General features: G+C 69.5%; 52 protein-coding genes and 6 pseudogenes (1 of these 58 cut by a window edge). 25 read left to right on the plus strand and 33 right to left on the minus strand.

The genetic code is table 11. From position 1 onward, the window contains the following. The 6 genes and pseudogenes from ABZY13_RS28945 to ABZY13_RS28970 all read left to right on the plus strand — a co-directional run. Positions 1–2,097, plus strand: a 2,097-nt coding sequence (locus ABZY13_RS28945) for an RHS repeat-associated core domain-containing protein (RefSeq protein ID WP_356635886.1), incomplete at its 5' end; no start/stop codon positions are given. Between the two features lie 687 nt (positions 2,098–2,784). Continuing rightward, positions 2,785–3,054, plus strand: coding sequence for an RHS repeat-associated core domain-containing protein (locus ABZY13_RS28950; protein ID WP_356635888.1), 270 nt, complete (start codon positions 2,785–2,787; stop codon positions 3,052–3,054). Positions 3,055–3,487: 433 nt separating this feature from the next. Continuing rightward, positions 3,488–3,904, plus strand: a pseudogene (locus tag ABZY13_RS28955) (RHS repeat-associated core domain-containing protein); the annotation flags it as partial. Positions 3,905–4,658: 754 nt separating this feature from the next. Next, the gene (locus ABZY13_RS28960; protein ID WP_356635890.1) at positions 4,659–6,254 is read left to right on the plus strand and encodes an ISL3 family transposase; all 1,596 of its coding nucleotides are present in this window, start codon (positions 4,659–4,661) and stop codon (positions 6,252–6,254) included. Positions 6,255–6,308: 54 nt separating this feature from the next. Continuing rightward, a complete protein-coding gene (locus tag ABZY13_RS28965) occupies positions 6,309–6,746 on the plus strand; it encodes a DUF4259 domain-containing protein (RefSeq protein WP_356635892.1) in 438 nt (145 codons plus the stop codon). Between the two features lie 87 nt (positions 6,747–6,833). Then, a complete protein-coding gene (locus tag ABZY13_RS28970; RefSeq protein ID WP_356635894.1) occupies positions 6,834–7,070 on the plus strand; it encodes a hypothetical protein in 237 nt (78 codons plus the stop codon). Positions 7,071–7,146: 76 nt separating this feature from the next. On the opposite strand, the gene ABZY13_RS28975 is transcribed toward ABZY13_RS28970, so the two are convergent. After that, entirely contained in the window at positions 7,147–7,332 is a 186-nt protein-coding gene (locus ABZY13_RS28975; protein ID WP_356635896.1) for a hypothetical protein, read from the minus strand. 182 nt (positions 7,333–7,514) lie between these two features. On the opposite strand from ABZY13_RS28975, the gene ABZY13_RS28980 reads away from it, so the two are divergent. Next, positions 7,515–7,967, plus strand: coding sequence for an ATP/GTP-binding protein (locus tag ABZY13_RS28980; RefSeq protein ID WP_356635898.1), 453 nt, complete (start codon positions 7,515–7,517; stop codon positions 7,965–7,967). Between the two features lie 574 nt (positions 7,968–8,541). On the opposite strand, the gene ABZY13_RS28985 is transcribed toward ABZY13_RS28980, so the two are convergent. Beyond that, positions 8,542–8,961: a hypothetical protein gene (locus ABZY13_RS28985; protein ID WP_356635900.1), complete on the minus strand. Its 420-nt coding sequence runs from the start codon at positions 8,959–8,961 to the stop codon at positions 8,542–8,544. A gap of 44 nt (positions 8,962–9,005) precedes the next feature. Next, positions 9,006–10,040 (minus strand): winged helix-turn-helix domain-containing protein, encoded by a 1,035-nt coding sequence (locus ABZY13_RS28990; RefSeq protein WP_356635902.1) that lies wholly within the window; start codon positions 10,038–10,040, stop codon positions 9,006–9,008. A gap of 1,072 nt (positions 10,041–11,112) precedes the next feature. On the opposite strand from ABZY13_RS28990, the gene ABZY13_RS28995 reads away from it, so the two are divergent. From ABZY13_RS28995 to ABZY13_RS29055, 13 genes and pseudogenes are all read left to right on the plus strand, one after another. Continuing rightward, positions 11,113–11,514: a hypothetical protein gene (locus ABZY13_RS28995; protein WP_356635904.1), complete on the plus strand. Its 402-nt coding sequence runs from the start codon at positions 11,113–11,115 to the stop codon at positions 11,512–11,514. After that, a complete protein-coding gene (locus ABZY13_RS29000) occupies positions 11,514–12,551 on the plus strand; it encodes a hypothetical protein (protein ID WP_356635906.1) in 1,038 nt (345 codons plus the stop codon). Before ABZY13_RS28995 ends, ABZY13_RS29000 begins: the two co-directional genes overlap by 1 nt. Before the next feature lie 146 nt (positions 12,552–12,697). Next, a complete protein-coding gene (locus tag ABZY13_RS29005; protein WP_356635908.1) occupies positions 12,698–15,133 on the plus strand; it encodes a CHAT domain-containing protein in 2,436 nt (811 codons plus the stop codon). Between the two features lie 185 nt (positions 15,134–15,318). Next, positions 15,319–15,627: pseudogene (locus tag ABZY13_RS29010) on the plus strand (transposase); the annotation flags it as partial. Further along, positions 15,625–16,113: pseudogene (locus ABZY13_RS29015) on the plus strand (ISAzo13 family transposase); the annotation flags it as partial. The pseudogenes ABZY13_RS29010 and ABZY13_RS29015, both read left to right, overlap by 3 nt. Positions 16,114–16,372: 259 nt before the next feature. Further along, on the plus strand, positions 16,373–16,588 hold the full coding sequence (locus ABZY13_RS29020; protein WP_356635910.1) for a transposase family protein: 216 nt from the start codon (positions 16,373–16,375) through the stop codon (positions 16,586–16,588). 156 nt (positions 16,589–16,744) lie between these two features. Next, positions 16,745–17,146, plus strand: a complete 402-nt coding sequence (locus tag ABZY13_RS29025) for a hypothetical protein (RefSeq protein ID WP_356635912.1) — start codon at positions 16,745–16,747, stop codon at positions 17,144–17,146. A 178-nt stretch (positions 17,147–17,324) separates the two neighbouring features. After that, positions 17,325–17,579, plus strand: coding sequence for a hypothetical protein (locus tag ABZY13_RS29030; RefSeq protein ID WP_356635914.1), 255 nt, complete (start codon positions 17,325–17,327; stop codon positions 17,577–17,579). Between the two features lie 171 nt (positions 17,580–17,750). Continuing rightward, a complete protein-coding gene (locus ABZY13_RS29035; RefSeq protein WP_356635984.1) occupies positions 17,751–18,689 on the plus strand; it encodes an ankyrin repeat domain-containing protein in 939 nt (312 codons plus the stop codon). Positions 18,690–18,708: 19 nt separating this feature from the next. Then, complete coding sequence (locus ABZY13_RS29040; protein WP_356635916.1) at positions 18,709–20,484, plus strand: DEAD/DEAH box helicase family protein; 1,776 nt, start codon at positions 18,709–18,711, stop codon at positions 20,482–20,484. Then, a complete protein-coding gene (locus ABZY13_RS29045; protein ID WP_356635918.1) occupies positions 20,373–21,167 on the plus strand; it encodes a helicase associated domain-containing protein in 795 nt (264 codons plus the stop codon). Before ABZY13_RS29040 ends, ABZY13_RS29045 begins: the two co-directional genes overlap by 112 nt. 19 nt (positions 21,168–21,186) lie before the next feature. Continuing rightward, on the plus strand, positions 21,187–21,426 hold the full coding sequence (locus ABZY13_RS29050) for a hypothetical protein (protein WP_356635920.1): 240 nt from the start codon (positions 21,187–21,189) through the stop codon (positions 21,424–21,426). Further along, positions 21,426–21,803, plus strand: coding sequence for a fic family toxin-antitoxin system, toxin component (locus ABZY13_RS29055; RefSeq protein WP_356635922.1), 378 nt, complete (start codon positions 21,426–21,428; stop codon positions 21,801–21,803). Before ABZY13_RS29050 ends, ABZY13_RS29055 begins: the two co-directional genes overlap by 1 nt. A gap of 617 nt (positions 21,804–22,420) precedes the next feature. On the opposite strand, the gene ABZY13_RS29060 is transcribed toward ABZY13_RS29055, so the two are convergent. Then, positions 22,421–22,624: a hypothetical protein gene (locus ABZY13_RS29060; RefSeq protein ID WP_356635924.1), complete on the minus strand. Its 204-nt coding sequence runs from the start codon at positions 22,622–22,624 to the stop codon at positions 22,421–22,423. Between the two features lie 622 nt (positions 22,625–23,246). Beyond that, a pseudogene (locus ABZY13_RS29065) lies at positions 23,247–23,462 on the minus strand (carbohydrate ABC transporter substrate-binding protein); the annotation flags it as partial. A 523-nt stretch (positions 23,463–23,985) separates the two neighbouring features. On the opposite strand from ABZY13_RS29065, the gene ABZY13_RS29070 reads away from it, so the two are divergent. Beyond that, on the plus strand, positions 23,986–24,708 hold the full coding sequence (locus ABZY13_RS29070; protein WP_356635926.1) for a 3'-5' exonuclease: 723 nt from the start codon (positions 23,986–23,988) through the stop codon (positions 24,706–24,708). A 306-nt stretch (positions 24,709–25,014) separates the two neighbouring features. Here ABZY13_RS29070 and ABZY13_RS29075 read toward each other — a convergent pair whose 3' ends face one another. Then, positions 25,015–25,923, minus strand: coding sequence for a DUF2399 domain-containing protein (locus ABZY13_RS29075; RefSeq protein ID WP_356635928.1), 909 nt, complete (start codon positions 25,921–25,923; stop codon positions 25,015–25,017). A 29-nt stretch (positions 25,924–25,952) separates the two neighbouring features. On the opposite strand from ABZY13_RS29075, the gene ABZY13_RS29080 reads away from it, so the two are divergent. Then, positions 25,953–26,135, plus strand: a complete 183-nt coding sequence (locus tag ABZY13_RS29080) for a hypothetical protein (protein WP_356635930.1) — start codon at positions 25,953–25,955, stop codon at positions 26,133–26,135. 197 nt (positions 26,136–26,332) lie between these two features. On the opposite strand, the gene ABZY13_RS29085 is transcribed toward ABZY13_RS29080, so the two are convergent. The 5 genes from ABZY13_RS29085 to ABZY13_RS29105 all read right to left on the minus strand — a co-directional run bounded on the left by ABZY13_RS29085 (position 26,333) and on the right by ABZY13_RS29105 (position 29,444). Further along, positions 26,333–27,040, minus strand: a complete 708-nt coding sequence (locus ABZY13_RS29085; protein WP_356635932.1) for a DUF3800 domain-containing protein — start codon at positions 27,038–27,040, stop codon at positions 26,333–26,335. A gap of 193 nt (positions 27,041–27,233) precedes the next feature. Then, complete coding sequence (locus tag ABZY13_RS29090; protein ID WP_356635934.1) at positions 27,234–28,160, minus strand: DUF4238 domain-containing protein; 927 nt, start codon at positions 28,158–28,160, stop codon at positions 27,234–27,236. 71 nt (positions 28,161–28,231) lie between these two features. Further along, the gene (locus ABZY13_RS29095) at positions 28,232–28,771 is read right to left on the minus strand and encodes a hypothetical protein (RefSeq protein WP_356635936.1); all 540 of its coding nucleotides are present in this window, start codon (positions 28,769–28,771) and stop codon (positions 28,232–28,234) included. 136 nt (positions 28,772–28,907) lie between these two features. Continuing rightward, positions 28,908–29,102 carry a hypothetical protein gene (locus tag ABZY13_RS29100; RefSeq protein WP_356635938.1) on the minus strand — a complete coding sequence of 65 codons (195 nt, stop codon included), beginning with the start codon at positions 29,100–29,102 and terminating at the stop codon, positions 28,908–28,910. 90 nt (positions 29,103–29,192) lie between these two features. Beyond that, complete coding sequence (locus ABZY13_RS29105; RefSeq protein WP_356635940.1) at positions 29,193–29,444, minus strand: hypothetical protein; 252 nt, start codon at positions 29,442–29,444, stop codon at positions 29,193–29,195. A 424-nt stretch (positions 29,445–29,868) separates the two neighbouring features. Between ABZY13_RS29105 and ABZY13_RS29110 the strand changes: the two genes are divergently transcribed. Then, positions 29,869–31,212, plus strand: a complete 1,344-nt coding sequence (locus ABZY13_RS29110; protein WP_356635942.1) for a WD40 repeat domain-containing protein — start codon at positions 29,869–29,871, stop codon at positions 31,210–31,212. Positions 31,213–31,266: 54 nt separating this feature from the next. Here the strand turns inward: ABZY13_RS29110 and ABZY13_RS29115 are convergent. From ABZY13_RS29115 to ABZY13_RS29170, 12 genes and pseudogenes are all read right to left on the minus strand, one after another. Further along, a pseudogene (locus ABZY13_RS29115) lies at positions 31,267–31,419 on the minus strand (helicase associated domain-containing protein); the annotation flags it as partial. Positions 31,420–31,449: 30 nt separating this feature from the next. After that, a complete protein-coding gene (locus ABZY13_RS29120; RefSeq protein WP_356635944.1) occupies positions 31,450–32,007 on the minus strand; it encodes a helix-turn-helix domain-containing protein in 558 nt (185 codons plus the stop codon). A 393-nt stretch (positions 32,008–32,400) separates the two neighbouring features. Continuing rightward, positions 32,401–34,338: an AAA family ATPase gene (locus tag ABZY13_RS29125; protein ID WP_356635946.1), complete on the minus strand. Its 1,938-nt coding sequence runs from the start codon at positions 34,336–34,338 to the stop codon at positions 32,401–32,403. A 1-nt stretch (position 34,339) separates the two neighbouring features. After that, entirely contained in the window at positions 34,340–34,912 is a 573-nt protein-coding gene (locus ABZY13_RS29130) for a hypothetical protein (protein WP_356635948.1), read from the minus strand. Beyond that, positions 34,909–36,288, minus strand: coding sequence for a dsDNA nuclease domain-containing protein (locus tag ABZY13_RS29135; RefSeq protein ID WP_356635950.1), 1,380 nt, complete (start codon positions 36,286–36,288; stop codon positions 34,909–34,911). Before ABZY13_RS29135 ends, ABZY13_RS29130 begins: the two co-directional genes overlap by 4 nt. A gap of 448 nt (positions 36,289–36,736) precedes the next feature. Beyond that, positions 36,737–37,705, minus strand: coding sequence for an ATP-binding protein (locus ABZY13_RS29140; protein ID WP_356635986.1), 969 nt, complete (start codon positions 37,703–37,705; stop codon positions 36,737–36,739). Between the two features lie 86 nt (positions 37,706–37,791). Next, positions 37,792–39,897, minus strand: coding sequence for a Mu transposase C-terminal domain-containing protein (locus tag ABZY13_RS29145; protein ID WP_356635952.1), 2,106 nt, complete (start codon positions 39,895–39,897; stop codon positions 37,792–37,794). Then, positions 39,894–40,624: pseudogene (locus tag ABZY13_RS29150) on the minus strand (TnsA-like heteromeric transposase endonuclease subunit). The gene ABZY13_RS29145 and the pseudogene ABZY13_RS29150 overlap by 4 nt, the downstream one beginning before the upstream one ends. A 186-nt stretch (positions 40,625–40,810) precedes the next feature. Further along, positions 40,811–42,235, minus strand: a complete 1,425-nt coding sequence (locus ABZY13_RS29155) for a DNA-binding protein (RefSeq protein WP_356635955.1) — start codon at positions 42,233–42,235, stop codon at positions 40,811–40,813. Positions 42,236–42,340: 105 nt separating this feature from the next. Next, positions 42,341–43,384: a helix-turn-helix transcriptional regulator gene (locus ABZY13_RS29160; RefSeq protein ID WP_356635957.1), complete on the minus strand. Its 1,044-nt coding sequence runs from the start codon at positions 43,382–43,384 to the stop codon at positions 42,341–42,343. A gap of 12 nt (positions 43,385–43,396) precedes the next feature. Continuing rightward, on the minus strand, positions 43,397–43,666 hold the full coding sequence (locus tag ABZY13_RS29165) for a hypothetical protein (RefSeq protein ID WP_136239526.1): 270 nt from the start codon (positions 43,664–43,666) through the stop codon (positions 43,397–43,399). A gap of 903 nt (positions 43,667–44,569) precedes the next feature. Next, positions 44,570–44,860 (minus strand): hypothetical protein, encoded by a 291-nt coding sequence (locus ABZY13_RS29170; RefSeq protein ID WP_356635959.1) that lies wholly within the window; start codon positions 44,858–44,860, stop codon positions 44,570–44,572. Positions 44,861–44,909: 49 nt separating this feature from the next. On the opposite strand from ABZY13_RS29170, the gene ABZY13_RS29175 reads away from it, so the two are divergent. Further along, the gene (locus tag ABZY13_RS29175; protein ID WP_356635961.1) at positions 44,910–45,926 is read left to right on the plus strand and encodes a nucleotide kinase domain-containing protein; all 1,017 of its coding nucleotides are present in this window, start codon (positions 44,910–44,912) and stop codon (positions 45,924–45,926) included. Between the two features lie 17 nt (positions 45,927–45,943). On the opposite strand, the gene ABZY13_RS29180 is transcribed toward ABZY13_RS29175, so the two are convergent. Genes ABZY13_RS29180 through ABZY13_RS29195 form a run of 4 tightly spaced genes read right to left on the minus strand, consistent with a single transcriptional unit; the run spans position 45,944 to position 48,452 of the window. Next, complete coding sequence (locus tag ABZY13_RS29180; RefSeq protein ID WP_356635963.1) at positions 45,944–46,786, minus strand: hypothetical protein; 843 nt, start codon at positions 46,784–46,786, stop codon at positions 45,944–45,946. 54 nt (positions 46,787–46,840) lie between these two features. Further along, complete coding sequence (locus ABZY13_RS29185; RefSeq protein WP_356635965.1) at positions 46,841–47,758, minus strand: ImmA/IrrE family metallo-endopeptidase; 918 nt, start codon at positions 47,756–47,758, stop codon at positions 46,841–46,843. Next, entirely contained in the window at positions 47,755–48,177 is a 423-nt protein-coding gene (locus tag ABZY13_RS29190; protein ID WP_355531696.1) for a helix-turn-helix domain-containing protein, read from the minus strand. Before ABZY13_RS29190 ends, ABZY13_RS29185 begins: the two co-directional genes overlap by 4 nt. Continuing rightward, entirely contained in the window at positions 48,174–48,452 is a 279-nt protein-coding gene (locus tag ABZY13_RS29195) for a phosphopantetheine-binding protein (protein WP_356635967.1), read from the minus strand. The genes ABZY13_RS29190 and ABZY13_RS29195 overlap by 4 nt, the downstream gene beginning before the upstream one ends. A 109-nt stretch (positions 48,453–48,561) precedes the next feature. On the opposite strand from ABZY13_RS29195, the gene ABZY13_RS29200 reads away from it, so the two are divergent. After that, positions 48,562–49,446, plus strand: coding sequence for a nucleoside triphosphate pyrophosphohydrolase family protein (locus ABZY13_RS29200; protein ID WP_356635969.1), 885 nt, complete (start codon positions 48,562–48,564; stop codon positions 49,444–49,446). A gap of 55 nt (positions 49,447–49,501) precedes the next feature. Here the strand turns inward: ABZY13_RS29200 and ABZY13_RS29205 are convergent, their stop codons facing one another. The 6 genes from ABZY13_RS29205 to ABZY13_RS29230 all read right to left on the minus strand — a co-directional run. After that, positions 49,502–49,867 (minus strand): hypothetical protein, encoded by a 366-nt coding sequence (locus ABZY13_RS29205; protein WP_356635971.1) that lies wholly within the window; start codon positions 49,865–49,867, stop codon positions 49,502–49,504. 521 nt (positions 49,868–50,388) lie between these two features. Beyond that, a complete protein-coding gene (locus tag ABZY13_RS29210; protein WP_356635973.1) occupies positions 50,389–53,400 on the minus strand; it encodes a Helicase associated domain protein in 3,012 nt (1,003 codons plus the stop codon). Between the two features lie 11 nt (positions 53,401–53,411). Continuing rightward, complete coding sequence (locus ABZY13_RS29215) at positions 53,412–54,431, minus strand: ATP-binding protein (RefSeq protein ID WP_356635976.1); 1,020 nt, start codon at positions 54,429–54,431, stop codon at positions 53,412–53,414. Continuing rightward, entirely contained in the window at positions 54,425–56,623 is a 2,199-nt protein-coding gene (locus ABZY13_RS29220; protein ID WP_356635978.1) for a Mu transposase C-terminal domain-containing protein, read from the minus strand. Before ABZY13_RS29220 ends, ABZY13_RS29215 begins: the two co-directional genes overlap by 7 nt. Next, complete coding sequence (locus ABZY13_RS29225) at positions 56,620–57,327, minus strand: TnsA-like heteromeric transposase endonuclease subunit (RefSeq protein ID WP_355531680.1); 708 nt, start codon at positions 57,325–57,327, stop codon at positions 56,620–56,622. The genes ABZY13_RS29220 and ABZY13_RS29225 overlap by 4 nt, the downstream gene beginning before the upstream one ends. A gap of 115 nt (positions 57,328–57,442) precedes the next feature. Then, positions 57,443–57,472, minus strand: partial view of a Helicase associated domain protein gene (locus ABZY13_RS29230; RefSeq protein ID WP_356635980.1) — the 3' end only. Its footprint extends 2,631 nt past the window's final position; 30 of the gene's 2,661 nt are visible here — the last part of the coding sequence; the start codon falls outside the window, past its right edge; it ends in the stop codon at positions 57,443–57,445.

A 57,472-nucleotide genomic window follows, 5' to 3' on the forward strand; every position in this document is an offset into this window, starting at 1 on the left:
AAGTTCGACGCCAACAACAACATCGACTCCACGACGGACGCGATGGGTTCGGGCACGACACCCGGCAACGTCACCGACTACGGCTTCGACACCCGCAACAACCTGGAGACCGCCACCGCACCCACCGGCGCCAGGACGGTCAACTCCTGGCAGACCATCGCCGGCGGTGACGTGCCTAAGGACTCCACCAACGCCGACGGCGAGAAGACCAGCTTCACCTACGACACGGCCGGCAACACCACCTCGGTGGCGCAGACCGGCACCGGCGGCGGCAACGTCTCCTTCGACTACAACCCCGCCACCCCGGCCTGCGGCGGTTTCGAGGGCCAGCGCTGCAAGGCGAAGACGAAGATGACGTCGACGAAGACCGTCGTCACCGACTTCCACTACGACGCCAAGGGCAACCTGGAGCGGGTCCAGCCCCCGGCTCCGCTGGACAGGACCACCTTCACCTACGACGACCTGGGCCGCACCAGAACGGTCACGGACGCCCGCGGCATCACGGTCTCCTACACCTACGACCACCTCGACCGCATCCGCACCGTCACCTCACCGAACACGGTCAAGGTCGAGTACTGGTACGACGGCGACGGCAACCTCGTCCAGCGCTCAGACGGCACGGGCACGGTGAAGTACGAGTTCGACCCGCTCCAGCGCGAGACGGTCCGCCACCTCCAGGACGGCTCGCAGACCCTGCTCGCCTACACCCCGGCCGGCAACGTCGACTACTACCAGGACCCGGCCGGCAAGGTCGACTACACCTGGAACGAGGTCAACAAGCTCACCGAGCTGAAGGACCCGCAAGGAAAGATCACCAAGTACGGCTACAACAACAACGACGTCCGCACCACGACGACCTACCCCGGCGGAACGGTGCAGAAGGTCGACGTCGACAACTCCAGCCGGCCCAGGACCATCAGGGCGACCTCCCCGCAGGGCACCCTGGTGGACCTGGCCTACACCTACGGCTACGGCACCGACGCCGCCACCGACGGCAGCAAGATCCGCACCAGCACGGACCACGTCCGCAGCACCAAGCGCACCTACTCCTACGACGGCGCGGGCCGCTTCTCCTACGCCAAGGAGGAGAAGTCCGGGGCGGTCACCGACTCCTGGCAGTACTGCTACGACCTGGCCGGCAACCTCACCTCGCAGGGCACCGACCCCGGCTGCCCGCGCGGCACCACCTACACCTACAACGACGCCCAGCAGCTGACCGCCAAGTCCAGCACCACCGGCGCCTGGTCCTACGATCCGATCGGCAACGAGACGGCCGGCGCCTCCACGGACGACTACGCCCGCACCGGCGAGACCTACACCGACCACTCCCAGCTGACCTCGGTCACGGTCGCCGGCAAGGCGTACGCCGGCCAGTACGGCTCCACCGACCAGAGCGAACGCATCCGCCTCGGCGACACCTTCTTCCACAACGGCCCGCTCGGCCTGTCCGCGAAGACAACTGCCGGTGCTGACATGGGATTTACCCGCGAACCCGGGGGCACGCTGAACTCCATGACGACCGGGGGCAAGACGCACTACTACCTCACGGACGCCATCGGCAGCGTGGTCGCCCTGGCGGACGCGGACGGCAACAAGGTCAACAGCTACGCGTACAGCCCCCGCGGCGTGCGCCTGCTGGCCCAGTCGTACGAACCGGTCGCCCAGCCCCACCGCTTCGCCGGCAACTACCAGGACCCCACCGGCCTCTACCACCTCCAGCACCGCTACTACGACGCCAACATCGGCCGCTTCACCCAGCCCGACCCCTCCGGCCAGGAAAAGAACCCCTACCTCTACGCCGAAGGCGACCCCGTCAACCGCATCGACCCTCACGGAACGCTCAGCATGAGCGTGGTGGCTGATGCTCTCGGTCCGGCCGGTGACCTTGTTCAAGCTGGCGTGCACCTGGCTCAGGGAGACACCAAAGCCCTGTGGGGCGATGTAGCGGGAGCCGTAGTGGGAGGCGGTATTGCCGTGGGGTGTGCGAGCGCAGTTGTGGCCGCTCCGTTAACGCTCGGCACCTCGCTGGGATTTGCCGCCGGCTGCTACGCGGCTAGCTGGGCGGGAAGTCAGATCGCACAGATGCCCTTTAGCTAAACAGTTACCCATCGGTACAACCCGATGGGTGTGAGAGGAGACGTAGAGTGCGTCAGGTCGGAGTATCGCTACAGCGCCAAGCACTGGCCAAACGGTTGTTGATCACGACACATGTCTTCGGCGTGCTCGGCGTTGTACTCTCAGCCGCGCTACTGATCACGGGCATGATCGCTGGCGGACTGACTGTTCTCGCTATGACCGTCCTCTTTTGGGGCGGGGCAGTTATTGCCACGCGAGCAACGGCAAGAAGGCAAGTTTAGGACGATAGGGGTGGCGCCTGCCGGAAGAAGGCACCACCCCTACCGTCACCCGACCGCTGGACCCCGCGTTGAACATCTCGGGCAGTGTGGCCCGCAAACCCAGGACAACTGCCCCCGACGTCTGGAGCACCACCTCGACGCTGGCGCCGTTCGACGTCATCGCGTCCGCGACCCTCTCCTTGAAGGTCCTCGCCAACTACCATGGGGTATGAGGGTCGCAGTCACTCCTTCTGGTATGCCGACGCCAGACGAAGAAACGGCGCCCGACGGCGGAGCACGAGAAGAAGACCGCCGAGGCGGAGGCAGCGGCCGAGGTGGAGCGCCGCCGAGCGGACGCGGGTGGCCGAGGCCGGCACTGGCTTGCGGTGCTGGAAGCGGAGACGCAGACGGCAGGACGTACTTCTATCTCACGGCCGCCATCGGCAGCGTGGTCGCCCTGGCGAACGCGGACGGCAACAAGGTGAACAGCTACGCGTACAGCCCGCGCGGCGTGTGCCTGCTGGCCCAGTCGTCCGAGCCGGTCGCCCAGCCCTACCGCTTCGCCGGCGGCTACCAGGACCCCACCGGCCTGTACCACCTGAAGGCTCGCTACTACGACGCCAACATCGGCCGCTGCACCCAGCCCGCCCCCTCCGGTCAGGAGCGGTGGCCCCACCGGCGCAGGTGCGGCGGCGGTTCCATGCATGGTTGCCGGTGAAGCTGCGGGTCTATTCGCAGAGGGCACCACCGTGGACGTGTGGTCATAAGCAAACACCTCGGGGGAGCCGCTTCAAGCGGCTCCCCCTCCGACACGAAGGAAAGAATGTGTTTGTAGCAGCTCTGTACCAAGTCGCCTCAGAAGGAAAGGGGCGATGGATACCGGAAGGATGGGCGCTGCCCATATTATTCCTTGCGCTGGCCGCCGCGGCGATTGCGGCGGTAGCTGCCCGCTCCTGGCAGAAACGCAAATAAGAAATTGCGCACCCTGGGCGGCTTCCTCATAGTTACTGGCTGCATCCTCTCACTCGCGTGGGGCATCGCCGATCTATCGAAACTCACTTCGGTGTCCATGGGTGCTCCATTTATCCTCGCAGGCTTAGTTTTCATGAATAAGGGAAGATTGTGAAGCAGTCCGCGTCAAGCGCGTGGTATCCATGGCGACCGGGGGCAGGACGTACTTCTACCTCACGGACGCCATCGGCAGCGTGGTCGCCCTGGCGGACGCGGACGGCAACAAGGTCAACAGCTACGCGTACAGCCCCCGCGGCGTGCGTCTGCTGGCCCAGTCGTCCGAGCCGGTCGCCCAGCCCTACCGCTTCGCCGGCGGCTACCAGGACCCCACCGGCCTCTACCACTTCCAGCACCGCTACTACGACGCCAACATCGGCCGCTTCACCCAGCCCGACCCCTCCGGCCAGGAAAAGAACCCCTACCTCTACGCCGAAGGCGACCCCGTCAACCGCATCGACCCGAGCGGGTTGGTGTCCTTTGGCAAAGCACTTAACCAGGCGGTTGACGGGCTGGGCACCATCACTGACGCCGTCGCAGTCGGTGAGTTCGCATCGTAGATGGAGAGCGGTCAGTACGAGGAGGCTTTCGGAACGGCGCTGAGTTTCGCCGTCGACAAGGGAGTGACCGCAGGGTGTCTCTATCTGACCGGGGGAGTGGGTTCAGGTGGTTGCGCACTGGCGGGAATGGCAGCGGGCGAGGTAACTGGGGCCGTATACGACAGAGCCACGAAGTAGTCAGAAGCGCAGCCGATCCCAACCGAAGGAGTGGAGTGACTCCGATGCGACAGAGCAACGACTGGACTGTACTGGCATACAAGGGCCTGGGTGGAGCCCCGATGTGGGTCGTGATCGGGCTCCTTGTCCTGGGGCTGGCATGGGCCGCCGTCGCGGCGTCGAAAAGGCAGAAGTGACCGGTTTCGTCACCCGCCCGTCACTGGGGTCTCCGGCGTCGTGCAGCCTGACTGAATGTTCATGTTCAAGGAGCCGGCACAGGAACTGAGCAAGGGCAGTGAGGCAGGTGACCTCCTGCCACACTGCCGCTTGGTTTCACTAGGTGTCCTGCGCCGGAGATCCGTCGGCAGAATCGGGCGAGGGATTCGAGGATCTCCTCGGCGGTCTTGGCCCAGACGAACGGTTTGGGGGTCTGCGTTCCAGTCCTTGACCCAGGCACTGGCTCTATTCACGAGAACCGGCTCTGGCTCAACTTCTGTGAGACGGCCACTCTCCGTGACTACTGGCCCTCTTCGAGGTGTGGGTGAAGTCGCCTGAAAATGATCCCTGGGCAACGCAGTTGGGCTGAATGTTCAGGGCCGTGGAAGAGGTCCTGCTCCGGCTCAAGGAGTTGCTGTTCCCGTCAATCGCAGCCGTCGCGGTGCTGTCGGTAGACGTGAACATCGCGATAGTGCGCGTTGACGCACTATGCACCGCCGACGGCGCCGTGTGTCCGGTCTGTGGCACCTGGTCGAACCGGGTTCACGGTTCCTATCTGCGGTTTCCTGCTGATGTTCCCAGCGGAGGCCGACGGGTTGTCCTTCGATTGAAGGTCCGACGGTTCACCTGTGGAAAATCGGACTGCGCACGCCGTACCTTCGTCGAGCAGATACCGGGCCTGACGCGTCGGCACAGTCAGCGGACCGAACGGTTGCGCTCGACCCTGGCGTCGGTCGGCTTGGCGCTCGCGGGCCGGGCCGGGGCCCGCCTCGCCGACGTTCTCGGCGTTTCCGTCAGTCGCAGCACGGTGCTTCGTCTGGTGGACGTGCTTCCCGAGCCCAAGGTGGCCGCACCACGGGTTGTCGGCGTTGACGAGTACGCGACCCGGAAAGGCCGCCACTACGGCACCGTCCGCATCGACATCGAGACCCGCCGCCCCATCGACCTGCTGCCCGACCGGGAGGCGTCCAGCCTGGCGGCCTGGCTCGCCGCGCGGCTGGGCGTTGAGGTGATCTGCCGTGACCGGGCGCCGTTCTTCGCCGAAGGTGCCACCGTCGGAGCTCCACAGGCGGTCCAGGTCGCGGACCGCTGGCACCTCTGGCACAACTTGAGCGAGGCTGCCGAACGGGCCGTCGCTCAGCACCGCCGCTGTCTCCGCGCCCTTGTTACGGCCGCCCCCGCCCCCGAGCCGGCGCCGGAGAAAGATTCCTTTGGCTCGCCATGGCCGACCGGCCATCGTTTCGCCGACCGCACCAGGGCTCGGCACGCCGATGTTCACGCACTGCTGGAAGCCGGGCACAGCCGTTGCTCTGTCCAGCGGCAGCTCGGCATGACCTGGCGGACCGTCAAGCAGCTCGCCGAGGTAAAGGCTCCGGAGGAGCTGTTAACCGGCCAGTGGCAGAACCGGCCTTCGGTCCTCGATGACTACAAGCCCTACTTGGACGACCGGTGGAACGAGGGCTGCACCAACGTCTGGAAGCTGTGGGAAGAGATCGTGCCGCTCGGCTACAAGGGCGGCTACCAGCGCGTCCGCGCCTACCTGCACAAGAAGCGCACTTCCCCACGACCGGTAGTCGCCCGGCCGTCCTCGCCCCGAACGGTCGCCGGATGGAGTCTCCGGCGACCGGAAACCCTTCCCGAGCCCGAACAACTGCTGCTCGAAACCGTGCGCACCCACTGCCCCGAGATCGACGCGCTCACCCGACACGTCCGCGCCTTCGCCGTCATGCTGACCGAGCGCCAGGGCGAGCGTCTCCCGGACTGGCTTGTTGCCGTCCGGCAGGACGATCTGCCCGGTCTCCATACCCTTGCCGCCGGCATCGACCGCGACCGCGATTCCGTCATTGCCGGTCTCACCCTGCCATGGAGCTCGGGCGCAGTCGAAGGCCATGTCAACCGCATCAAAATGATCAAGCGGCAGATGTATGGACGCGCTGGCTTCAACCTCCTGCGCAAGCGGGTACTGCTTGCCTCCTGAGCGCACTGTCAGTGGCCAGTGCGACGATCCCCAGACGACCGCGCGAGGAGAGACATGGGCACCTGGGACATCGGCCCGTTCGACAACGACACCGCCGCCGACTTCGCCGATGAACTGGACGAGGCAGCACTGGAAGAGCGCGAAGCCATGATCCGGGGCGTGCTCAAGCGTGCCGCCGGGCCCGCGGACTTCCTGGGTATCTACGACGGCGAGCGAGCCGTGGGCGCGGCGGCCCTGGTCGCCGCCCAGCATCCTGACTGTGATCGGCCGTGCTCGAACTATGGCCCTTCAGAGCCGCTACCGGAGTTGCCTGCAGACCTTCGAATGCTCGCCGTCGACGCTCTGGATCAAGTGGTCTCCAACCGGTCTGAACTCGCCGAGCTGTGGGCCGAAGCCGCGAACTGGTCGAAGTGGCGCCAGGACATCACTCGCCTCCGCGATGTCCTTGACCCTCCGATCCCGCCACAAGAGGACGCCCTGTTCGAGATCTAATCGGTGACCCGCAGCCACGGAGAGTGGCCGTGTCACAGAAGTTGAGCCAGAGCCGGTTCTCGTGAACAGAGCCACTCCGGCGCAGTCGTGACCGGGGAGGTCGGCCACGACGCGAAGGTGACCAAGTTCGACCTCGAAGCGAAGATGCCCACGGCGAAGCTGATCGACTGCGTGGACCTCTCGCGCTACCGCACGGTCAAGGCGGGTAAGGAGGTCCCGCTGCCCACCGAGCAGCCGCTGCGCTACGTGATGACGGTGAGCGCGGAACGCTGGGACGGCCGGTGGATGATCACCCGGATCGCCACGGACGGCCCTGAATGCTGATCCCCCGCCCGCGTAGGGGTCGGGTCCTGTCGGCCGGGGCCGCGGTGCTCCTGGCGGCCGCCGCGGCCCCGGCCGCTCACGCCGACGCAGGCGGCCGCGGGGTGGGCCCGAACTGCTCCAGCTCGACGCGGTTCGTGAAGGTGTGCGCCGACGGCGGCAGCACCTCGGGCGGGTCCGGCGGCGCCCAGGGCGCGCCCAGTTCCCGGCCGCCCGCTTCTTCCAGCTCGGGCTCGGAGGCGGCGTCGGACCCGCCGAAGTGCATCTACGAGCGGATGTCGCCGCAGCCGCTGGAGGGCAGCATCAGCTACCGTCCCGGCCGGCCGGGCGAGGACGGCGCGGTCTACGAGGTGCGGTGTGAGGGCGGGCGGACGGTGTGGATGTGGCTGCCCGACGGCGCCGCCCCCGAAGCTCCCGCTCGACCCGGCCGTGGTCGCCCGGCGGGCGGTGGACCAGATAGAGCTGAAGGGCCCGGACATCGCCAGCCCTCGCGCGGCCGGGAAGTATTTAATCGGGATGCCGATGCGGATGTGGGTCCGCCCCAGCCCCACCACCTACGGACCGGCGACGGCGTCGGCGAGCGCGGGCGGCATGACGGTCACTGCCACCGCCCGCGTCACGGCCGTCCGCTGGGACATGGGCGACGGCACGACGGTGACGTGCACCGGCCCCAGTACCCCCTACCGGGCAAGCGCTGGCGCGGCCGTCTCCCCGGACTGCGGGCACCGCTACACCCGCACCTCCGCCGACAAGCCCCGCGCCCGCTACACAGTGACCGCCACCTCCACCTGGACCATCACCTGGCGCGTCCAAGGTACCGAGACCAACACCGGCCGGTGGACGGAGACCCGCACCAGCTCCCGGCCCGTTGCCGTCGGCGAGGCCCAGGTCCTCAACTGACCCCCGCGCCCGTGGCCGGGGCCTGCGCAGCTGTGCGGTCCGGGTTCTGCGCACCGGCTGCGCAACGGCCGGCTGCGCACCGAAGGACCGCCCGCTGCGCAGTGCGCACCAGGGTCGGCTGCGTGCTGCGCAGCGGGTGCGCCGTAGTGCGCAGCCGGGCGTCCGCGGCGTCTGGTGCGGCTGCTGTCCGGGGTTCCGGGTGCCGGTGTGTGCGGCTGCGTGACGGGTCTGCGCATTGTGGCGCTGACCTGCATGGTCAGGGCCCATGGTAGGGGTCGGGCGGGCTGTGCTCGGGGTGGCTGCGCACTCCGATGCGCAAGGGCCGGGCGGCCGGGCTGTGCAGTGCGTAGGCGGCTGTCGCGGGTGCGCATCGGGCCGGTGTGTGCGCAGTGGGCTGGCCTGAAGGGTCAAGGCCGCTCTGTGAGCGGCTCGTCCGGCACTGGGGGAGTTGATCACCTGGGCCGCGGGCACGTTCAGATCATGCGCGTCACTGCCGGGGCTCCGGCAGGTGACGCCCTCCCGCCGGGGTGACGGGCCGGCCCGCGTTGTGCAGCTCTTGCAGAACAGGGTTGGGTCAGTCGGTTCGGCCGATCCGTGCGAGGACGTCCTGAAGTCGGCGGACGGCATCCTCGGCCTCGGTGTAGTCGTCGTGGCTGGGGAGGACGGTGCCGAAGGTGCCGCCGTGGTCGGCGGGCAGGGCGCGCCAGCGCAGGACGGGTTCGAGTGTGTTGAGGGCGCCGGAGAGGAACCAGGCCAGGCGGCCGTGGGTGCGTGCGAGGGAGATCGCCAGGACGGCGAGTGTTTCCCGCAGGCGTTCGAGCCTTTTGATCGGCGGCAGGGCTTCCTGGGCGTGGGGCGGGCCGACGGCGTCACGCAGGCCGGCTTCTGTGTCGAGAGCGAGGGCGCGGTCGTCCGAGGTCACTTCCCACACATGGTCCTGGATCTGCTGTTCGGCTTCCTCGGCCAGTACTGCGGCGATCCTGCGCATGTCCATGTGAATCACCCTAATGACCGAGTCTGGCCCGGCCGGACGGGGCCTCATTGGGACCGGGCTGCTGGCCGTTTTCCTGCCGGTGTCTTGGGCTGCTTCCCGGGGTTGGCGCTGAGCAGGGCGGCGCCCAGGGGGGTGAGGGTGTGGAGCACTGTGTTGCGGCGGCGGGTGGTGGTGATCAGGTCGGCTTCGCGCAGTATGGTCGCGTGCTGGCTGGCGGTGGGCGGGGTGACGCCGATACGCCGGGCGAGTTCGCCCGTGGTGCAGCCGTCCTCGATCACCCGCAAAGCGGCTGCTCTGCTGTGTCCCAGCAGGTGGGCCAGCCGGTCCTCCGGTCCGGGGATGCGCTCGGCCGAGCTCAGGTGCCAGCCGGGGCCGGGAGAGACGGGGTAGACCAGGACCGGGCGCAGTTCGGGGTCGACCAGGGTGACGGGTGTGCGCCAGCAGAACACCGAGGGCACCAGCACGAGCCCGCGCCCGTCCAGGTACAGGTCGCGGTCGACCGGATAGTCCGCCTCCAGCACGGGCGGGCGCCAGCGCAGCGCGGGTCCCAGAGTCTGCAGCAGGCCCTCGACGCCGTGGTCCGTGAAAGCGCGGCCCTGCTGGGCCCGGTCGGCGTCGACCAGCGCCTGCAGACGCGGCCACACCGGTGCCAGGACCGTGCGGTGGTAGTCACGCAGTGCCTCACCGAGCGTGCCGAGCACTGTCCGGTCGCCGTCGGCCAGCCCGCGGGCCCAGCCCGGCGGGGCAGGAAGCACGGCCAGGTCGCTGCGTAATCGCTCGCCGGACGTGGAGAGCACCGCATCCACCGTGGACTCCAGGCAAGGATCCGTCTGCGCCGGGGTGAGGAAGTCGGGGAAGTCTCCCACCGGAGGCGCCAGAAAACGCAGCAGACGCACATGCGGCGCCCGCAGCGCCTTCAGACGCGCTCGGGCAGCGCCGCGCCAGGGGCCGAAGACGGCCGTGGCCTGCGTGGAAGCCAGCTGTATGGCGCTGAGCACGATCTCCCAGCCCGGGTCGGGACCCGACACCATCCTGACGCGGGACAGATCCTCCGCCGTGAAGTGCACCCTGAGCCCCATGACCCTCCCATCGCAGTCGTATGTCTGATTATTCGACAGCCTGTACCTGTTCCGACCAGCATCTTTCGGTCTTCACGACATGTCCTTGTCCGTCCCCTCCGGGCGCTGCCACGCTTGCTGGACCAGGCACTGCGGCCCCAGCAACTCTGCGAAGGCCGTGACCGACACGGGGGGAGAAGACTTCGTGCGCTTTCGTTCGCTCATCACTGCGCATGTGGCGAAGGCGCCATCCGGCTCTTCGTAGTACGCGGTGCGCGCAACGACTTTCCCTTCGAGCAGTTATGCAGGCACGCGCGCCGACTCACCCTGCCCTCAGTTGATTGGCGAAGCCGTTCGAGGCGTCCGTCAAAGGCGAACGCCCAGGTGAGCCCATGCATCGCGGTGAGGGGGGCCGCTGCCTGGCATCGGCGGACCGTTCCTTCCAGGCGCTGGCGCTTCGGTTTGATGGCTGGAGGGGAGCGGGCTGTCAATCAACCGCGCAGCCCTTGGATGTTGGCAGGCACCGCACCACCGGCACCGGGTGGCGGACCTAACGGACGCTTTCCGCAGGTGAGTGAAGGTGGCCCGCTTTCCCTGGTGCCGGCCGCGGTCAAGGCGGTCGAGGGCGGCACCAGTGCTCAACGGCCATACCGGCCACACACACGACATCGATCGCGGGCTGCAGGGATGACATCCCAGGCCCGCTGGTTACAGGAGGTAGAGCTGGCACACAGGCCGCGCCCTCTCCGCCGTCCCAAGCTGAACGCCCCGCAGCCAGCGAGTCTGCAGTGGTTGTGGCGGAGGCTGCGAAGCGGGTTCCTTTGCGTTCCTGCCAGCGGTGGAGTCGGCGGAAGCCGACGAGCCAGGCGACGGTGCGCCCGATGACCCCAGGCGTAGCACCATCGAGCGACGTCGACAGTCCCCTGCGATCGGGCCGCGTCCCATGCGGCCGAATCCCGGACCGCCGGACGCCAAGGAACGGCGCGCGGCCCGGACGACACCCCGAGCCGGGTCGGGGCCGGTTCGCCGGCTGCCGTGGTACTACTCACCGGTTTCACTACTGATGCGCTGAGTTGTGTTCTAGGTTCGGGTCATGGAGTCCCCGAGCGATGAGACCCAACTGCAGGACACCGCGCGAGCCATCCGGGCATACCTTCTGGGCCTGGTGCCCGAGGATCTCGCGGCCGCCCTGGATCGAGAGCTTGCGGACCTGCTCGATTTGGCCCGGCAGGGGCATCTAGTCGGGGACCGGGTAGCAGCCACGCTGGAGCAATCGCCGGCCACGTTGGCGTGGTCGGGCGCTTTCCTCGAGCACGGCGTTCCGCCGGAGTTCGTCGTACTGCCGGAGAGGGCGTACCAGGGTCTGCCCGGGGCGCCGGTGGCCACGCCTCCGGACAAGTACCGTTGCCCGGAAGGGGATTTCGTGTTCTACCGGCGGACCGCGGCGGTCCCGCTGCCGGTCTGTCCGACGCATCGCGCGCCGCTGGAGCGGTGATGCTCTCGTCCTTCTGGAACCGCTTGGGTTCGAAGCTTGCGGACCGCTGGCTCTCGACGGCTGCGGGTGCCCTGCTGTTCTGGGGGCTCGGTCTGGCCGGAGCGGCGTGGCAGGTCGGTTTCACCGCCTTCGCCACCAGGGCGTCGTCGGCTTTCACCGACCGACCCATGGCACTTCGAGCAGCGCTCCTGGTCGGCGGACTGGCGCTGGTGACGGGGTCGGCCGTGGTGGTGGCCCGGATCGCGACGCCGATCACCAGGGTCATCGAGGGGTACCACTGGCCTGCGCTGGTGAGTTGGCCGCTCGTCTCGTGGACGGCGTTCAGAGTACGCCGGGCCGGCTCCCGCTATCAGGACGCCTGGGAAAAAGCCGAGGACCCGGCACGCGGAGCGGCCGCGCGCAGGCGGGCGCTGGATCGGGCGATGCGTTTGGAGCTGTGGCTGCGGGACTTCCCCGTGGAGACCGATTCCGCAGTGTCGGTCCGGCTGATGCCCACCCGGCTCGGGAACACGCTGCGGGCGGCGGAGACGCGTCCGGCCGACAAGTACGGGCTGGACGCCGTCGTGTGCTGGCCGAGGCTGTGGTTGACCATGACGGATTCCGCGCGCAAGGAACTGTCGGCGGCACGGGCCTCGCTGGACGAGGCGGTCGCGGCCTGGTGCTGGGCGCTGCTGTTCGTTGCCTGGACTCCGTGGCAGCCGCTGGCGCTGCCGCTGGGACTTGCGGGCGCGTGGGCGGTCTACCGCATGTGGGCCATTCCCCGCGCGGCGGCCTTCGGCGCCCTGGTGGAAGCCGTGTTCGACGTACAGCGCGAGGCCCTGTACTCGGCGCTTCGCTGGCCCATGCCGAACGATCCGGCAGCTGAACGAGTAGCCGGTCAGGAGTTGACGGCTTATCTATGGCGCGGAAGCCACCGTCCCGACCTGGTCCTCACCTCCCGGACGCCCGTTCAACAGGGCCCCGTGAGCTGCGAGGGGCAGGACCCGGAGCAGCCGAACCCGCCTACCGTGGCTGCTCCACCTGCCGCCGCGGACTGATCCGAGGCGTTTGACCCTCGGTCGCACGGACGCTCTCCCCACGGCCATGACGAGAAGGAGGCCGGATGTCCCGACGGCGGCGCGCGCGAGGATCGGGCTCCGGGGGCGACTCCGTCCCGGAGGCCCTTCGCCAGGCCCACCGCATCATGGCGTTCTACGCGATGACCGGTCGTCATGATCTGCTGGACGCGGCGGTGGTGGCTCTCGCTCCTGCCGTCGAGCGGGCCCAACTGCACCAGGACGAGGTGCCCCCGGAGGCGACGCTCCTGCTCGGGCAGATCCTGGTCACCCGGTACCAGTGGTCCGGCAACATCGGGGACCTCGAAGCGGGCGCCCGGTACGTCTCGGACGCCTCCGAGGCGACCCCGGTCGATCACCCGGACCGATCGGCACGCTTGTACGCCTTGGCCTACACGTTCGTCGAGGTGGTCCAGTTGTTCCCAGCCGGTTACGGCACGGATCTGGCGCTCCAGCACCTGGCCAGGGTGATCGGAGCACTGCGGGAGTGCATCGAGCGATCAGGCCCGGGCGACCCGTTGTGCGCGCGGTACCTCCAGGGCCTCGGAACGGCCTACGACCTCCGCTTCGTCCACTCCGGTGACCTCGACGACGTCCGCACCGGCCTGGCCCATCTGCAGCGAGCCCTGCGGCACGTGTCCCAGGACGACCGCGACCTCGTCGCAGCGATCCGGGGGACCACGGCCAACCTGCTGTTCAAGCGGTACGAGGCCGAACACCGACAGCGCGATCTGCACCGTGCGGTCGAGGAGCTCCGGAGAGCCCTCCTATCGGCGCCGGAGGATTCTCCCCACCGGCCGGGGCTGGCCCGGAACCTCGCGATGATGACCACCGAGCTTCCGGACGGTTCCGAGACGGCTTCGGCGTTCCGATCGGTCGATCGGGCGGCCCGGCGGCCGCAGGAGCCGTTCGCCGTCGACCACTCCTACCGGGAGACCCGGGCCGCGTGGCTCGCCGATCGTGGCCCCTGGAGTGAGGCGGCCCAGGTCCTGGCCGGCGCCGAGCAGCGGTTGCACCGGGCATTGGCCGCGCAGTACGGCTGGCGGTTCAAGTCGTTCCTGCTGTCGGCGGCGACGCCGTTGGCCGGAAACCTAGCGCACGCTCTGGTGCGCTCCGGAGACATCCTCGGCGCCGTGGCAGCGCTCGATCGCGGCCGCACCCGTCTGATCGACGATGCGTGCCGACTGCTCGCACTCGATCCGCAGCAGGTCCGGGAGGCGGGGCACGCAGAGCTGGCTGATCGCCTCGACAGCTGGTTGGTGGACGTGCGGGAGACCGAAGCGGCCAAGCGCAGCCGACGGAACGGCAGCTTCCACGTTCCGTCCGAGCGGGACCGGCTCCTCCGCGAAGGTCTCGACCAGCTGGTCGAGGAGATCCGGCGCGAGGACGGGCTGGACGGCTTCGGACGAACCGGTGACGGGCCGCCCGACTGGCGCCTGCTGCGCCGACCCGTCGTCTACCTGTCGGAGTCGAGGTTCGGCGGCCTGGCCCTGCTCGTGACCCCGGGCGAACCCCTGTCTCCGACTGCGGTCGACCTCCCGCTGCTCACGAACGACGCGCTGGCCAACATGGTCAACTCGTTCGAACGCGCGCACGCCTCGCGTGCGGAGGACCGGTCGCAGTGGCTGGCCGAGGTCGACCGCTGCGGTGCCTGGCTCTGGAAAGCGGCGATGGGCCCCGTCGTTGACGCGGTGCGCGGGCTCGGGCTCGACGAGATCACCGTCGTCGCCTGCGGGAGGACTGGGTTGCTGCCCCTCAACGCGGCCTGGACCGAGGCGGCCGACGGATCGGGCCGTCGGCGGTACGTCCTGGACGAGTTCGCCGTCGCGTTCGCACCGAGTGGGCGCCACGCCGCGGCACCGGACCTCCCACCCGTCGGTGTCCCGCTCGACCGGGTGCTCGTCGTCGACCAGCACGATCCCGGACGGGAAGGCATGCCGGCCCTTCCGGCGGCCGGCCTCGAGGTGGCGGAGATCAGCCGGCTGTTTCCGTCCGCACATGTACTCAGCGGTTCCGACGCGACCGTGTCGCGTGTCCTCGACGAGGTCTCGGGGAGCTCCGTGGTGCATTTCGCCTGTCACGGGCGGTCCGTTCCCAACTACATGCTGGAAAGCCACCTCGTTCTGGCCCACAGGAATCTGGAGGTCCTGGACCTGCTCGGTCAGCGCCTCGGCAGCCCAAGGCTTCTCGTCCTCTCGGCGTGCGAGACCGCGCGCGTGGCGCTGGACACGCCGGACGAGGCGATCGGGCTACCGACGGCGCTCCTCAGCGCGGGTGCGGACGCGGTCATCGCGTCCCAGTGGGCCGTCGGCGATGGAGCGGCCGGGGTGCTGATGCGGATCCTCCATCGAACGCTCGCCGAGGGCGAAGGGAGCCCGGCGGCGGCGCTGAGGCGCGCCCAGATCCAACTGCGCGACGCGACCAATGCCGATCTTGTGTCCGACGGATTCCGACCGGCTGAGGACTCCGCCAGCCTCGGACCGCTGGCCCGACGGATCTGGGCTGCAAGCAGGCCGTTCGCCCACCCGTCCGACTGGGCCGCATTCACTCTCACCGGGCTCTGACCCCGGCGTCGCGGCTCTGCGCCACCCTGGCCGAGCACGGCAGACCGAGCCAGTCACCTACTTCGCCGCCCGCGCCCTGGACGAATCGCCTTCCCCGTGGAGCACTTCGGCGGCCAAGTTGAAGTGATGTACTGGCTTGATCTTTATAAGTCATCTCATCTGGCTGCCTGGGTAGTCCGACGGCCATGGTGGGGATCGTTGAGCGCTTGGTGCCGGACGAGCTGTGGGAGCTGTTCCAGCGAGTGGTGCCGGAGGCGCCGGTGCGGCTTCTGGGTGGTGGCCGTCGTCGGCATGGTGACCGGGAGGTGCTGGCCGCGATCGTGTTCGTGGCCACGTCCGGCTGCACGTGGCAGCAGTTGCCGTCGGCGTCGTTCGGGCCGTCGGGTGCCACGGCCCATCGACGCTTCGCCGAGTGGACGAAGGCCAGGGTGTGGGCCAAGCTCCATTGGCTGGTCCTTGACGAACTGGGCTCCCGCGGCGAGCTCGACTGCTGGGTGAGTGTCGGCACGGATCTCGACACCGCCGCGTTCGCTGTCGCTTCCATCCGCCGCTGGTGGCAGGCCCGGGGCCGGCACGACTATCCGGCCGCCACCCGTCTGCTGATCACCGCGGACGCGGGCGGGTCCAACGGCTACCGCACCCGCACCTGGAAGACGGAACTCTCCGCCCTGGCCGCCGAGACGGGTTTGAACATTTCGGTCTGTCACATACCGCCGGGCACCTCGAAGTGGAACAAGATCGAGCACCGGCTGTTCTCCCACATCTCCATGAACTGGCGGGGCCGCCCGCTGACCAGCCACGACGTCATCGTGAACAGCATCGCGGCGACCACCACCCGCGCTGGGCTGACCGTCCACGCCGAACTCGACCCGGGCACCTACGACACCGGCATCAAGGTCACCGACAGCGACATCGACGCTCTGCCCATGCACCGGCACCGTTTCCACGGCGACTGGAACTACACCCTCCACCCCCGACCTCTCGACACCGCCAGCGCAGCCACGACCCCACGGCCGGCCCGCGACCCGTCCCCACAGCCCTGCACCGGGTGTCTGCGCAACCCCGAGCTGACCGGCATGCCCGAACCGGCGCTGGACGAACTTATCGGCCAACTGGCCAAGAAAAATCGACGAGTCACGTGAGCAAGGACGGCTCCGGCAGCGAGGAGGCGAACGTATCCGTGCCCGGGGCGCCGGGGCCAAGGACAAGCTGACCACCGCCGACAGAATCCTGGCCACCGTGCTCTACCTGCGCAAACTCGGCACCCGTGACCTGCTCGCCCAGCTCTTCGGTATCAACACCAGCACCCTCACCAGGGCCGTTCACCAAGTCCAGCCCCTCCTGGCCGAGTACGGCTGCACCATTCCACCCTCGACAGCCAGGTTCCGGACACCCGCTGACGTCACCGCCTTCCTCGCCAACAGCAGCCCCACGAAGATCAAACCAGCATGTTGATTCTCTGCGGGCCCTTAGGGCTCTGGCCATGACCGCCCGGGCCAGCGATCACGGAAGACGAGTCCACCCGTCCGCCGCACGGGACACGTGCCCCGTGCGGGGCCGAACCCTTCCCCGGGTATTGCGATTTTCGTAAAAATTTACGACCATCGGAAAATGCATCCGATCAGTGAACTCGCCGCCCTCCTCTGCCCGTTGCCCGAGCCGGGAAGCGTCACCCCCGAGGACTGCTTCGCCGACGCCTGTGAGCAGAGCGAACTCCAGCGCACGCAGTACGCCGACAATCTGGAAGCCGCCGCCCTGGCCACGGGCGAAGACCCCCTGATCCTCGCCCTGGAACAAGCCCGGACACAGAAGGAAGAGGCCGACCGCCGCATCCGTCTGCTCCTCGCCTACGCCCGGGAGTTCCAGCCGGCACGCCGCTACCCCCTGCGCGAGCTCTCCCAGGCCTCCGGCTACACGATCTCCGGCGTGACCACCGCCTACGGCACACCGGAGATCACGCTGGTGCAGCGTCAGCTCCACCGCAGCCCCGTCGCGCGCAAGGACGCTTCATGAGCGACAGCCAAGCCTCCCGCAGGCCTCGCCGGGGACAACAGGGAACTGCGGAACGCCGGCTGCCGCAGCCCTCGGACAGGCCGCCCTACCGCCTCCTGGCCGATGTCCTGCGCCAGCAAATCATCACCGGCCAACTGGCACCCGGTGATCAGGTACCACCTGCTCGCGTCCTGGAACTGTGACCACCGCACGGCTGGGCGGCGGTGACCTGAGCTGGTGCGTCGCGGTGGGCCCGCCGCGACCCGCCCTGATGGCGCTGCCCGGCGCGTGCTCGGCCACAGGTACGGCGGCGGCTTCCGGCGCCCCGCCCGTGACGTTCGGCGCCCCGCTCGTCGGCTGGGTGGGCGCTGCGGGCGGGGCGGGGGCGATGGCCCGTGCCGCCGAGGGGTCCGTGTCCTTCCGCGGGGTGCCGGTGCTTTCGGAGGCGGGGTAGAGCCCAACGGTCAGCCGCCGACGGTCGCCCTCCGCACGCCCAGGGCAGCGGCCACCTCGTCCAGGGTGTGCTCGTGCCGTTGTCCTGTTGTCGGGCGGGAGCGTGATGAAGTGGAGCGGGATGCGCTGTGTTCGAGGGGGAGCGGTGGCGGCGAGTGACGGCTGGGCGGGCATGGGCTGGGGCTGGACGGATGCTGGCGAGATCCGCCGGCGCCTGGAGCAGGGAGCTGATCCGGAGAGCTGGAACGGGAGCCGGCCCCTGCACCGGGCAGCGGTGTTCGGCTCCCCGGAGGCTGTGACGGAACTTGCCCGCCGGGTAGCGGACGTGGACGCGCTGGAGAACGGGGTGACGGCCCTGTGGGAAGCCGTCATGTCGAGGAAGCCAGCCAACGCACGGGCGCTCGCCGCCGCCGGGGCCGATCCCTGGCGGCCTTCGCTCGGCGGCTGGTCGCCGGGGCGGCTGAGCCTGGCCGGGCCGACGCCCGAGCTGTTCCGGGCGCCGGAAGGGGTGTCCCTGAGTGACACCGAGCGTGCGGCGGCGCAGGAGGCCCACCGGCTCACCACGGCGCTGGGCGAGTTCCACTACGACGGCACGGGGCTGGCCTGCGTGGCGGGCATCGACGCGGCCGAGGCGGCGCGCCGCCTTGAAGCGACGCCGGTGGTGGACGACGGCCTCCTCGAGGTGCTGAGCGAGCTGCTGGAGGACCCCTACGCCTACGACATGGACGAGAGTCTGCAGATCGTCGGCGTGACGTCCGTGCCGGGCGGCTGCATCGTCACCCAGCCCTGGGGATACGCGCCGCAGATGCCGGGCGTCCTGGCCCGGCTGTCCGCCGGCACTCTCTGCTACGGCCTCTACGCCAATCCCAAGAGCGGCAACCAGGGCAGCATCGCCCGTCATGGAATCATCGAGGGCTCAGACCTGCACCCCGGCGGAGCACCGGGTGAGAACGACACCTGCGGGCAGGTGCTCGCCTCCTACCTCTACCAGCACAATGCCGTCGCCTACGCCTGCGCCTTCGCAGGACTGTGCCCGACCGACAGCCGTGCCGTGGCCGGACCGCCCGATGTGTGGGTCGAACTGCCCCGCCGCGACTACTGGAGCCACTGACTTCAGGAGAGGAGCTGTCATGACGGTGGTGGAACGGCCGTGCCCCGGCCGCCGCGAGCGCGCGCGGCTCTTTCCCGACCAGACCCGGGCGGTCAAGCGGCTGGCCGGGCACCTGCGGCGTCCGGGAGCACGGGGACTGTTCGTGTCGGCGACGGGCACCGGCAAGACGCTGGTGTCGATCCGGGTGGCGGACGCACTCGGCGCACGCCTGGTGCTGTTCGTGGTGCCCACCCTGGACCTGGCCGCGCAGACGGCGCTGGCCTGGCGCCGCGACGGCCACGGCGAGCACATGGTGATCGTCTCCTCCCTGGACGCGGCAGGCCGCGACGACCTGGTCGCCGCCCGGATCATGTCGACCATCAGCCCGCACGCGCTGGGCGGGCTGATGTCGGTGGTGGGGGAGGCAGAGGACCAGATCCCGGCCCTGACGGTGATCTGCACCTACGACTCCCTGGACAAGATCGAGCAGACTCAGAAGACGGGCTACGCCGTCCCGCCGTTCGACCTGGCCGTCCTGGACGAAGCGCACCGGATCGCGGGCCGCTCGGACAAGAAGTGGGCCATCGCCAACGACGCGAAGCGCATCCGCGCACACCGCCGCCTGTACATGACGGCCACCCCCCCCCGCATCTTCGCCGCCCCCGACCTGGCCGAATCCGCCGACACCACCCGCCCCCGCCGCCGCCCCGCCGCTGCCGGGCCAGACGTCGATGCGCTCGCCAACTCCATGGACAACGAGCAGGTGTACGGCAAGAAGGTCGTCGACTACCCCCTCGCCCAGGCCGTCGAGGACGGCCGGGCCGCTGACTACCGGATCGTGGTGCCCACCCTCACCGACACCGACCTGCGCCGCCGCCTGAACATGCCCGCCCCGGGCACCGCGGCCCCGCCCGGCACCACCCCGGCGGAGAAGCAGAAGGACGACGGTGCGCTGCGCACCACCGCCCTGCACCTGTCCGTGCTGCGCGCCATGACCGAGCACGGCCTGAAGAAGGTGCTGGTCTACTTCCACCTCGTCTCCGACGCCCGCCGCTTCGCCCGCGAACTGCCCCACACTCTGCGCCTGCTGGCCCGCACCGAACCCGACCTCGTGCCCGGCGTCGACCCGAAGCTGTTCTTCGCCCACGGCGAGCACACCCCCGCCCAACGTGCCGACATCTTCGCCGACTTCGCCGCCGCCGACACCGCGATCCTCGCCAACTCGAAGCTGATCGCCGAAGGCGTCGACATCCCCAGCGTCGACGCCGTCGTCTTCGCCGACCCCACCCGCAGCGTCATCCGCTGCGTCCAGGCCCTCGGCCGCGCCCTGCGCCTGGACGTGAGCGGCAAGACCGCCTCCCTGATCGTCCCCGTCTACATCCCGCCCGGCGCCGACAGCGAGGACATCCTCGGCACTCCCTACGAGCCCGTCTGGGCGATCGCCGGCGCGCTGGCCAGCCACGACCACCGCATCCTCGAACGCCTCCCCGACAAGGCCAACCGCCTGCCGAAAGAGACCAGCGACGTCATCGCACGCCGCTGGCACTTCGACTTCACCGTCCACCCCGAACGCATCGCCCGCGCGATGGACCTGGTCTCCTTCGACCCCCGCGACCCGGCCGTCTCCCGCTCCCGCCGCCTCGGCCTCGCCGCCGCCCAGTCCTACCGCGACAGTACGGCCACCTCGACGTCCCCGCCGATCACGTGGACCCCACCGGCTACAAGCTGGGCACGTTCATCACCACGATGCGCGACGCCCGCACCGCCGGCCGCCTCGAACCGGACTGGATCGCCGAACTCGACGCCCTCGGCATGATCTGGGGCAAGCACGACGCCGCCTGGCGCGCCCGCCTGGCCGCAGCCGCCGACTACCTGCGCGCCCACGGCCACCTCGCCGCCCCCGCCACCACCCCCGTCGGCGCCTGGCTCGCCGAACAACGCCACCTCGCCGCCAAATCCACCCTCGATGCGGCCCGCGCGGACGCCTTGACCGCCCTCGCCCCCGACTGGCGCCTCCCGCATGGCGCGGACTGGCACCGCAAATACCACCTGCTCCGCGCCCACCTCGCCGACGGCGCCGACCCCGCCGCCCTCACCCGCGACACCCTCCTGGCAGGGGTGAAGATCGGCTCCTGGCTCCACCGCCAGCTCACCATCTGGCCTGCCCTCCACCCCGGCCAGCAGCACCTGATGACCGCCCTCGGCCTCACCCCCGACACCAACCCCCTCGCCCCGTCCCGCCGCACCCGCCGCACCTTCGATCAGACCGTCCAGCTCCTGGAGCTCTTCCTCCACCGCGAAGGCCGCGCCCCCACCGCCCGCGAGACCCTGCGCGTCGACGGCGACACCGTCAAGATCGGCGCATGGCTGGCCAAGACCCGCCACCGGCACCGCTCCGGCCAGCTCCCCGGCACCCACGTACGTCTGGTCGCCGCTCTGTTCGACGGGGACTGGACGGACGAGGACGTCGTTCCCGCGGCGGTCGCCGCAGTGCGGTAACGGCTGTTACCATGCTGGTATGGCGAAGACACAGCTGGGCGCGCGCGTGGACGAGGACGTTGCGGAACTCGCCAGGAAGCGCGCCGCCGACCTGGGACTGAGCATCGGGGACTACCTCGCCCGGCTGGTACAGGATGACGCCAGCGGCCTGCGCGCCCGTGCGGTGGACGCGGCCGCCCGCTTCCTGGCCGAGCACCAGGCGGTCTTCGACGAGGCCGAACAGGCCCAGCAGGCGCCCCGCGGAGCGCGCGCGGCCTGATGGACCTGCACATCGACGTTCCCTGGATCCTGCAGGTCGCCGAGGCCGCCGGGGCGGACGATCCGGCCCCCGACGACTACGGCGTCCCCGTCTCGGCGGTCGCCCGCCACCGGGCCGAGCTGTTCGAGCAGCCCGTCTACGACGGCCCCTACGCCAAGGCCGCCGCCCTGGTGCACACGCTGGGCCGGTGCCGCTGGCTGGAGCGCTCCAACCTGGCCGTCGCCGCAGCCTCCGGCGTCATGTACCTCGAAGCCGCCGGGATTCCCGTCAAACCTGCCCGCGAGGACGCCGTTGCCCTCAAGGACCTGCTCCTCGACCCCGCCTGCACCGCCGGGAAGATCGCCGCCCTGCTGAGGACCTGGCCCACCGCCACCTGACAGCGCAGGCCCGCAACCCGCTCCGCGCTGCACCGTGAGCACCCCGGCGCACTGCGCCCTCAGCACCACAGGACCCCGGAGATGAGCACCTGCAGCAGATCCGCAGCGCCCTGCTCGCCCGCCTCTTTTCCTCGTGCGAGGTCGTGAAGCGACCGGCATGCCTCGGTCAGCTCGTGCGTCCGCCCGGCCGGGCGGTGGGGCAGTGGGCCGGCAGGAGGTGCGCATGCCGGCCATGGCCGTTCGCCTGGGCGACTGGCGGCTGGCCCGTGCCCACGCCTCGTCAGGTGCCGGGCGTGCGGGTGCGGCGTTCCGCCGCCGGTGGTGATCAGAGCTGCCGGCGGGGGGCGGATCGGGAGCGGGACGCGGTTCGGCGCGTGCCGCATCGTCTTCCGCGGTTCTGCTGCCGCCGGTGCTGTGGTCCGCGTCGACATCGGCGGCCGCGCCTACCGTGTGCGGCTCACCGACACCGCCGGTGAACGGTGCTCTCGCCGCGGAGTTGCATGACATCTATCTGTAGCCGAACGGCCCTGAGGTCCCGTCGCGGCCGACGAGTGGGCGCCGGGGTAGAACGGGCGGGGAGCAGCCCTTGAGGGTGCCGCTCCCCGCGCCCGGCGGCGTTAGGGGCGGTAGAGGCAGCGCTTGGCCACGTACACCGCCGCGGCCCCAGCGATCACGGCGCCCGACGCCGGTCCTTCGGGGATCACGTTGGCCACGTCGCCGGCGACGGCCAGGAGGGCGGCGCCGATACCGACCGTCTCCGTCGACGGCCGCCGCACGCGGAGCACATCAGTTCCTTCGACCTCGATCTTTGCTGGCACCATTGGTATCTCCTCCGTTGTTGGTTCGGGTTCGACTGGGCGACGCGCGGAGGGAAACGGGGTCGCCCCTGTCGGGGGGCGGCCCCTCTCCGCGTCGACGCTGAACCCAGTAGACAGCAGGGCGGAAATGCCGCAGACAGGCCTGACCACACATGTGAGCGGATGGCCCGGCCCGTGACTGGCGGCGTCCGCAGCGGACGGATGCCGCAGTTGATCTGCGGGAACGCCCGCGAGCAGCGACCAGCGTCACCAGTTGTCGAACAAGGCAACTCGGCACTGGTCTTTGCACGACCCTTGACCTGCGGAAACGCTGGTGCGGAACCGTGTTGACTGACACCAGGCGTACTTGCCGCGTGGGACCCTTCGGCAGGTGACGGAAGTCACTCGAAGTCGGTGGCGGCCCCGCGTTGGGCGTGCCGGGAACTCGCTGTCCATCTCGATGATGTGGCCTATGAGCACCCGAACTGGGCGGCTGTCTCGCGTCGGGCGTTCCAGAAGCTGCAGGACCACCTTCATCAGGCGGACGATGAACTCGAAGTAGACGGCGGTCCCGCGTCGGGCGTACCGCCGGCTACTCGAGGACGAGGGGCGCCGCTCCTGCCCTGCCCGGGCCCACGAAGAGGCCGCCGTACTTGCGCAGGTCCTCGAACTTGTCGGCCTGCTGCTGGGCGACGGAGACGATCCGGCCGACCTCGATGCCCTGGACGTCCGCGAGGCCGCCGCCGCCCGCGAGGCGGGTCTGGAGGGACTTCCAGTAGTCGGCCTCGTCCTCGGTGTCGGTCTGCTTGATGGTGACGCCCGGGTTGAGCTTCTCGTACTCGGCGTAGAGCCCGGATTCCTTCGGACGGCGCCTCCACCGCCGACGGAAAGGTCACCATCACCGTCGACCTCTTCGGCTCCTTCGGCTACTGCCACTGCTCATCGGCCGCCCCGGGACGGCTTCCCGCCGCTTCCATGGGTCCTCCGAAACCCGGCCTGTGGCCCTCGGGTACGTGCGCACCGCCACTGCTCCCCGTCGCACCCGCCGCCCGGCTCCCCCGGCGAAGATGCCCGCCCGGCGGCCGCGCTCTTCGGCGCCGACTACGGACGGCCGAGGACACCGTCGACCTCGTGTCGCGCTCCTGGGGTTCGTTGCCGGGCTGTATGCGCTTGCGGGATGAGTCCTCCCGGCGTGTCGTGCGGGCGCGGACGGCGGGCGGCGCAAGGCATTCCATGATCAGTGAATGGAGCGCGCAGAACCCCCCTGCCGGAAGGCTGCCCACCGTCTCTTTCGGGGCGGGTGGTGGGCCCAGGGCTGCTCCGGGTCCGCGGGCGAGTGGGGAGATGCTTTCAGCCGGCGGGTCGATGGCCTGCCTGTGCGGTTTGTGCGGCCCGACGACACAGAGCGGCCCGCCTGGGTCCTCTACGACGGCGAGCGGTACCTGGGAACGTTGCACGCCCGTCCGGACGGCGACGGCCTGTGGCACGTGCAGTCCGCGGCCGAGCAGTGTCTGTGTCTGGACGATGCGGTGCGGATCCTGCGCAGACCGTCTTCCTGGTTCCGTCAGCGAGAGCAGGCGGCGCGCTGGGCGCGCGCGGTGCTGGCCGATCGGGCCCTGCTGGTGGTCGATGTCCAGACCGCCGGTCTGGGCCGGCAGGCTTGGGCGGTACAGATCGCCGTGCTGGACGGCACGGGCCGCACGGTGGTGAACGAGATGCTCAACCCGTGTGAGCCCATCACGGCGACGGCCAGCCAACTGCATGGCATCACCCCCTCACACGTTGCCCGCGCTCCCCGCTTTGCCGACCTGCTCCCGGAGCTGACCGGCGTCCTGGCAGGGCGGCGCTGCGTCGCCTACAAGGCTCGCTTCGACCGCGGCGTCCTTGCTCGGGAACTGCTGCGCCATCATCAGGACGTCTCACCGGTGCGGGCATGGCTGGGCCAGGCCCGCTGGGAGGACGCCATGGGACCGGCCGCGGTGGTCACAGGGCTGTGGTCGGCTGACCGCCTGCAGTACCGCAACCAGCGCTTGGGCGGCTGTTATGACGCTGCCGAGAAGTGCCGAACGCTGCTGCGGCGCCTGCACCGCCTTGCCGGTGCGGCGTAGCCCATGCCGACGTCAGGTGCTTGCGGTCACTGGTCAAGCAGCGAGCGTGGCGGTCCGGTGCTGGCTGGTTGACCTCCGAGTGGTCCTCGGCGCGCGTCTGGAGGCGGTGGTCCGGGTGGGTGTGCTGCGTGGCGGCGGCTTCCCGCGCGCCGAAGTCACCGGCGAACAGCAGTGGCCCGTGGATGAAGGCCGTGCGTCTCGCGGCAGGCGGCCATCGGCTCAGGCACGCGTGGGTGCTCCTGGGCCGGTCGGGCGAGGGGAAGATCCGGTTGCGTCATCAGGAACTGACTGCCGTGCGGCCGATACTCAGGGCATCCGTGCGTTGACCGGGCAACTCGAGGCCGGCGCGCTGCCGGGAGGGCGGCCTTGCCGCAGGTCCGCAAGGAGTTGGTCGATGAGGGCTTCTTCGTAGGCGGGCCGGCCGTGGGCGCGCATGACGTCGGCGAGGCAGGGGTCCCAGGGTGTCTCGCCCACCCGGTTCCTATCCAGCACGCCCGCGTCGAACGGTGCCGGGTGCAGGCTCGTGATGTAGTCGGCGGCTGTCATGCGCCACACCTCGGCGTCGGGTACTGCGTCGATGACGGCCCGTACGAGGGCGAGGCCGGCGCAGTCGAAGTCGGCGCGCACGGCGATGCGCCACCCTGTCGCCGCCAGGCGCGCCACGGCGTCCAGTTCCGTACGCGAAGGGGTGCCCACGGTGCACAGCAGCCGTAGGTCGCCCGGGTCACCGTCCAGGGCCGCGGCGGTGACGGAGGGGTTCTCGGTGAGGAAGACCCACCGGTCCTCGCTGTGCCGGGGTGCGGGCCAGGTGGCGCGGTGCAGCACCCACGGGAGCAGGATGCTGGGCCGGCCCGGGGGGATGTGCCAGCCGGCGGGATGGACGCCCAGGGTGAGCAGTCCGCCGGTGAGGGTGTCGAGGTCGACGCCGAGCCTGTCCCAGGCCTCGCGGACTGACGTGCTGGCCCCGGTGTCGGCCCGGGCTGTGGCGGCTTCGGCGAGGACGAGCGCAGCCAGTTCGGTTCCGGCGTCCAGAGCGTGGGGGCTGCCGACGGCTGTGTGGGCCAGGCGGCGCCGGTCGACGCGTGCTGAGGCGGGCAGATGGTGCAGGACGGCGAAGGCGGCGGCCAGGAGTTGTTCCGGGTGGGGGTGCTGCAGGAGGCGGGCGAGGCTGCCGCGGCGGCGCAGGCCGTCCCATCCGGTGTCGTCCGGCCGCACCGGTGCGGTGGGGGGCAGGGCGTGGGCCGATGACGGACGAGAGTGCCGTCGTCAGCCGCTGGGACAGTCACCCGCACCTGTGCGACGACTGCAAGGCCCGGGCAGTCGAAGCGGAGCGACAGGCTGAACACGAGCGCCAGGAGCAGGAGCGCCAGCAGGCGATGGCGCAGGACTCGAAGGCCGGCGGCTGGCTCGGACGCTGGCGCAGCTGACCCCGACACGCGACCCCGGCGCGGTGGCTTGCCCAGGACCAAACAGTGGAGAAGAACGCGCAGGTCAGAGCTGCTTTAGAGTGCATACTCTCTTCCCGCGCGGGGGCTTAAAGTGGTAAAGTTCTTCCCGCAGGTGGCCGCGAAATCGGTCGCCCGTCCAGCCTTAGGCCCCGCCAGCGAGCGGGGCCTTCGTGCGCCTACGGGTACCAGACGCGGCGATGTACCACCCGCGGCTCCACCCTTGCCCACAGCTGCTCATTGGCCTTCTTGGCGCGCGGGTCATTGTCCGCGTCGATGTGGATGCGGTGGAAGAGGAAGGACACCAGGTCGACGGCCTGAAGCAGCCGGCTTGCTGATGAAGCGGCGAAGTGGATCGTGTCGACCACGGTGGTGATCTTCCTGGCCTTGTATCCCCAGGTCCCGGTGGCCCGATACTGCCTCAGCTCACGGCGATAGCCTTCCTGGCCCTCGCACTCGTCAGCGATGATCAGAGCCAACTCGCTGCTTCGCTTCGCGAACTCGTCCACACGTTCCAGTAGATGAGTGAGCGTGATGGAGTGCGGGTGATCATGATTCTCGCCGTAGCGCCGACGCAGGCCGACCAGATCCACTCCCGTCATGATGATCTTCACGTCGTGATCTGCGATGGCCTGGAGCGCGTCGGCATAGACACCGATACGTGCTCTCGGCTTACCTGACAGATGATCCCAGTCGCGTTTTGCGTGGAAGATGTCGTATCCGTGCAGTTCGGTGTCAGGCGTGATGTTGCCATACGAAGCAATGGCCTTCCACACCACTTCGTCGAGGGCTTCGGTGAGGGATATCGCCTCGGTCTCAGGGCAGAGCACGGCACCGAGGAAGTAGACCTCGCTCGAGTGGCTCTCATCGACGTATGTCAGCAGCACAGAGAAAGATTACGGCCCGTCATACACACGTCGGCACTCATTGTGGGCGGACCAGGTAGCGCCGCCCGGTTCCGTCACTCCGTACGCCGACCGGTGTGACGGATGAACTGCCGCTACCTGGAATCGAATCAGCCGGTCGGCTCGGATACGCAGGCTGACGCCCTAGGCCGCCGCAGAGGTACCCCAATGACGATCACCTGGTGCGATCCCCGGACGGTCGTCGCTGTGCGGCACGTTCCACGAACGGCTCCAGGCCGCTCTCGGGGTGCAGGTACACGAAGCGGTGGGCGGCGTGGACCTGCAAGGCGTTGAGGCGGTCGACGAACGTCTGGGGGACAGTGAGCGCGACGTCCTCGGCGCCCAGGGACAGCAGGTGCCGTGGGCCGATGGGCAGTATGAGGGTCTGGGCGTCACCAAACGCCATGCCGTAGATGGTGCGGCTCTCCTTCACGCACAGGGTCAGGGCCGGGTTGTCGCCGATCAGGAACTGGCCCGTCTCGGGCGTGATCACCTCCAGCCGCCGCTTCGACGCCAGGTCCCGCATCTTGTGGAAGGTGTCCTCGATGCTGGTGCGGAAGAGCTTGCCGCTCTCGCGGTCGCGCATGATCGTGGACCGGTCGATGAGGCGTTCGGCGAAGGCGCCAAGGGAAGCCGGGCCGGAGAGATACAGGCCCGTCTCACGCAGTGCCTCGAGGCGCAACTGCTCCGAATACTGGCTGACCACCTTGGCGACCAGGTGCGCGCGGGCCCGCTCGACTGAGTCGGCGTGCACATCCCGGTAGTGGAGCGACCGGACGTAGTGGAGCACGACCAGGTCGCGCAGCACGCCGACGTGAAGCGGGTCGGCGAACGGAGCGCCGGCGCGCACGGCGGCGATTGCCGCCTTCACTCGCCTCTCGGTGTTGCTCCACAGTGCTTCAACGGACGCAGAGTCGACGGCGACGAAGTTCTCGATCCAGCCGCATCGGCTGGGATGCATCCGCTTGTGCACGCGCCCGGGGTGGTGCAGGTCGAACGGCAGCAGCTGCTGGCTACTGCCCTTCGGCTCGGGCGCCGTGAACTCTTCGAGCAGGACCTTGGATACGAGGTGCTGCCGCGATGTCTCCTGTGCTGTTCCCACACACCGAATTTTGCCAAGTACCCCTCTCCACCTGCTCAGAGTTTCCCGGTCCCGGCTGTCGATCGACATCGTCACGGGTCAGCGCAGCCGTACCACACTGACGACCGCGTGGCGGGTGGTGCCCGCCACGACCTCCACCACCACCACGTCGTCGACGGCGGGCGGTAGGAGTCGCCGGCCGTCGTGAATGCCCGCTCGGCCTGGGGGAGTAGGCGCGGGCCGACGACGGAGGCGAGCGCCGTGGTCAGCCTCTGCGAGAGCGCGACGCGTCCGTCGGGCAGCCGTACGGCGAGGGCCTTCGGATGCCGGGCCGTGCCAGTGAAGCCGCCCACGGTGGCGTCGACTGTGTCCGCGTGCCTCACCTTCGACCACACCCGGCCCGCCTTGTAGGCCGACCGCAGCGGCTTCGCCACGATCCCCTCCACGCCCGTCCCCTCGAGCGCCGCGTGCCAGACCAGAGCCTCGTCCCGGTCGGTGGCCGACCACACCGGCTCGATCGGCGGGCCGGTGTCGGCGAGCACGTCCAGGAGGACCTGGCGCCGTTCCGTGTACGGACGCGGCCGAAGGTCGGGGAAGCCCGCCGCAGGATGGGCGAGGACGTCGAACGCCACGTACGTCGCCGGGTGTTGGTCGGCGAGCTCCCTCGCGCGGCGGGGCGGGACAGTGCGCGGGACTGCGCTGCGGCGAAGCTGATGTGCACGCTGCCGTCGTCGGCGGCGAGGTACACCACGGCCTCGCCGTCCAGGATCACGCCGGGCGGCAAATGGCGGCCACGGCCAGGTCCATCCAGAGCGCGGTGACATCGCGGCCGGTCCGAGACTGCAGCCGGACGCCGTCCTCGGTGCGCCACAGCACGGTCCGGTGGCCGTCGACCTTGATTTCGTAGGCCCACGATGGGCCTGTCGGCAGCTGCGTCACGGGCCGTGCGAGGGCGACGTCCACGGGCCACTCCACCCCACCAGCGTGCGCCTTCGGGACACCGGCCGCCTGCTGGCGTACTCCCGCGCTGCCAGCAGGCGGCACAGCTGCCGATCAGCCGATCAGCTTGTGCAGCACAGGAACGCTGAGCCCGAAGGAGCCCAAGCCCGCGGCGACGGCCTTGGGTACGGACTTCTCGGAGAGGAACACGAGCCCGCCCATGATGAAGCCGATGAAGCTAGCTGTCAGGAAGACGAGGGCAGCGTGCACCGACAGCAGCGGCGGCGCCTCGGACGGCAGGCCCGTGCTGGGCTGGCCGGGCGGCTCCGCGCGAGCGGGTACGGGGGATTGCGGGTCCCGAGACATTGGGAATCTCCTACGAGGCGGAGGAACAGAGACGGCGGACACCTGTCGTGGTGTCGTCCGCGTGGGGGTGGTGCGCGCCTCGCGGTCGGCGGTCCTGCTGCTCTCTGCCTGAGAGCGTCCCTGTGGGGCTTCGGCCCGAGCCCAGGGTGGCGTGTTCAGCGTAGCCGTGATCGGCGCGGGTGTTCCCTCGGTCGTCTGGTGAGTCGTCATCACTGGTACCTCCTGGGCACCTAGTCGAGCCCAGCCCCGGCCGTTCTCCTGCACAGCGCGAAAAGACGCACACACAGCCGCACCGGCGTGGATCTGCACGGTTCTCCAGCTAAATCCGGCAGACATCAGCATTTTCCGATGATCTGCACAGGTAGCTCTCTAACCTGGGAAGACGGCCGGGACTGCCGTCGCCGTACATGGACATGGGGGCGATGTGCGCGCAGCCAAGGGCGACTTCGGACGGGAGCTGAGGCTCGCTGCTGCAGAACTGCGCACGCTCAGGGCGCTTCACGGTGACCCGACGCTCGCACAGATCGCCGCCCGGGCTCCGCGTGGCCAGCACCTGTCCGCCTCTGGGATCAGTGCGGCCCTGCGGGGCCACAGCCTGCCCAGCCGCGACTACTACCTCACCCTGGTCCGCGTCCTGCTGGCCTACGACACCAACAAGGTCGCCTCACTACAGCATCCGGACCTACCCCAGTGGCGGGATCGCTGGCAGCGGCTGTCTCTGCTGCGGCACGCACAGAACAGCAGCGCCCCCGCCCGTCTGATGACAGAGCATCATGCCGCTCTGTCCGAGCAGGTCGTCCTGGCCGCGCTGCGGCGGGGGCAGCATGTGCAGTTGCCGCCGACCGCCGGGGACCTTGGTGGGGTGTGGGCAGTGGCGTTCTCCCCGGACGGTCATCTCCTGGCCACCGGACACGGCGCCAAGACCGTGCAGCTGTGGGACACCGTCGCACAGCGCCGGGCGGGACCAGCACTCTTCGGACACACCGGCCGTGTGACGAGTGTGGCCTTCTCTCCCGACTGCCGGCTCCTGGCGACGGGAAGCGAGGACGCAACCGCCCGGCTGTGGGACGTGGAAAGCCGGACCCTCATCGCAGAGCCCCTCCATAGCGCCGGCTTCGTCGACAGCCTCCTCTTCGCCCCCGACGGCCAGTCCATCTATGTCCAGGGGCGCACGATCCGCCGGTGGGACATCACCGACCCCCGCCTACCACGGAAAGCGGAGAAGCACTTCGCTAACAACCTCACCAGCGCCCCAGCCCTCACCACCGATGGCCTGCTGATCACCGGACATGCCGAAGGCGTTGCCCAGATCTGGAACGCGCAAGAACAGACGAGGATCGATGCCCCCCTACATGGCCATGCATCAGACGTCACCGCTCTGGCTCTCGCACCAAGCAGTGACGTCCTGGCCACCGGCAGCGAAGACATCCAGCTCTGGGACGTACGCACACGGCAGATGATCCACGAGCCACTCGAGTGCCCGGGTGACATGGTCACAGAGATGGCGTTCTCTCCGGACGGACGCATCCTCGTAGCCATCAGCGGCGACCGGGTCTCCGCTGACCCGGAGGAGCCGGACTTCCGCTTCAGCATCTGGGAAACAGCCACCTGGACTGAGCTTCCCAGTCCGCAGATCGGCCACAGCGGCCACGTGACAGCATCAGCCTTCTCACCGGACAGCAGACTCTTCGCAACGGGCGGCGCAGACGGCCTGCTACGGATCAGAACCCTGCCTACAGTCACATCGAACGAACCGCCAGCGACCTGACGGTCCTCAGGGGCCAGCATCACCCGAGGCAAGCCCGTCCACCTGCGCGCGAGCTTATGTTGTCCAGCGCATGCCGATGGCAGACAGCTGCTCCACGCGCTCCCGCGACAGTGTCGCGGCCCTGTTCCGCTGGTTGCCGATCCATGCCCCGAGACGGAGCTGCCGTTCCTCCTGCTCCTCGCCACTGTCGCCGTCGACGCTGACCACCCTCAGGTGGATACGCGCGACGGGCCAGGCTCAGCCGATGGAGAAGTCGGCGAACTCGACGTCGCTGAAAGCCACGTGCAGGCCGTGGGCCCGGCGGCCCCACTCGCGAAAGTAGGCGTGTCCCAGCGCGCGGGCGAGTATCACCGTCTGCTGCTGCTCGCCCGCGCTGGCATCCCGAGCAGAGAACAGCTCCCGGGCCACCTCCCCCGGCAGGTCCTGGGTGATCCACCGCACCCGCGGATCGTCCGAGGAGCCTGCGGGAGCCGCGAAGCCGAATTGCGCACGGGTATGGAAGACGAAGCTCTCCGCTTCTGCCTGAGCACGCCGACGGGCCCGTACCCGGGGCTGCCACCGAGCCAGAACCGCTTCCTCGATCGCCCGGACCTGCAGCGGACCCGGCGGACGACGTGCTCCGGATCTCTTTGTCACCCACCGCTGCACAGTGCGCTGCGAGACCCCCAGCACCGTGGCCACCTTCCGGGTGGAACCCCGGTGCGTCGCCAGCAGAAAACGTAGGCGCGCCTCAGTGCTTGAGGGAATAGGCCGGGTGCGCAACGCGCGCTCCAGTCCCTGCTCGATCTGTCCCACGTCCGCCTCCCCAAGCGACCAGCCTGCACGGCTGGCCCCCCCCCACAGTCGGTAGCGTCAGTTCTCCCGCATCGCCCGGGCGCTGCCTGCCAGTTTCTGCATTCTCGGGACAGCGCCGGATGACGCAGGCTACGAGCCCCTCGGGAGGCACCGGCGACAAGCTGGCGGGGCACGTCAGGACGGACGTCGCCGGCACCCCGGTGCTGTCCTTCGATACCGAGTTCCACCAAGGGGTGAGGCGGGAGAGTCCCGCCGGATGGAGGTACCGCTGTGCTCGTCCGACTCCTGGGTGGCCCGCTCGCCGGTCGCGTTCTCACGACCGCCGGCGCCCCGTGCACCGGAGGCTGACTCACGGCCGGTGACGCCGACTGGGGCCTGTACCGTCCGGTGAGGTCAGCCGTCCGCTCCGTTTTCGAGGCGGCCGGCGTGGTCGGGACCGGGGTGGTCGACGCCAGGCACCATAGGGTTGTCGTAGTCGAACTCCACCTTGCCGAAGGATTCGCTGGTGATGGGTGGGGGGTCGTTGTCGGCGATGATCAGCTGCAGGCGTTCGCCGTACGCGTCGGCCATGGTCCTGAACCGGCTGTAGATCTCGGCCGCGCGTTGCCGGTCGGAGTCGTTGTTGCCGAAGGCCTTGCGCGGTGAGTCGATCACGAGGAGCGACGGTACGAGGACGTCTGCGTGGTCGAGTCCGAATGCGAGAAGGGTGAGGCTGTAGGCGAGGTTGACGGAGGTGGCGATGCCGCCGCCGGAAGCTTGCAGGCTCTCGAAGGGCTGGCTGTTGATCACGGGTAGGTAGGTGTCGCGGTCGATGACAGCGGTGTCGACCCAGGGCAGGTTCCAGCCGGTGAGGAGTTGGCCGAACTCGGTGCTGAGGTCGCCGACCAGTGTCTGGCTGGCCTTGAGCTGCTCGGACTTTTCCTTGATGGCCTTGTTGACCCGGGCGCGTTCGGCTTTGATCGCGCGGATGTCCGCCTCGATGGTGCGCACCCGGGCCCAGGACTCACGTAGCTGGGTGATGGCGTCGATGGTTGCCTTGAGTGCGGCGACACGGGAGCTGGCCTCGGCGATGGCGTCGAAGCGGGGGGCGACGGCATCACGGGTCTGGGCATCGAGCTGCCGGCGCAGGCTGGAGACAACGAAGCTGAGCTGCTGCGAGCGCTCCTGGGCGGCTTGCAGGTGCGCCTCGTCGGACTGCTGGATGCGTTGTGCGTCCTCGAGCTGCTGTTGCAGCGTTGTGCGGGTCTCTTCGATGGCTGCCGGGTCGATGTCGGCCTCGACGGGGTCGGGCTGGAGGCAGACGAGGCAGTGGTCGTCCTCGACGGACCGGGCTGCTAGGGACTGCATGCACCGTGGGCAGACGACGAATTCGAATGGGGAGAGCTGGTCGATGGCCGTGGCCGAGCGGGCGAGGCGGGACAGATCGAGGTGGACCTGGGCGACGACGGCGTGCCGGGCCTCCACAAGGTCGGCGGCTGCCGCCACTTCTTCTTCTGCCTGCCGTGCGGAGCGGATGGCGTTCTGGAGCTCCTGGCGCAGCGCGGTGTCAGCGGCGGTCTGTTCCTGGAGTTCGGTGCGCAGGCTCCTCAGTCCGGCCTCGGCCCGGCCCAGGGTGTCGCGCAGCTGTTTGAGTTCGGCCCGTAGTTCGTCATCGCTGCGGGGGTCGGAGGCTGCCAGGAAGGCGCTGACGTTTTTGTGTTCGGCGGTTCTGGCCTTCAGCTTGTCCAACAGCTGGCTCGTGGTGCGCTTGAGCTCCATGAGCGCGCTGTCGGTGAGCCCGAACATCAGGCGGAAAAGTTCTCTGCGCTTGGTCTCGAACCAACTGTCCAGGTGACCGACGACCTGGCGGTCGATCTCGCGCGCCTGGAGGTACACGTAGGCGTACAGGTCGTTGAAGGTGAGGTTCTGTGGCCGGGCTGAACCCTCCCTGCGCGCAGCGATCTGTTCCCGCGGGAAGCCGAGCGCGTCAAGCAGGTGGTCGGAGAGCGTCGTGAGGCCGTCGCCGGCCCGCAGGGGGAGCGTGCGTTCCAGCGCCAGGGAGTGGGGGTCCAGGAGGTCGACGGTCTCGGCGGCGTCTCCCTCGATGGCCCGCCTGAGAACCATGCGTTCATCGCCGGCCACGACCTCGGCCTGGACCGACAGCACGTTCTCCCGGACCGCTGGGGTGAGCATGGCGCTGCCACCCAGGGCATGCTTGAAGAGCATCAGCAGGCTGGACTTGCCGGTGCCGATGGGACCCGTGATGACCGTGGCCGGTCGGTCGAAGCGGTAGGTCTGTTCCGCTTCGGCGGTCGTTACGGTCAGGGACACAATGCGCAGGTTGACGGCCATGTCAGATCTCCGTCCGCCATGGCCGGTCGACGGCGTCGGGCAAGCGGTCGTAGATGAGGTTCTTCAAGGCAGATCCTGATTTGTTGAAGTTCCGCTTGAGCAGTCTGATCCGGTTGTCGACCACTGCCCACTCCGGGGTGGCGGCAAGATTGGCCGCTGCGACGGCGCCCTGCGCTGTCACCCGGAACTCGGCTCGGGCGCTGTCGCCGTACGTGATCAGGCTGCGGGCGGTGAGCGAGCCGAGGATGCTGTAGTAGCGCTGGTCCCAGGGCCCGTACTTGTAACGGGTCATGCGGCTTTCGACGGCAAGGCGCTCAGACGGTGTGGGGGCTGTTCCTGCCGGCCATGACGCCTCACCCGCGGGCAGGAGACGTTCCAGCATTGCCGGGTAGCGCAGCAGGAAGTCGAGCTTGGCGAGTTTCGTCAGCCCTGCGAGCCCGTCTTTGGGCGTGGTGAACCGGGCGATGAGGAGGAGGATGCGCGCCTCGTGATAGTGCACCTCACGCTGCTCGGCCTGCCGGCGCTGAATCCGCATACGCGCTACAGCCGTCTCGAAATCGGCGCCGTGCGTCATGAGGCTTCCTCATCCGCGTCGAACGTCTCGGAGAAGAAGAAGAGGCACTCGTCGCACAACTGGTAGGCCAGCCCCCGCAGGTGCTGGTTGTTGAGCTGGAAGGGCGGCGGCGAGGGCAGAACCTCGACCTTGAGCCGCTCGGCGAGCAGGTCGTTCATCTTGATGCCGAACTCGCTGCCCTCGGGCACCTGAGCCCGGGCGTGACGTCGGCACTCGAAGGCCATCTCCAGGACGTCTGTGGACAGGTTCAGCAGGTCGGTTTCGTCCCCGGCCAGGCCGGAGCGCCGCTCGGACCAGGTCGTGTACCAAGCGGACCGGAGTCTCTCAGCGAAGGCCGCTTCGTCGGCAGGCACCAGGCCCCGACGCAGTTTGCGGCGGAGCTTCGCGCCTCCGGGCGCCACGACGGGCGCTTTGCCGCGCGGAAAGGTGGGCAGCCGCGCTGTCGTGTAGGCGATCTGTTGGTGAAGGATCTCGCGGGTGATTCTGCGCCGGCCGACGCGCTGCTGAATCTGCGTGCTATGGCGGGAACGGCTCGGGTCAGCGATGTAAACGGCGAGCTGGGCGCGGTCGCTCTCATCGCGGTTCGCGCTCTCGATCCGGTCCACGATGCCTCGGTATGTGGCCTCCAGGTCCACATGAGCCAGCTGCAGGTGCTCGACTGCGGGCACCAGAAGCCGTTGGATGTTGACGTCGGTGATGCTTTCGCGCTCGGGGGGCTTACAAGAGATCTCCAGCACTGCCAGGAAGCGCATGACCTTGGCCACGAAGCCCTCGGGTATCTGAATGTCCGCGAGCTTGCGTACCTCAGGGGTAGCCGGGACGTTGGGATAAGGCTGCTTCCAGCGGACCTTCAGCATCTGGCGTGCGACGTCCTCCGCCATGGTGTTGAGCCCGGACGTGAGTTCAGGCTCAGGGCCACACATCCGAGCCAGCATGCCGGCGTTGCCCTTACCCGGCTTCAGAGCCGCGTTCGTTGCCAGTCTCAGACGGACATTGTCCGCACACTCACATGCGCACCAGCGGTCGAAGAGATGGGTCAGACCACCGTCCTTGCACAGCTCAGGAAGCGTCCACGGACCTCTGGTCCCTTCGCGATGCTTGACCGACACCAGCTCCACTGATCCGTCGATCCACGCCACCACGAAGTCCTCATGCCACTCGCAGACGACGAAGTCGATGGCTTCCTGCGTGAGCATGGCCAGGCAGTCCCGCGCGGCTACCTCCGCCTGGTACCGGTAGCGGCCAAGAGTGTCCGAGCCGCTGTCTTCCTCGGGAGCCAGATCGAAGAGCGTGTGTGCTGCACCGTGAGGACCCCCCACATCAGAAGGCGTCCCGACTCCTTCGTCCCCCTGGCCCTCGCCCGCCGTATCGACCATCTACGTCCCCCGCACTGGCTTGCATGAGCGCATTCCCCACCGCTCTATTGCGTCGGTAGGTGTTGAAGATCTCTAGCGATATCACACTCAAGGACTAACGCGTAACTGTGCGTCGCGGATCAGCGGTGGGGACCCACCGGAACCGGGCGTCGACCTGCTGCTGGCGGACCTGCCCACGCAAAGAGGAAGCAGGCGCGCCCAGATCCCGGGTCGGCAGGTAACGCTCGGAGGGGGGTTTGTTGGTGTATCGCGGGCTTGTTGGCCTGGTGTGTTGTGGCTTCGTTGAGAGAGGCCGGGTGTGCGGCTCAGCGGGCAGTTCGGGGTGTGAGCTGGGGTTGTGTCGTGTGTGCTGAGTGGGACCGGGTTCGTTGTGGGTTTCGCTGGCGTGTAAAGGCTCGGTTGGTGTTTGTGCTGGTCAGGGCTGTTTGGCCTGGTGGGTGGGTGGGGGTTAGCGGTTGCGGGTGGGGCGGTTGTGTTGTTCGGCGAGGTGGTCGAGTTGGACCGCTTCGAGGGCGGCTTTGGTGATGCGTTCGGTGCCGTCGTGGATGGCGGTGATGGCTGCTTGGCGGATAAGCCTTGTGAGAGATCCGATGCGGCCGGCGGTGCGCTGGTGGAGGTAGGCGGCGTGCCGGGGGAGGACGCCGGGTTTGTGGTGGGTGAGGTCGAGGGCGTTCTCGATGTCGGTGATGACGTCGCGGAAGGGTTGGCGGGTGCCGTGGCGGGCGGGGAGGGGGCCGCAGGTGATGAGGGTGGCGCGGCCGGCGAGCTGGGCGCCGCGGGTGCCGCTGAACAGGGGTGTGTCGGTGACGTTGATGCCGGCGTAGACGAACGTGGCGGGCAGGCGTTCGGTGAGGTCTTTGAGCAGGTCGGCGGTTTGGGCGCCGGTGGTGGTGCGGGGGTTGAGGCGGTGGATTTCGTCGATGAGGACGAGTTGGACGCCGGCTTGGGTGTAGGTGTGGCAGACGGCGTCGGTGATCTGGGTCTGGGTCATGCGGGTGGCCACGGGGATGCCGAGGTAGCGGGCGAATTCGGTGATGAGGGTTTTCGCGGTGGCGCCGGGCGGGACGAGGACGTACGCCACGGGTGCCGCGGCGTGGGCTGACCCGGGCGGGGGCGGGTTTTTGCGGGTGTGGGCGAGGTGGCAGGCGCGGCCGACGTTGAGCAGGGCGGTGGTTTTTCCGGCTGCGGCGGGTCCGGTGACGATGAGGGAGGGCCGTGCGGTGGTGTGCTGGTGGCGGCCGAGGATCATCAGGGTGCGGACCTGGGTGGCGAGTTGGCTGATGGCGGGGGTGCGGATGGTGACGAACGCGGAGTGGTAGGCGAGGCGTTCCTCCGTGCTGCGGGGCGGGTCGTCGTGCTGGGGCGGGGCGGGCGGGTCGGTGGTGGCGAAGCGGTGCCAGCCCTGCCAGGTGGTCAGGGGCCAGGACGGCTCGGCCGTGTTGCCGCTTCCCGTGTCGGCGGGCGCGCTGGACGGTTGGTGCGCTGCGGGCTCGGGGCGGGTGTTCACCACTTGTCGGCTTCCTTGTGTGCGTCGTAGAGCCCGAATCCGGCGGCCGCGGCGGGGCGGGTGTCGTCGTCGGGAACGTCGTCGAGGTCGTCAATGCTGTCGTCGCGGTCGTGCTGCGCCGGTTCGCTGGTGGCGGGGCCGGTGCTGGGGTGCGGGGGCCGTGCGGCGGGGACCGGCGTTGTGGTGGCGCGGGCGAGGAGGGCTTGTTCGGCGGTGGTGGCGTGGCCGGTGTGGACGCGGCGCATGAGCTGGTCGAGGGCGTCGGCCAGGTCAGCTTCGTGTTGCTGGGGGTCGTCGTGGTTGTTGTGGTGGGCGTGGGTGCGGATGTGCTGCCAGGTGTGGTCGTTGAACGGCTGGTGGACGTGGTCGCGGTGGATCCACGGGATTTCCGTCAGCTCGCCGTCAGGCAGGCGCACCCAGATCTGGCGGACGTCGTGGGGGTTGTAGTGGATTTCCCATTTCCCGCCGCGGCCGGCGACGGGGGAGGGCTGGCCGCGGTAGGGGGCGAGGAGATCGTGGTCGTAGGTGCGGTGGTGGATGGTGATGCCAGCGGGGGTGATGGCCTGCCAGCGCACGGGCAGCAGTTCGAGGTAGTCGCGGCCCGTCAGTGGGACGGGGACGTGTCCGGCGACGGCGACGAGCGCGGCCCACATCTGGTTCGGCGTGAGCGCTTTGCGGGGCATCAGCGGGTGGCGCAGGCCTTCGTGGGGCCGGTGGTGATAGTGCACCAGCCACTCATCAAGCAGGTCCTGGAGCTGGGCGACGCTGTAGCAGGCGTCCTTTTCGGTGTCGGGGCCGCGGCGGGTGACGTCGGAGCCGGTGTAGCCGGGCAGGTGCTGGCAGAACAGGTGGTTGATGGTGCCGAAGGTCCGCTCGACGATGCCTTTGGCGGTGGGGGCGCGGGGCGGGGCGGGCTGGACGCTGATGCCGAGGTGTTCGCAGGCGGCGTTGAACGCGGCGGAGATGAAGACTTTGCCGCGGTCGACGACGATTGTCTCGGGCAGGACGACGGGCCGGGCCGCAGCCCCGGTCAGGCGCTCGTCCAGTGTGGTCAGTCGCTGGTGGGGGAGTGCGGGGGCGTGGTCCATGCGCAGGATGTCCGGCCAGGTGGGCCGGGCGGGGTGGGGGACGGCCATCTCCGCGAGCAGCAGGGCGGCGTCGACGGCCTTGGTCGCGCTCGGGCACAGCACGGCGGCGAGGATGGCGCGGGTGGCGACGTCGACGGCGATGGTGAGTTCGGGCCGGGCCAGGCGCCCGTCGTCGAAGAGGGCGAGGACGTCCAGGCGGGTGGTGTCGACCTGGACCTGTTCGCCGGGCCGCAGCGCCGTAGCTGGGGTGAAGGCCCGCCCGTCCACACTCGCGGGCACCTGCCTTACGGGCCCGGAAGGCAGTTCGCCGGGCCGGGCGAGGTTGGTGACGAGCCGGTACAGCGTGGCTTGCGACGGTGCGGGCACCGTGCAGGGGCCGTGCCGGTCCTCAAGGATCTGGTTGATCAGGGGGAACAGGCCGTTGATGGTGCCCTTCGAGCGGCCGCGGCGGCGGCGCAGCGCCTCGCGGACGGCTGCGACGACCCGCTCGTCAGCCCGCCCGGTGGGGCTGGAAGCGCGCGTGGTGCGATGGTCCAGAAGCCCCCACAGACCCTGTTTGCGGTAGGCCAGGCGCATGCGCTGCACCGTGGTGCGCGAGACCCGTCCGAAACCGAGCGCGGTCAGCTCCTCGGCTTTGGCCTGCTCCCGCTCGGCCAGCGTGTGCCGCTCCGGGTCGTACTGCGGCCGGACCACTCCTTCGCTGCCGGGCCCGCCAGGCAGGCCGCATTCGACTTCCCGCACGTGCCGTTGCCAGGCCAGCGCCTTCTCGCGTGCCGCGGCGGGGGCGGTCTCGAACAGGCCCCACTGCGGTGCCGCCTGCGGCGCATCGGCCCCGACGATGGCGAAACCGGGGTCGGCGAACAGATGCCCGGCGAGCACGACCTCACCACCGCCGTCCGGGCCGAGGAGGTGGATGTCCTGCCCCGAGAGGGCGACCACTTGCCACTTCACGTCACGGAAGCGGACGTGAGCACCGACCTTCACGGCCGGCCGGGCATTGCGCCGCGCGCTCACCGGGCACCTTCCTTCTTGCCCGGCTCGCTCCAGCCCTGCGGGCTGACGCGGATGCGTTCGTGCAGCGGCGTGTTCAGACCAGCCGTCAACCGGCCGTGCCACAGAGCGTGAAAGACGCAGGGAAGGACTTCGATCGGGTCGCCGACCGCTTCGGTGCCCTCGATCAGCGGCCGCGGCCGCGTGAACGCCTCGACGACCGCCGCCATCAGCCCCGGGCGGCCGGCGTTGCGAGGATGGCGGTAGCCGGCCAGCCATTTGAGGTTGGCGGTCAGGACGTCGTCGAGTGGTGGGATGCGCCGGTAGTCCAGCCGACGTCCGCGCACGCCTCCGTCACAGCTTCGGCGGCCTTCACCGCTCGTTCGCCGCCCGCTTCCGGGTGGCCGGGGCAGTCGGCGAGCAGCGCGGTGCCGTCGGCACGGCGGGCGAAGAGCTGCGGCACCCAGGAACGCACCTGGCCGCGGGGATTACGCCACAGCAGCCGCACCGGCCGCCCCGCCAGCCCCGTCACGTCAGGGTCGCGGTCCAGGACCATCAGCTGGACACGCATCGCGTTCGACCCCGCGGTCACGTGCCGCCCGGCGGTCGCCGACCACCACAGGCCCGGCCCCCAGCGCCGCCCCGGCACCACCGGGAACGCCGACACCGGCGCCAAGTCCTCGAACGCCACGGTCAAAGCGGCATCCGCCCACCGCTGCTGCACCGTCTGCCCCACCGGGTCGAGGAACACCGCCTCGAACCCGCCACTCTGGGCCACGCCCGCTCGCCCTGCCCGGCTCCGGTGCCGGGCCGCTCCTGTGCTGGTCACCCGCACCAGCCAAGCCGCTCCCGACCGCCCGGACCCCTGTTTTCAGGGTTCCTGCCACGAACGAGTGCCGTATCAGCTAACAGCCGACTTCTCCCTGGCGCATCGCTCTCAGCAGTCGTTGTCCCGCCCGCCCGCGGTCAGCATCTCCCGGAGCACCTCGACGGGCATATCCACCCACCGGGCCACCTCCTCAAGCGGCACCCCGCCATTCACCGCCGCCACCGCGGTCCGTTTCCAGGCATTCTCGATCAGACCGGCACTGTGACCGAGCCCGCGCAGCAGCCGCCGGGCGACCTCGGCGGTCGGGCCGGTCTGCACCCCGCGCAGCTGCAGCAACTGCTCCTCGGCGCTGTCTATCGTGCTGGTGATCAGCCTGCGCTGCTCGGCGGGCACCGCAGCCCGCCACATAGTCCCCGAACCGGGCGCCTTCTTCTCCTTGCCGAGCACCCGCAACTGCCCGGCCATGGTCGCGGCCTGGTGCTCCTGCCGCAGCCACCACGGGTCGTTGTCGTACCCGGGCGGCCCGCCGGCGCCGCGGCGAAGACGGATGACACTGCCCATCCACGCAAGAAGCGGCCCGCCGTGGTCCGCTGCGGCCAACGGCCCCAGCCACGGCCGGCCCACCCGCTTACCGAGCCCGCGGCAGAACAACCCGTCCATGGGCAGCGCCCGCGGCCGCCCGGCACCACTGTCCACCCACACCAGCTCCGCCATCGCCGGGTCCAGCAGCGCCTCGGCCACCGCCACCACCTCCGGGAAGACGACCGCGTCCCGCCCCACGACCCGCCACCGCTCCAGATCACCCCCCGCATCCCCGCCCGCAACCAGGTGCAGGCGCCGCGGCCAAACCGTCTCCCGCTCCCAGCCGAAAGCCTGCTCCCACCAGCGGGCCACCACCGCCCGCGACAGCGCGAACACTCGCTCCGGCTCTGCACCGGCCCGCGCCGCCCGCCGCCCCACCGAGACCCACCGCCGCTGCGCCGCCACTACCTCCGGCAGGCCACACAGATCGAGGTGTTCCAGCGGCTGGTTGGCGTCCGCGTCCAGCAGCCACCGCCCATGCCGCACGCACACCCGCTCCCACCGCGGCGCGTACCGCACGGCCCGCACGGCCGCCCCCGTGCGCCGGGCCGTGCACAGCCGGCAGCCGAACGCCACCGGACCGGCCACCGCGCCAGCGGTACGCCACAGCCCCACCGGATCGCCGGTCTCGCCGCGCAGTTTGGCGTCCCCTTCTTCCCAGGACGGCAACGCCCGCGCCAGCACGCCTTCCTCGACGCCGCACATGCTCGCCAGGAGCTGGCGTCCGGCCGTGTTCAGCAGCACCTCGGCGTCGGCCCGCGCGCCCCCGCCCTCGTGCCCGGGCGGGTAGTTGCGCCACTTCCAGCCCGCCCGCAGCACCTTCGCTTCCATCCCGTAACGGCCGGCGATGCGGCTGATCAGGGACGCCGTGGTCTCGCGGGGCAGGGGAGCGACACGAAGGGCTCTCCGATGCCCGAAAGCGAGGTCTGCTGCACCCGAAAAGTGGACCATGACGGGCCCTCGGCCTTCTGCTGGCGTTGCGTGGTGACGGCTGGAGTGCACGGCGTCACGCCGCCCGCGCCAGCGGCCAGGGGGCCGAGGGCGCGGGCGGTGTGGTCAGGTGGCTGCCGCAAGAACATGCGAGGGCCCGGCCGGGAGGGGGTGCACCCGCGCGGCGGGGCTGCCCCCGTTGCCGGACGGCGTGTGTGGTGCGACGCCCGCCGCTCCGCCCGCCGGAGGCCGGCCCGACGGCCTAGAGGTGCTCTTGACCTCGATCGCCGTGAGCTGGCCGTTGTGGTGCACCAGGTAGTCCGGTTGCCAGGAGCCCAGCTGCGCTGGGGCCTTGCCATTGCGGGCGGCCTGCGAGGCGAGATAGCTGTGCACCCCGCTGCCCACGATCTGTTCCAGTATCGCCGGCTCCAGCAGCGACAGGAAATGCCTCCACTGCTGGTCGCTTGATCCCTGGGCGTGCCTGGGCTGCGCCGTCGACGGATCAGTCAGCAGCCGGGAGGTCGTGCGCTGCAGCCGCCGCAGCACGGCCTGGCTGCGAAGCCGGCCCCACTCATCGGGCAGTTCGCTGGCCGCGGCCGCGGGGGAGCGCCGGGTGACCTTCTCGAAGGCGCTCAGCCACGGAGTGTGCCGCTCGGGCGGGATGCCGCAACCGGTCAGGAAGGCCCGCAGCTGCTGCTCATCGGCCGGGATGGCGTCGCGGTTGACGATCCGGGCCGCGCTGCTGACCGGCAGCGCGAGCGGGTTGCCCGAGCGTTCCTTGATCTCCCGAAGGCTCGGCGCCCCTGCCTGTTCCCACACCACTTCCAGCGCCCTGCTCAAGTCCCCTTCATCTCCGATAAGTTCTGGGCGGGGAGCCCGCAGCTGCGCCAGTCGACCGCGTTCCTCGACGCGGGCCTGGCGCCACAGCTCGTCCGCGGCCCGCACCGCCTCCTGCTCACCGCCGCAGCCCTCGACGTAGGCCTCGACGGTGGTACGTCGGGGCACCACAGCCCCGGATGCCGCCCGCTTGAGCGTGGCAGGCGACAGGCCTGTGCCGCGGGCCAGCGTCTCGTAGGTCAGCCCGGCCGCATCTCGCCATCCGCGCAGGTGCACGGCGAGCCGGCCGCGAGCAGGCCGGCTCTGATCAACGGGCTTTTCTTTGCGCCCCATGTCCTGTGCCGCCTACTTCCCGGCCGCAGCGCGCAGCACCGCGGCAGCCAGCCCGCTCAGGCGGCGTCGGCCACCTCCGGCCGCGAGGACCGCCGCAGTGCCCAGAGCACCGCATCCCCCGAGCAGCAGGAAGATGTCCTCGAGCGGCATCCCGGTCATATGCAGGGCAGCACCCAGGACGGGGAAGGAGACGGCGGTGAAGGCCTGCGGCGCGCCGAACCGGGACGGAGTATCCGTCCGGTCGGTCCCGCATCGCGGCACACGGGGGCTGTTGCTCGACATGCGAAGGTCCTCTCACAGGCCCCGGTGCCAAGGCGGCGGACCAGGGCGGGGCGAACTGCTACTGGCTGCAAGTCCCTCTGGCACAGGGGTGATTGGCGTCACCGCCCGCGCCGGGCATGCCTTCATCATTCCAGTTCTGAGTCGCTTCCCGCAGAAAGATCACCAGTCAGAACATCCCCTATGCCGGTGATGCCCGTTGATTGGTTCTGTGGTGTCCAAGCAAGCGGTTCTCACCACCTCACCTGTCCTCGCCCCTCGAAGACCGGGCAACCAGGGCGGCTGCCGCGGTGCCGCTCGCTCCGGCCGCGCGCTGCACGCGGATAGTCCATCTGTGTCCATGATCTGCTTGCCGCAGCCCCTGTCTATGAGTGATGGTGGGCCACAGAACACGACGAGGCCGGTGCTCCCGGCCCGCGAACGTCCTTGAACTGGCTACTGGCTGCAACCGATGCTGACAGGGACACCCGGCAGAACCCACGTTGGCGCGTGATCTGCCCGCACCGAGCCGGCACCCGTCATGGGAGCCGGCTTCGTCGTTCCACACTCACAGCGCCCATTCCATGCCCAGTTCCCGCAGCGCGTCCTGTCCAGGAGCAGTGTTTGTGATCAGGAGCGGGTGCTCTGGCCTGGGTTGATCAGTTTGGTGTGTGCCTATGGTCAGACGGTGCTGGTGCTTCGGTAGCCGTGGCGAGCGTGGAAGCTGGTCCTGGGCTGTCGGTCTGATCTGCAGGTTTGTCAGGTAGCGGGCGGTGGTGATCAGGTCGTGTCATCTCTACTGCGCTCGATGCATTTCCGCCGATCGTTGGTATGCGGCGGTGCTTGGACGAGCGGCCGGCTTTTGAGGGCCGGGACATGGCCAGCGGGCTTGGGGTTGGGCATGTGACCTGGCAGGTCAGTGGTTCGTTATGCCGAGGCGACGCGGCGTGGGCCTGGTGCACGCACGGCGGGCAGGTCGTCTCTGTCCTGGTCGTCGGTAAGTGCGTCGGCTGGCAGGCGACGGTAGTGGTGCAGCAGAGCGGCTACCTGCTCGGGTTCGACGTCTACGGCGGCGACGAGGGTGGCTAGGAGTTCTGCGCGGGAGGTGCGTTCGCCGGCGGCGGCAGCTGCGCGGACCAGGATGTTCAGCCTGCGGTCGACGTCCTCGGGCCAGAGCACCGAGGTCTGGCGTCGTCGCTGCTGGTGCAGCAACTCCATAGCGCTCCCTCGGTGACAGGCGACATATACCGAATATATATTGCGGCTCATGGTGACGCTGCTGCAAGACCGTCAGGTTCCTCCGCGAGACGGCTCGGTGCCGGCCACGGTGCGGATAGGCGGGCGGGAACTTCAGCCGACACCGGTGTTCGACACCTACTGGCGTTTCGCCTCGGCCCGGCAGGCTTTGTATGAGGCTCGTCTGGCCGGGCGGACCCAGCCGTGGACTGATGATCCGATTCTGGCTGGGCATCGGTTCACGAACTGTTACCGCGCCGCCGACCGGGTGAGTCAGGCTGTGATCAGCGACGTGATCTACCAGGGCCCGCAGGAGTGGGAGGAGGTCTTCTTCCGCACCCTGCTGTTCAAGATCTTCAACAAGGAGTCCACCTGGGAGCTGCTGTCCCGCGAGGTGGGGGAGGTGAGCTGGGAGACGTACGACTATGGGGTCTACGACCGGGTCCTGTCAGCCGCGTTCGCCAGGGGGGAGCGCTTGTACTCGGCTGCCTACATCGTGCCCCCGCCGCAGCTGGGGGAGGAGCGCAAGCACCGCAACCACCTGCGGCTGCTGGAGATGATGATGACCTCCGGCGCGCCCGAGCGCATCGTTGGGGCGGCCACGATGCGCCAGGCCTACGAGGTGCTCCTCGGTTACCCGGCGCTGGGTCCCTTCCTCGCCTACCAGTTCACCATCGACCTCAACTACGCGCCGCGTCTTGCGTTTTCGGAGATGGACTTTGTTGTGCCAGGCCCTGGTGCGCGTGACGGCATCCGCAAGTGCTTCGGTCCTGCTGCCGATGGCATCGAGGCCGACGTCATCCGCTACATGGCCGACTCACAGCAGGAGCATTTCACCCGCCTGGGGCTGCCCTTCGCCGGGTTGAAGGGACGACGGCCCCTGCAGCTGATCGACTGCCAGAACCTGTTCTGCGAGGTCGACAAGTATGCGCGGGTGGCCCACCCGGACGTCGCCGGTATCAGTGGTCGTAGCCGTATCAAGCAGGCGTACCGGCAGGACGGAACACCGCTGCGGGCCTGGTTCCCGCCCAAGTGGGGCCTGAATTAGGCCTCGGCGCTGCCGGATCAGGCGCCGAGCCCGAACAGGGGTGTGGTGAGAGAGTGTTGGAGGGCGCCGAGTTCGGACTTGGTGCAGTCCAGGCGGGCGCATCCGGCCATGACGGTCAGTGTTCCCGGCGTGAGCTGGGCGTGGCGGGCGACCCAGGCGCACAGGTGGCCCAGGGCGAGGTAGTTGCCGTAGGCGCGGTCGAACATGTAGTGGCTGCGGTAGTAGGCGGCCAGGTGCACGGTGTCGGTGGCGCTGTCGAGCTGGAAGGAACAGTGGCTCAGGCAGGGAAAGTCCAGCGTCTGGGTGTCCAGGGCCGCGGCCCTGATGACGGCCTCGGTCTCCGCCGTGGTCCGCGACGGTTCTTCTTCCCATGCCTCGTCCTCGTCCGTGACATGGGCCGTGCCGGCTTCGTAGACGGCGCTCCATTTCGCCGAGGAGCGCAGCTTGTCCAGGCGCCGGATGACGCGGGCGAGCTGGTCGACCGGTTCCGGCTTCTCGGCGGTGCCCGGGTAGGCGATGAGCCGTCCGAAGTAGGTGCCGTGGGCGTTGCGCCTGACCTCGCGCAGCCGCGGATAGAAGGCGCGGTAGCGGTCGGTGAGCTCGTCGTGGGTGGTGCACGTGGCGGCGAGCTGGGCGGGGAAGAGCGTGTTGACGACTGTGTCGATGGGGTAGAGCGGCGGCTTGGTGCGGGCGGAACGCAGCCGGTCCAGTTCGGCGCGCAGATGCGGGTCTTCCTGCAGAGGGTTCGCAATGCGCACCACGGTGTGGAAGGCCCTTTTGCCTGGCATCTTGGACAGGCGGGAGCAGGCCTCCAGCCATGCACGGGAGACGTCCGGGGCGTCGACGGTGAACGTGTGCATAGGCTCGCTCCTTGATCGGCGGGGTGGCCGGGCGCCGTGCGGTGGTGCGGGCCGTCAGGCCCAGAAGTGGTCGGACCCTTCGCGGCCGGGCGTGCGCCGCAGGTCCACGCGGAACAGTTCTGTGCTGCCGGTGGTGGCGGCCACGGTGCTGTCCACCGCCAGCTCCTGCGTCACCCACGCCGCACGGTCTTGTTCTGGTGCGGGTACCGAGTCGAGGAACGAGAGCTGGCCGGCGGTGTCCGGCGGGGTGCTGGTCAAGCCTGCGGGCAGGTGGTCATAGCGCGCCCCGGGGACGGTGAGCAGCAGGCAGTCGCCGACGGTCACGTGCAGGGTGGCGGCGTGCGCGGCGGGCGTGAGTACGTGGATGTGTGCCTGCGGTCCGAGCGGCAGGCCACCGGCGAGTTCCGCTTTGAGGACGCCGGGGGAGTGCTTCAGCCACACGGCCTCGGTGGGCCGGTCGATCATCTTCAGCCGCACCAGATGGCGCACGGTGGTGGCGTAGGGGGTGCCCAGCCAGCGGGCCATCCGGTACACGTCCAGCGGGGACTCGGGGCGCGCGAGGCCGCAGCGGGCCAGGGCGACACGGGCGGCGGGGCGAGGCATCAGGAACCAGGAGGCGAAGGCTTCGGCCTCCCGCTCATGCTGTGGCCAGCCTTCGCCCCAGCGGCCCGACGACTGCTCCTGGTGATCGATGCTGGTGCCGTGGCCCATGCGGTGGTGGCCCAGCTCGTGAGCGGCGGTGTGCCGCATGCTCACCTCCTCCAAACCGGTGTTGACCAGGCACCCCGGAACGCCCCGGCTGCCGTCGATGTACAGGCCAAGCAGGCCGCCCAGCTTCTGCCCCATGACCTCCACGCCTGCTCGGCGCAGCGCGCCGAACACGTCGACGTAGTCGTCGACTGCGGCGGCGAGCGCCTCGTGGGCTTGTGCCGCCGCGATCATCGCGGCGCCGTGGGCACTGTTCCAGCTCACGCACCGCCCTCCGGCCCCTGAGGCGGTCGCAGGTCACTCGCCTCCTCTTCCTCTGCTTGGCGGCGGGCCTGCAGATACTGGATGAACTTCGCCACCTCGATGCGGTCGCCCTCGCTCAGCGGTCGTGCGGTCCGTGGCAGTCCAGCGAGTGCGTGTTCCCCGGCGTCGGCTGCCTCCTCCTCGTCGAGGAAGTAGGACGCCGGCAACCGGTACAGGCGGGCGAACTTCTGCAGCTCCATCACCTCCACCTTGCGCACACCGCGCTCGATGTCGCTGACCGCCGAACGGACGATGCCGGTGCGCTCGGCGACCTGCTGCTGGGACAGTCCCAGGTACTCGCGGGTGGCCTTCAGCCGCTGGCCCAGCCGGGCCCGCTGGTCGGTGTCGGTATCGATGTGGGACGGCGCCTTGCCGCTCATTGCTCGTGCTCCTTCGCCTGCATGGTGTCGTACACGGTCTCGGCGAACGCCCACACCGAACGCAGGGAGCGTCCGGCCTCGGCGTCGGCCGGAACGGAGATCTCGAAATGCTGCTCGATGCGCGCCAGTATCTCCATGATCAGCACCGAGTCGACCGGCAAGTCCTGTCCCCGGGCGGCCAGTTCTTCGTACACGTCGTGGCTTGGCCTGTCCTGGTGCTCAGCCAGGAACTCGATCACGATGTCCACGATCTCCTGGACGCTGTGCGACGGCATGCTCTGCTACTGGCCCTTTCGCTCAACTCCGGGACAGACAGCCCGGCCTGACCTACTGTAGAGCGATGTCGGGAAATCCGACAGACCTGTTGGAAGATCCTTCATGGGAGTGCGCGTGCACCTGGCCCGCTATCAGCAAGCAGCCCTCAAGACCCTGCAGCCCGCCGCCGAAGGCACTGACCCGGTTCTGATACCCCTGCTCGGACTCGTCGGCGAGACCGGCTCCGTGGCCACCGCCTACAAAAAGCGCCTGCGCGACGGCGCCGACGCCGGCCCGTCCAAACAGCAGCTACGCGAGGAGCTCGGCGACGTCCTGTGGTACACCGCCACCCTCGCCCACCTCCTCGGCCTCGACCTCGAAGACATCGCCGCCGCCAGCCTGGAAAAGACCAAAGACCGCTGGCGCGCCACCCCCGACGACCAACGCCCCCGCTTCGACGCCGACTACCCTCCCCACGAACAACTCCCCCGACGGACCACCGTCACCTTCACCCCCACCCACCAGCCCGACGGCCGCACCGTCATCGCCCTCACCCGCGAAGACGGCACTCCGGCCGGCGACCCCCTCACCAGCGCCAGCCACATCGAGGACGATTACCGCTTCCACGACGCCTTCCACCTCGCCCACGCCGCCGTCCTGGGCTGGTCCCCCGTCAGCCGCTTCCTCCTCGGCTGCAAACGCCGCAGCCGCCCCGGCATCGACGAAGCCGAAGACGGCGGCCGCGCCATCGCCATCGAGGAAGGCATCAGCGCCCTGGTCTTCTCCTACGCCAGCCGCCACCACTACTTCGAAAACGTCCGCCACGTCGACCACGAACTGCTCATCACCATCGACCACATGACCGCCCACCTCGAAGTCAGCGTGCTGCGCGCCGCCGACTGGGAGAAAGCGATCATGACCGGCTACGCCGCCTGGCGGCAGCTACGCAAGCATGGCGGCGGCCGCCTCGAGCTGGACCTCGACGCTCAGACACTGACTTTCATCGAACCCTGAGGTCGCCCCCAAGGCGGCCGACGCATGCCAGCGCCACTGCCGGCCGCCGGTTCGTCTATGCGGATGCTGGTGACTGGCTGCCGCTGTCGGGGTTCGCGGGTGGTAGTGCTCCGGGTGGCGGGTCGGGTGGTGGCTGGGGAGTCGCGGCGAGGGCTGTGGCTTGCCGGTAGCTGATAATGGCTTGGATTCTTTTTTCGGGGTCTGTTATCTGGTCGAGTGTGGCTGCGAATTTCTCATCGACCAGTGTTCCTTTTCGTTGTCGTGAGTGTTCGAGGATCAGGCTGGTGAGGGGGACGGTGAGGGAGGCGGCGATGACGATGGCTCCGACGGCCCACCAGGGTGCGCCGCCCAGGGCGCCGGCGAGGACAGCGGGGAGTCCGGCCAGAAGGCCGGCGATGGGGCCAAGGGAGGTCGAGTTCATCGCGTGGATGCCCTTCCAGCACGTGACGGCTGGGCCGCCTCATGCCTGAACGAGCCGTGCGGGGACGGCTGGGACGGGGAGAGGCGGCACAGGTGTGCCGTGGTGTGAGGGCATGCCGAGGGCCGGCGTCGCCGTAGGGCGGGCCGGTGGTGTTTTACGGCAGGCCTGCCAGCCCCTTTGGGGACCGGTTCGCTGGTCCCGTGGGGTTTTTCAGAGGATTTGCTAGGCGGTTTTAGCGGAGGTTTTCTTCGGCTTTTTGGGCAGGGCGGGTCAAGAGAAGCAGCTAACAAAAAGACTGCTGATAAAGCCCTTAAGCCGGTTCATTGAACCTTTTCCGCGCCACCTTTCTCTTACTCGATGGCCGCGTGCATCCTCTTGCGGGCACGCCAGACCTGCTCACCAGTATCGGCCATCGCGGCACCGTCTGGGGCCTGTTCGAGCAGATCAGTGCCAGAAGTTCTACCCGATCGCGGCTGGCTGAAGGAGTCGGCCGACCAGGTCGGTGGCGCTAGCCAGAGGGTTCAGGCGGCGATCAGGCCGGCTGTGGTGAGGAGTTGTTGTTGGTGGGGGTGGAGGAGCAGCCAGCTGCGGCGTTGGCTTTGGATCCAGCGGCGGGTTGCGGGGGTGTGGGGTTGGGTGCGGGCGTGGTGGTAGGCGTGTTGCCAGACCGTGCCCCAGGGCGGGTTCCACCAGGGGTCGATGGCGGTCAGGGCGCGGGCTGCGGGGAAGGAGGGGCTGGTCTTGTTGGCGCGGTAGCGCTGTTTGATCAGCCATCGGCCCAGGGAGAAGCCCTCGTGGAGGGTGTCGTGGGGCACGGCCAGATGGCCGTGGGCTGCGGCGAAGGCCTTGGCGTGTTCGACAGCGGTGCGCCAGGGGTATGCACGGCGGGTGCGCGCGTGGGCGACCTCGGGCGTGACGCCGATCAATGCTAGAAGCTGCTGCTGGTCTGGGTGGAGCTGGTCGTACTGCAGGCAGGCCCTGCTGATCCAGCTCCCCAGGACGGTGCCGGGGGAGGGGACCAGCCCGGCGGGGTCGAAGGGACGGCCCGCCTGGACGTGGTCGCGGGCGCGGTAGTAGTTGCGCTGCCAATGCAGATCCCACGGCGGGTTCCACCAGGTGTCGATCGCGGCGAGCTCGCGCAGGTGGGGTGAAGGCGGCACACCGGCTCGGGCGCGTTGTTTGGCGCGGTTGCGTTGGCTGAACAGCCATGCGCCCAAGGGGTAGTCGTCGTGGTCGGTGTCGCGGGGAGCTGCGAGGTGGCCGTGTTCAGCGTGCCAGGCACGGGCGTGTGACATGGCTGTTTCGAAGCCGGGTCTCAGGTCGGGGCGGTGCCCGAGGCGACTGCGGGGCTCGCGAGGACGCTTCGGCTCGGCGGCACGCCGCGTGCGGCGCGGACCGGTGGGAGTCGCAGGATCTGCAGCCTTTCTGGCTTGGCTGGTCTTGTCTCCCACATCCGCAGCTGGTCTCTTCGGGGCTGTACGTGCATGTTCCAGGGCCGTGCGGGCCACTTGGGGCGTGATGCCGATGCCGACGAGGAGTTGTCGCTGCTCTTCGCTGAGCTCGTCATAGGTGGTGCACTGGCGCCACAGCCAGTCGGCGGCACCGGAGTCGTCGAGGTCATTGAAGCCGTTCTCGGCCTGGAGGCGGCGGCCGGCTGCGGCGTCGCGCGCGCGGTAGTAGTAGCGCTGCCATTTCAGGTTCCAGGGCGGGCACCACCAGGGGTCGATGGTGTTGAGGGCTTGGGCGCGGCCGGCGGGCAGGGGGCGGTGGCCGGTGCGCTGGTAGTTGCGCTGGTTGGCGAGCCACTGTCCCAGGCGGAAACCGTCGTGGATGGTTGCGGAGGTCACGGAGGCCAGGCTGCCGTGTGCGGTGGCGTAAGAGCGGGCGTGGGCGAGGGCTTCTTCGGCGCCGGCCTTGAGGTTGCGTCGTCTGGGGCGGGCGGCGGCCGCCGCCGCGGCATCGATGCCGATCTGGGTGAGGAGGCGCTGCTGTTCGGGGTGGAGGGTGGGGTAGCGGGTGCACTGCAGGTAGAGCCAATCGCCGAGACTGTAGCTGGTGCTGGGGAACCCGCGGGCCGGCTTGAGCGGGCCGCGGGTCTGGTGATGGGTGCGAGCCTGGTGCCAGGTGCGCTGCCACAGCGTGCTCCAGGGCGCGTTCCACCACGGATACAGCGTGGTGAGGGCGGCGGCTTGGGGGGCGGGCATGCGGGCGTGGCGTGCGCGGGTGTTGGCGAGCCACTGGCCCAGCGGATAGCCGGCGGGGGTGTCTTCCTTGGGCACGGCTAGGTGCCCATGCTCCTTGTAGTAGGAGCGGGCGTGGGCGAGTCCTTGGGTGAAGGCGCGCTCGGCCTGGAGGCTGTGTCCGCGCAGCCGTCTGGCGGGCCTTGCCGCGGGCGGGGTGCCATCGGTGGCCGGGGCGTGGGGGAGGAGGTCGCTGAGGGGGCGGGGCCGGTGGGCCGAGTGCACCGCCCATAGTGTCTTCTGCGTGGCGGGGGCTGGTGCGGTGGGGGCGCGTACGCAGGAGTGGGCCCAGGTGAACAGCGGCCCGTGGGTGACGGTGGCGAGGCGGTGGACGAGCCACGGCCGCCCGAGCTGGTCAGCGACCTCGGCCAATAGCCCGGGCAGTTCGCCCAGCAGGTAGGGAAGATGGCGGCGTGATTCGCTGATGGTGCGCTCTTGCACGGTGCGGTCGGCCAACAGGCGTGCGAGGACGACGGTCTCGGGATAGGTGACCAGGTCGCGGGCGGCGACCTTCCACCAGCCGGGATCGGCATCATCCGGACGCGTGTCCTTGAGACGGGACGGCCACACATGCTCCTCGCCCGGCCAGGGCTGTTCCCACCAGGAGCCGGTGACGGCGCGGGCGACCTCGAAGGCCTGCGCACCGGAGGGGCAGCGACGCAGCAGCCGGACATGCTGCCGCTGGGCCTCGATCACCTCCGGGCACCGGGCAAGGGGCACGGGCAGGCCGCTAGTCCCGGGCAGGAACAGCAGCCAGTACCGGTGGCGTGCGCAGACCCGCTCTCCGGGCGTCAGGTACCGGCGTGCGGGCACGCGGCGTCCGGTGCGTGCAGCGGTGCATGCGGGGCAGGCCGGCCCCCAGGCAGCGACGGCCTCCTCGCCACGCATCAGCCGCCCGACCGGGCCGGCTCCGTATCTGCCGCTCGGTTCTTCCCGCCTCCATGCGGGCAGGGCCTGCTCGAGCACCCGTGGTGGAACACGGCACAGGGTGGCTACACGGACGCGTGCCTGGGCGTTGAGGTGGATCTCGCTGTCCGGGTACAGCATGCCGGTGAGGTTCTGCTGGCCGCCGACGTCGGTGACAGCGGCGAGCAGGTCGCGGATGGCGAGGTGGTAGCAGGCGGCGAGCCGGGTCAGGAACGACAGCGTCAGCTCTCCCGGCAGCGGAGCCACCCGTCCTGCCGCGCCGCAGCCCATGGCAGGCACGATGCCGCCGGACGCCGCTGGCTTGCGTCCCGTACGCCCGCTTGCGGGCGTACGGCGGGGCGCGGTCGTGCTGCGCTGCTGGGTCACGCCGGATGCCTCTACTTCGGTCGTGCGGGCCGGGCCGGCCGGGCCTGGGCTTCGGCTGCCGCGTCGAGCTCGACCTCGCTCAGCAGCTGCTTGGTGATCCGCTCGGTGCCGTCGGTGAGGGCGATCAGGGCGGCTTCGCGGATGAGGTGGGAGAGGCTGCCGATCCGTCCTGCGGTGCGGGTGTGGAGGTAGGCGGCGTGCTTGACCAGTGTTCCGGGTCGGTGTGCGCGCAGCCTCAACAACGTCTCCATGGCCCGTACGAGGTCGTCCCAGACCGACCTGTCCTGCTCGGTGGCATACGCCAGTGGGCGGTGGCGGAAGATCTTGAATCGGCCAGCGATCTGCGCTCCGCGCACCCCGCTGAGCAGTGAGGAGGTCTCGACGTCGATCGCGGAGTACACGAAGGTGGCCGGGATGCGTTCGCCGAGGTGCTTCAGCTGGTCGGAGGTTTCCGCGCCGGCGCGCCGCTGGGTGTCCAGGAGATGGACATCATCGATGAGGACCAGCTGGGTGCCCAGTTCGCACAGCAGGTCGCAGACGGCGCCGGTGATCTGGGTCTGGTTGAGGCGGTCGGTGATGGGCATGCCGAGGAACCGGGCGAATTCGCTGACGAGCATCTTGGGGGTGGCGGCCGGCGGCACGCTGATGAACAGCACCGGTCTTCTGCCGTCCTGGCCGGGGTGCTGGCGGGCGTCGGCCAGATGGAAGGAACGCCCGAGCGCCATCATCGTGGTGGTCTTACCCGTCGTGGCCGGCCCGGAGATGATCAGGCCGCGGCGGGCGCCGGCCTGCTGGCGGCGGTTGAGCAGCAGCAGTCGGCGTACGGCGGTGAACACGCTGTCCATGGCCGGGGTGCGCATGACGGCGAGTTCGGAGTGGTAGTCCTCGCGCTCCGCCTGGGACCAGGCGGGGTCGCTGGCGTCGCGCGCGGGTGCCGGGGCGCGGTGGACGAAGGCATCCCAGCCCTGCCACACGGTCGGAGGGGCCAGCGGGGCGAACCCGACGGCATCGGTGGAGATTGGGCTCACCATTGCAGGGACTCCTCGAAGGGGTCGTAGACCGTCACCTGCGGGCGCCTTGGGGCAGGCACGCCGGCTTCCTGCACCGCACCCCTTGGGGAGCCGTCCGGTGGCGTGTGTTCAGCCGGCCAGGTACTCAGGGCGCCGTCGTCGGTCAGGGGCTCTTCGTCGTCCTCGCTGTCGTCGAAGACTTCCTCCCCGGGCTCATCGGCTTCTGCCTCCGGTTGCCGGCCGTACAAGACCCCCCACACCGCACCGTCGGTTGCGGCGGTGCGTGCGCGGGCGGCGACGACCTTCTCCCGCCGGGTGCCATGTCCGGCGGCGGCGCGTTCCAGCAGCTCGCGCAGGGCGAGCGCCAGGTCGTGTTCGTGCTGGGCGCGGTCTGTGCGGCGGGCGACGGTGCGCTTGATGTGCTGCCAGGTGAAGTCGGTGAACGGGGCGCTGACCAGGGTGTGGTGGATCCACGGCACCGCCTCCCAGCCGTATCCGCGCGGCTGGTCAGGCTTCGGCAGGCGTACCCAGATCTGGCCGGGAGCGTGCGGGTTGTAGTGGATCTCCCACAGGCCGTCCCCTGCTGGTGAGTGCTCGCCGCGGTAGGGATTGAGGACCTTGTGGTCGTAGGTGCGGTAGTCGATGCGGATGCCGTAGTCGTTGATCTTCTGCCGTTTGACGGGCATCAGCTCGATGTAGTCCTCACGGCCCAGCGGCACCGGGACGTATCCGCACACGGCGACCAGCGCCGCCCACATCTCATTAGGCGATAGCGCACAGCGCGGCATCATCGGGTGCCGAAGCCCGTCGTGCTCACGCTCCTGCCACCCGCAGATGATCCACTCCTGCAGCAGGTCGTCCAACTGGGCCAGCGTCCACACCGCCTCGCCTTCGGCGCCCTTCCCCCGCTCGCCGGTGTGCGAGCCCGTGTAGGCGGCCACGTGCTGGACGAACAGCGTGTTGATCGAGGAGAAGGTGCGCTCCACGTGCCCCTTGGCCGGCCCGTTGCCCGGCGGCGTGGGCTGCACGGAAACGCCCAGCGACTCGCAGGCGGCGATGAACGAGGACGACACGAACACCTTGCCCTGGTCGACCACGATGGTCTGCGGGGTGATCACAGGCCGCGCCGCTGCGCCTTCCAGCCGGGCATCCACGCTCAGCAGCCGCTCATAGGGCACCACCGCATGTTCCATCGCCAGCGCCTCGGCCCAGCCTGGCCGCATCGGCGCCGGGACCATCATCTGCGCCAGCAGCTGCGCCGCGTCCACGCTGCGGGTCCCTTTCGCACGCAGCACGGCCGCGCAGATGGTCCGGGTGGCGACATCGAGTGCGATGGTCAGCTCGGGCCGTTCCACCACCCCGTCGTCGAGTACCACGAAGGCGTCCAGCACGGTGCTGTCCATCATCACCAGCTCACCCGGCGCCATCACCGTCGTCGGGACGAACGGGGGAGCCGGCCTCGCTGAGCGCCAGCGGCGCTGCCGCGCACTGCCCAGCAGCCCGTGCCCGTCAGCCAGGGCGTGCACGAGCCGGTTGAACGTCGCGCCTGAGGGCAGCGGCACCGCCCCCTCCCCGTACTGCTCGGCCAGCAGCCGCTCGGTGTATACCCGCAGCCGCCCCAGCGTCCCGCTGGAACGCTCCCGCCCCGCCTCCAACACCTCCCGCACAGCGGCCACCACCCGCTCGTCCGCACGCCCCAGCGCCGTCCGCGGCCGGGTGGCACGGTGGTCCACCAGTCCCCACACTCCGTCCTGCCGGTAGCGGGCCCGCATCCGCCGCACCGTCACCGCGCTGGTGGTCATGCCGGCCGCCGACAGCTCCGCCGCCTTCGCCTCCTCGCGCTGCGCCAGCGTCCGCGTCTGCGGGTCGTACTCCGCCCGGCGCGGACCCGCGTCACCGAGCCCGCCCGGCTGCCCCGTCTCCACCTCCCGCACATGCCGCTCCCACGCCAGGGCCCGTTCCCGCACCGCCTCGGGCAACGACTGCAGCAAGCCCAGCGGCGGCACCCTGGACACCCCCGGCGCGTCCAGGACCTCGAACCCCGCATCGGCGAACAGCAGCGACAGCAATACCGCCGCTACCGCACCGTCCTCGGCGACCAGCCGTACCTGCCCGTCAGCAAGGGCCGCCACCGTCCAGGTACGCCCCCCGAACCGCACCGGGCATCCCAGCTCCACCACCGGCCTGCCCGGCATCCCGCTGCCCGCTCTCACTCTGCCGCCTGGGCCCACACCGGCATCCGCTCATGCATCGCCGCCCCCAGGTCCGCCGCCAGCCGTCCCGCCCACAGGGCATGGAACAGCGCGGGAAGCACGACCAGCGGATCCCCGATCCTGCGTACGCCCTCCCACAGCGGCGCCGACTCGGCGAACGCCTCCTGCAGCGCGTCAGCCAGCAACCGACCACCGTGGTGCCGGGGGTGCCGGTATCCGGCCAGCCAGGTCACATTGCGCCGGTAGACCGGATCGACAGGCCCGAGCACCCAGTACCGCCAGCCCGCCGCCGTACAGATCTCTCCGACCACCGCAGCAACAGATCGCTGGCGCCGAGACAGCTCTCCCCTTGTTGTGCAGTCGGCGAGCACTCCCTGGCCATCGGCCAGCCGGAGCATCAGCTGAGGAGCATGCGCTCGCACCCCACTCGGCACATGCCACCGCAGTTCAAGCGGCCGGGCGGCCAGACCGCTGACACGCGGGTCGCGGTCGAGGAGCATCACGTGCAGTCGCATCGCTGCGGACCCGTAGTGCACCAGCCGTCCGGTGGTGGCCGACCACCACCATCCCGGTGCCAGCCGCTTGCCCGTGCGGACCGGGAACGGCTTCAGCGGCGGACAGTTCTCGAAGAGCACCTCGGCGGCAGCCGACGACCACCTCGAGCACTCCGTGACCCCGTCCGCAGCCCGGAACAGCACATCCACCGACTCGGCTTCCGGCTGCCGTGCCCCCGCCCAGTCCCACCCAGCCTCCTGCATACAGAACCAAACGGCTTATCGGCCCATCCGGTAATGGGCACGCGCGGCCCATCGCTGAACGTCAGATGCGCCCGGACTGTTCTGCAGCCCA

This window comes from Streptomyces sp. NPDC006610 (genome assembly GCF_040611575.1).
GTDB lineage: Bacteria > Actinomycetota > Actinomycetes > Streptomycetales > Streptomycetaceae > Streptomyces.

Coding starts and splice junctions, on each gene's coding strand:
- ABZY13_RS28965 (WP_356635892.1), top strand. CDS start 6,309: ATGGGCACCTGGGACATCGGCCCGTTCGACAACGACACCGCCGCCGAC.
- ABZY13_RS28975 (WP_356635896.1), bottom strand. CDS start 7,332: ATGCACTTCGGCGGGTCCGACGCCGCCTCCGAGCCCGAGCTGGAAGAA.
- ABZY13_RS28985 (WP_356635900.1), bottom strand. CDS start 8,961: ATGGACATGCGCAGGATCGCCGCAGTACTGGCCGAGGAAGCCGAACAG.
- ABZY13_RS28990 (WP_356635902.1), bottom strand. CDS start 10,040: ATGGGGCTCAGGGTGCACTTCACGGCGGAGGATCTGTCCCGCGTCAGG.
- ABZY13_RS28995 (WP_356635904.1), top strand. CDS start 11,113: ATGGAGTCCCCGAGCGATGAGACCCAACTGCAGGACACCGCGCGAGCC.
- ABZY13_RS29000 (WP_356635906.1), top strand. CDS start 11,514: ATGCTCTCGTCCTTCTGGAACCGCTTGGGTTCGAAGCTTGCGGACCGC.
- ABZY13_RS29005 (WP_356635908.1), top strand. CDS start 12,698: ATGGCGTTCTACGCGATGACCGGTCGTCATGATCTGCTGGACGCGGCG.
- ABZY13_RS29025 (WP_356635912.1), top strand. CDS start 16,745: ATGCATCCGATCAGTGAACTCGCCGCCCTCCTCTGCCCGTTGCCCGAG.
- ABZY13_RS29035 (WP_356635984.1), top strand. CDS start 17,751: ATGGGCTGGGGCTGGACGGATGCTGGCGAGATCCGCCGGCGCCTGGAG.
- ABZY13_RS29040 (WP_356635916.1), top strand. CDS start 18,709: ATGACGGTGGTGGAACGGCCGTGCCCCGGCCGCCGCGAGCGCGCGCGG.
- ABZY13_RS29050 (WP_356635920.1), top strand. CDS start 21,187: ATGGCGAAGACACAGCTGGGCGCGCGCGTGGACGAGGACGTTGCGGAA.
- ABZY13_RS29055 (WP_356635922.1), top strand. CDS start 21,426: ATGGACCTGCACATCGACGTTCCCTGGATCCTGCAGGTCGCCGAGGCC.
- ABZY13_RS29060 (WP_356635924.1), bottom strand. CDS start 22,624: ATGGTGCCAGCAAAGATCGAGGTCGAAGGAACTGATGTGCTCCGCGTG.
- ABZY13_RS29080 (WP_356635930.1), top strand. CDS start 25,953: ATGACGGACGAGAGTGCCGTCGTCAGCCGCTGGGACAGTCACCCGCAC.
- ABZY13_RS29105 (WP_356635940.1), bottom strand. CDS start 29,444: ATGTCTCGGGACCCGCAATCCCCCGTACCCGCTCGCGCGGAGCCGCCC.
- ABZY13_RS29125 (WP_356635946.1), bottom strand. CDS start 34,338: ATGGCCGTCAACCTGCGCATTGTGTCCCTGACCGTAACGACCGCCGAA.
- ABZY13_RS29130 (WP_356635948.1), bottom strand. CDS start 34,912: ATGACGCACGGCGCCGATTTCGAGACGGCTGTAGCGCGTATGCGGATT.
- ABZY13_RS29135 (WP_356635950.1), bottom strand. CDS start 36,288: ATGGTCGATACGGCGGGCGAGGGCCAGGGGGACGAAGGAGTCGGGACG.
- ABZY13_RS29155 (WP_356635955.1), bottom strand. CDS start 42,235: ATGGTCCACTTTTCGGGTGCAGCAGACCTCGCTTTCGGGCATCGGAGA.
- ABZY13_RS29160 (WP_356635957.1), bottom strand. CDS start 43,384: ATGGGGCGCAAAGAAAAGCCCGTTGATCAGAGCCGGCCTGCTCGCGGC.
- ABZY13_RS29165 (WP_136239526.1), bottom strand. CDS start 43,666: ATGTCGAGCAACAGCCCCCGTGTGCCGCGATGCGGGACCGACCGGACG.
- ABZY13_RS29170 (WP_356635959.1), bottom strand. CDS start 44,860: ATGGAGTTGCTGCACCAGCAGCGACGACGCCAGACCTCGGTGCTCTGG.
- ABZY13_RS29175 (WP_356635961.1), top strand. CDS start 44,910: ATGGTGACGCTGCTGCAAGACCGTCAGGTTCCTCCGCGAGACGGCTCG.
- ABZY13_RS29180 (WP_356635963.1), bottom strand. CDS start 46,786: ATGCACACGTTCACCGTCGACGCCCCGGACGTCTCCCGTGCATGGCTG.
- ABZY13_RS29190 (WP_355531696.1), bottom strand. CDS start 48,177: ATGAGCGGCAAGGCGCCGTCCCACATCGATACCGACACCGACCAGCGG.
- ABZY13_RS29195 (WP_356635967.1), bottom strand. CDS start 48,452: ATGCCGTCGCACAGCGTCCAGGAGATCGTGGACATCGTGATCGAGTTC.
- ABZY13_RS29205 (WP_356635971.1), bottom strand. CDS start 49,867: ATGAACTCGACCTCCCTTGGCCCCATCGCCGGCCTTCTGGCCGGACTC.
- ABZY13_RS29215 (WP_356635976.1), bottom strand. CDS start 54,431: ATGGTGAGCCCAATCTCCACCGATGCCGTCGGGTTCGCCCCGCTGGCC.